46 protein-coding genes and 1 riboswitch are annotated in these 41674 nt (G+C 39.2%); of the genes, 8 read left to right on the top strand and 38 right to left on the bottom strand.

Annotation, left to right across the window (positions count from 1 at the left end; genetic code table 11):
* Window positions 1-365: 365 nt before the first annotated feature.
* Window positions 366-1022 (bottom strand): phosphatase PAP2 family protein, encoded by a 657-nt coding sequence (locus SCSH_RS02970; RefSeq protein ID WP_057490410.1) that lies wholly within the window; start codon window positions 1020-1022, stop codon window positions 366-368.
* On the bottom strand, window positions 1012-1584 hold the full coding sequence (locus SCSH_RS02965) for an ECF transporter S component (protein ID WP_057490409.1): 573 nt from the start codon (window positions 1582-1584) through the stop codon (window positions 1012-1014). The genes SCSH_RS02970 and SCSH_RS02965 overlap by 11 nt, the downstream gene beginning before the upstream one ends.
* Before the next feature lie 69 nt (window positions 1585-1653).
* Window positions 1654-1862: riboswitch (FMN riboswitch) on the bottom strand.
* A gap of 170 nt (window positions 1863-2032) precedes the next feature.
* Between SCSH_RS02965 and SCSH_RS02960 the strand changes: the two genes are divergently transcribed.
* Genes SCSH_RS02960 through SCSH_RS02950 form a run of 3 tightly spaced genes read left to right on the top strand, consistent with a single transcriptional unit; the run spans window position 2033 to window position 3766 of the window.
* On the top strand, window positions 2033-2359 hold the full coding sequence (locus SCSH_RS02960) for a PadR family transcriptional regulator (protein ID WP_057490408.1): 327 nt from the start codon (window positions 2033-2035) through the stop codon (window positions 2357-2359).
* Window positions 2346-2942, top strand: a complete 597-nt coding sequence (locus tag SCSH_RS02955) for a DUF1700 domain-containing protein (RefSeq protein WP_057490407.1) — start codon at window positions 2346-2348, stop codon at window positions 2940-2942. The genes SCSH_RS02960 and SCSH_RS02955 overlap by 14 nt, the downstream gene beginning before the upstream one ends.
* Window positions 2939-3766 (top strand): DUF4097 family beta strand repeat-containing protein, encoded by an 828-nt coding sequence (locus tag SCSH_RS02950; protein ID WP_057490406.1) that lies wholly within the window; start codon window positions 2939-2941, stop codon window positions 3764-3766. Before SCSH_RS02955 ends, SCSH_RS02950 begins: the two co-directional genes overlap by 4 nt.
* A gap of 143 nt (window positions 3767-3909) precedes the next feature.
* On the opposite strand, the gene SCSH_RS02945 is transcribed toward SCSH_RS02950, so the two are convergent.
* Window positions 3910-4458 carry a tRNA (cytidine(34)-2'-O)-methyltransferase gene (locus SCSH_RS02945; protein WP_057490405.1) on the bottom strand — a complete coding sequence of 183 codons (549 nt, stop codon included), beginning with the start codon at window positions 4456-4458 and terminating at the stop codon, window positions 3910-3912.
* Window positions 4459-4792: 334 nt separating this feature from the next.
* On the opposite strand from SCSH_RS02945, the gene trkA reads away from it, so the two are divergent.
* Both trkA and SCSH_RS02935 read left to right on the top strand, forming a co-directional pair.
* Window positions 4793-6148 (top strand): Trk system potassium transporter TrkA, encoded by a 1356-nt coding sequence (gene trkA, locus SCSH_RS02940; protein WP_057490404.1) that lies wholly within the window; start codon window positions 4793-4795, stop codon window positions 6146-6148.
* Window positions 6149-6153: 5 nt separating this feature from the next.
* Complete coding sequence (locus SCSH_RS02935) at window positions 6154-7593, top strand: TrkH family potassium uptake protein (RefSeq protein WP_057490403.1); 1440 nt, start codon at window positions 6154-6156, stop codon at window positions 7591-7593.
* Window positions 7594-7674: 81 nt separating this feature from the next.
* On the opposite strand, the gene yidD is transcribed toward SCSH_RS02935, so the two are convergent.
* From yidD to SCSH_RS02860, 15 genes are all read right to left on the bottom strand, one after another.
* Complete coding sequence (gene yidD, locus SCSH_RS02930) at window positions 7675-7917, bottom strand: membrane protein insertion efficiency factor YidD (RefSeq protein ID WP_057490402.1); 243 nt, start codon at window positions 7915-7917, stop codon at window positions 7675-7677.
* The gene (locus SCSH_RS02925; protein WP_057490401.1) at window positions 7914-8642 is read right to left on the bottom strand and encodes a pseudouridine synthase; all 729 of its coding nucleotides are present in this window, start codon (window positions 8640-8642) and stop codon (window positions 7914-7916) included. Before SCSH_RS02925 ends, yidD begins: the two co-directional genes overlap by 4 nt.
* Window positions 8629-9219, bottom strand: coding sequence for an SMC-Scp complex subunit ScpB (gene scpB / locus SCSH_RS02920; RefSeq protein WP_057490400.1), 591 nt, complete (start codon window positions 9217-9219; stop codon window positions 8629-8631). Before scpB ends, SCSH_RS02925 begins: the two co-directional genes overlap by 14 nt.
* Window positions 9216-9923, bottom strand: a complete 708-nt coding sequence (locus tag SCSH_RS02915) for a segregation/condensation protein A (protein ID WP_057490399.1) — start codon at window positions 9921-9923, stop codon at window positions 9216-9218. The genes scpB and SCSH_RS02915 overlap by 4 nt, the downstream gene beginning before the upstream one ends.
* Entirely contained in the window at window positions 9923-10663 is a 741-nt protein-coding gene (gene xerD / locus SCSH_RS02910; protein ID WP_057490398.1) for a site-specific tyrosine recombinase XerD, read from the bottom strand. Before xerD ends, SCSH_RS02915 begins: the two co-directional genes overlap by 1 nt.
* On the bottom strand, window positions 10660-11121 hold the full coding sequence (gene cbpB / locus SCSH_RS02905; protein ID WP_057490397.1) for a cyclic-di-AMP-binding protein CbpB: 462 nt from the start codon (window positions 11119-11121) through the stop codon (window positions 10660-10662). Before cbpB ends, xerD begins: the two co-directional genes overlap by 4 nt.
* Entirely contained in the window at window positions 11118-11636 is a 519-nt protein-coding gene (locus SCSH_RS02900) for a metallophosphoesterase (protein WP_057490396.1), read from the bottom strand. Before SCSH_RS02900 ends, cbpB begins: the two co-directional genes overlap by 4 nt.
* Window positions 11618-12598 carry a nucleoside-triphosphate diphosphatase gene (locus SCSH_RS02895; protein WP_057490395.1) on the bottom strand — a complete coding sequence of 327 codons (981 nt, stop codon included), beginning with the start codon at window positions 12596-12598 and terminating at the stop codon, window positions 11618-11620. The genes SCSH_RS02900 and SCSH_RS02895 overlap by 19 nt, the downstream gene beginning before the upstream one ends.
* Window positions 12595-13389, bottom strand: a complete 795-nt coding sequence (gene racE, locus SCSH_RS02890; RefSeq protein WP_057490394.1) for a glutamate racemase — start codon at window positions 13387-13389, stop codon at window positions 12595-12597. Before racE ends, SCSH_RS02895 begins: the two co-directional genes overlap by 4 nt.
* Before the next feature lie 51 nt (window positions 13390-13440).
* On the bottom strand, window positions 13441-13689 hold the full coding sequence (locus SCSH_RS02885; protein ID WP_057490393.1) for a YneF family protein: 249 nt from the start codon (window positions 13687-13689) through the stop codon (window positions 13441-13443).
* Window positions 13690-13810: 121 nt separating this feature from the next.
* Window positions 13811-15061, bottom strand: coding sequence for a diaminopimelate decarboxylase (locus tag SCSH_RS02880; protein WP_057490392.1), 1251 nt, complete (start codon window positions 15059-15061; stop codon window positions 13811-13813).
* Window positions 15062-15120: 59 nt separating this feature from the next.
* Window positions 15121-15915, bottom strand: a complete 795-nt coding sequence (locus SCSH_RS02875; RefSeq protein WP_057490391.1) for an SDR family NAD(P)-dependent oxidoreductase — start codon at window positions 15913-15915, stop codon at window positions 15121-15123.
* 95 nt (window positions 15916-16010) lie between these two features.
* The gene (locus SCSH_RS02870; protein ID WP_057490390.1) at window positions 16011-16700 is read right to left on the bottom strand and encodes a Bax inhibitor-1/YccA family protein; all 690 of its coding nucleotides are present in this window, start codon (window positions 16698-16700) and stop codon (window positions 16011-16013) included.
* A gap of 21 nt (window positions 16701-16721) precedes the next feature.
* Window positions 16722-17225: an HD domain-containing protein gene (locus SCSH_RS02865; RefSeq protein ID WP_057490389.1), complete on the bottom strand. Its 504-nt coding sequence runs from the start codon at window positions 17223-17225 to the stop codon at window positions 16722-16724.
* Window positions 17226-17259: 34 nt separating this feature from the next.
* The gene (locus SCSH_RS02860; protein ID WP_057490388.1) at window positions 17260-18000 is read right to left on the bottom strand and encodes a TrmH family RNA methyltransferase; all 741 of its coding nucleotides are present in this window, start codon (window positions 17998-18000) and stop codon (window positions 17260-17262) included.
* Between the two features lie 32 nt (window positions 18001-18032).
* Here SCSH_RS02860 and SCSH_RS02855 point away from each other — a divergent pair, with 32 nt between their 5' ends.
* Together SCSH_RS02855 and yidC are read left to right on the top strand one after the other, a co-directional pair.
* Entirely contained in the window at window positions 18033-18311 is a 279-nt protein-coding gene (locus SCSH_RS02855) for an acylphosphatase (RefSeq protein ID WP_057490387.1), read from the top strand.
* A 90-nt stretch (window positions 18312-18401) separates the two neighbouring features.
* Complete coding sequence (yidC, locus tag SCSH_RS02850; protein WP_057490386.1) at window positions 18402-19334, top strand: membrane protein insertase YidC; 933 nt, start codon at window positions 18402-18404, stop codon at window positions 19332-19334.
* 119 nt (window positions 19335-19453) lie between these two features.
* Here the strand turns inward: yidC and greA are convergent, their stop codons facing one another.
* From greA to SCSH_RS02750, 20 genes are all read right to left on the bottom strand, one after another.
* The gene (gene greA, locus SCSH_RS02845; protein WP_057490385.1) at window positions 19454-19936 is read right to left on the bottom strand and encodes a transcription elongation factor GreA; all 483 of its coding nucleotides are present in this window, start codon (window positions 19934-19936) and stop codon (window positions 19454-19456) included.
* A 356-nt stretch (window positions 19937-20292) separates the two neighbouring features.
* Complete coding sequence (gene mltG, locus SCSH_RS02840) at window positions 20293-22272, bottom strand: endolytic transglycosylase MltG (protein ID WP_057490384.1); 1980 nt, start codon at window positions 22270-22272, stop codon at window positions 20293-20295.
* 96 nt (window positions 22273-22368) lie between these two features.
* The gene (locus SCSH_RS02835; RefSeq protein WP_057490383.1) at window positions 22369-22860 is read right to left on the bottom strand and encodes a GNAT family N-acetyltransferase; all 492 of its coding nucleotides are present in this window, start codon (window positions 22858-22860) and stop codon (window positions 22369-22371) included.
* A 54-nt stretch (window positions 22861-22914) separates the two neighbouring features.
* Window positions 22915-24246 (bottom strand): UDP-N-acetylmuramate--L-alanine ligase, encoded by a 1332-nt coding sequence (gene murC, locus SCSH_RS02830; RefSeq protein WP_057490382.1) that lies wholly within the window; start codon window positions 24244-24246, stop codon window positions 22915-22917.
* A gap of 16 nt (window positions 24247-24262) precedes the next feature.
* Window positions 24263-24853, bottom strand: coding sequence for a divisome accessory protein ZapJ (gene zapJ, locus SCSH_RS02825; RefSeq protein ID WP_057490381.1), 591 nt, complete (start codon window positions 24851-24853; stop codon window positions 24263-24265).
* Between the two features lie 61 nt (window positions 24854-24914).
* Window positions 24915-28004 carry a pilus expression-regulating Snf2 family helicase gene (locus SCSH_RS02820; RefSeq protein ID WP_057490380.1) on the bottom strand — a complete coding sequence of 1030 codons (3090 nt, stop codon included), beginning with the start codon at window positions 28002-28004 and terminating at the stop codon, window positions 24915-24917.
* A gap of 115 nt (window positions 28005-28119) precedes the next feature.
* Window positions 28120-28890 (bottom strand): acetyl-CoA carboxylase carboxyl transferase subunit alpha, encoded by a 771-nt coding sequence (locus SCSH_RS02815; protein WP_057490379.1) that lies wholly within the window; start codon window positions 28888-28890, stop codon window positions 28120-28122.
* Window positions 28887-29753, bottom strand: coding sequence for an acetyl-CoA carboxylase, carboxyltransferase subunit beta (gene accD / locus SCSH_RS02810; protein WP_057490378.1), 867 nt, complete (start codon window positions 29751-29753; stop codon window positions 28887-28889). The genes SCSH_RS02815 and accD overlap by 4 nt, the downstream gene beginning before the upstream one ends.
* A gap of 8 nt (window positions 29754-29761) precedes the next feature.
* Complete coding sequence (locus SCSH_RS02805; protein WP_057490377.1) at window positions 29762-31132, bottom strand: acetyl-CoA carboxylase biotin carboxylase subunit; 1371 nt, start codon at window positions 31130-31132, stop codon at window positions 29762-29764.
* A 171-nt stretch (window positions 31133-31303) separates the two neighbouring features.
* Entirely contained in the window at window positions 31304-31726 is a 423-nt protein-coding gene (gene fabZ, locus SCSH_RS02800) for a 3-hydroxyacyl-ACP dehydratase FabZ (protein WP_057490376.1), read from the bottom strand.
* Entirely contained in the window at window positions 31723-32202 is a 480-nt protein-coding gene (gene accB / locus SCSH_RS02795; protein ID WP_057490375.1) for an acetyl-CoA carboxylase biotin carboxyl carrier protein, read from the bottom strand. The genes fabZ and accB overlap by 4 nt, the downstream gene beginning before the upstream one ends.
* A gap of 2 nt (window positions 32203-32204) precedes the next feature.
* The gene (gene fabF / locus SCSH_RS02790; protein ID WP_057490374.1) at window positions 32205-33437 is read right to left on the bottom strand and encodes a beta-ketoacyl-ACP synthase II; all 1233 of its coding nucleotides are present in this window, start codon (window positions 33435-33437) and stop codon (window positions 32205-32207) included.
* Between the two features lie 42 nt (window positions 33438-33479).
* Complete coding sequence (fabG, locus tag SCSH_RS02785) at window positions 33480-34214, bottom strand: 3-oxoacyl-[acyl-carrier-protein] reductase (protein ID WP_057490373.1); 735 nt, start codon at window positions 34212-34214, stop codon at window positions 33480-33482.
* A 16-nt stretch (window positions 34215-34230) separates the two neighbouring features.
* Complete coding sequence (fabD, locus tag SCSH_RS02780; RefSeq protein ID WP_057490372.1) at window positions 34231-35151, bottom strand: ACP S-malonyltransferase; 921 nt, start codon at window positions 35149-35151, stop codon at window positions 34231-34233.
* 189 nt (window positions 35152-35340) lie between these two features.
* On the bottom strand, window positions 35341-36303 hold the full coding sequence (gene fabK, locus SCSH_RS02775) for an enoyl-[acyl-carrier-protein] reductase FabK (protein ID WP_057490371.1): 963 nt from the start codon (window positions 36301-36303) through the stop codon (window positions 35341-35343).
* 103 nt (window positions 36304-36406) lie between these two features.
* Window positions 36407-36631 carry an acyl carrier protein gene (locus SCSH_RS02770; RefSeq protein WP_057490370.1) on the bottom strand — a complete coding sequence of 75 codons (225 nt, stop codon included), beginning with the start codon at window positions 36629-36631 and terminating at the stop codon, window positions 36407-36409.
* Between the two features lie 59 nt (window positions 36632-36690).
* Entirely contained in the window at window positions 36691-37668 is a 978-nt protein-coding gene (locus SCSH_RS02765; RefSeq protein WP_057490369.1) for a beta-ketoacyl-ACP synthase III, read from the bottom strand.
* The gene (gene fabT, locus SCSH_RS02760) at window positions 37668-38102 is read right to left on the bottom strand and encodes a fatty acid biosynthesis transcriptional regulator FabT (protein ID WP_057490368.1); all 435 of its coding nucleotides are present in this window, start codon (window positions 38100-38102) and stop codon (window positions 37668-37670) included. The genes SCSH_RS02765 and fabT overlap by 1 nt, the downstream gene beginning before the upstream one ends.
* A gap of 159 nt (window positions 38103-38261) precedes the next feature.
* Window positions 38262-39053: an enoyl-CoA hydratase gene (locus SCSH_RS02755; RefSeq protein WP_057490367.1), complete on the bottom strand. Its 792-nt coding sequence runs from the start codon at window positions 39051-39053 to the stop codon at window positions 38262-38264.
* 159 nt (window positions 39054-39212) lie between these two features.
* A complete protein-coding gene (locus SCSH_RS02750; RefSeq protein WP_057490366.1) occupies window positions 39213-39854 on the bottom strand; it encodes an HAD family hydrolase in 642 nt (213 codons plus the stop codon).
* Between the two features lie 98 nt (window positions 39855-39952).
* Here SCSH_RS02750 and SCSH_RS02745 point away from each other — a divergent pair, with 98 nt between their 5' ends.
* Window positions 39953-41308, top strand: a complete 1356-nt coding sequence (locus SCSH_RS02745) for an aspartate kinase (RefSeq protein WP_057490365.1) — start codon at window positions 39953-39955, stop codon at window positions 41306-41308.
* The last annotated feature ends 366 nt before the right edge of the window (window positions 41309-41674 follow it).

The raw sequence follows: 41674 nt of genomic DNA, 5'->3' as shown, positions 1-41674 counted from the left end.
GATTCGCCTCACGGAAACAATATCGGTTCCCTTCGGCTCATGGCTCATCTGTTATTGGTATTACGGCTAAAACCGCTAAGGCAGCTGCGCAAAGAGGCTGATTCAAAACTCATCCAGTATTTCTGTTTTGGAATAAGCTCTTGACGCAGTGTGATTGAGAGTGAGAAAGAAACCAAAATTTTCATTTTTGAGCTTGATCCCACTCCTTTTTAATCTATTTTTTTTGAATAAAGTTTTGTTGATTAACTTTATTATAACATGAACTACTGGTATTACCGGCATTTTTTAAGAAAAAAGAACTGTTCCATGGATACATTTACAGTATCACGAACAGCTCCGTTAGACTATTAATACCAGTTTTAATGCTACTTCTGCCGGCCTTGAAAACGCCATTCAAAACGCTTTTGATCGTAAAAAGGATAGACAAAGGCGGCAATGGCGATGGCAAGCAGCCAGCCCCCCACGATGTCAGAAGGATAATGAACTCCCAAATAAATCCGTGACAGTGCTGTTAAGACCGCCAAGAGAACTAGGATTGCCTGTACAATCCGCTTGGACTCTTCTTTTGTCATCCGCTGCTGAACAATAGCGGCCAAGCTCAGAGCAACAATCATGGTTGATGCCGCATGCCAGCTTGGAAAGGAGGCACCCATCGGTTTTTCAATGAGATAGTAAAGGTCAGGTCTTGCACGATTATACAAATATTTAAAAGCTGTCGAAAAAATACCCATTAAAAAGAGATTGCCAGCTAAAAAGTAAGACTCTGCCTTCCATTTTTTCCAAAAATAGCAGAGCAAAGCCATAAGAAAGACATAAGTCAAAATGTAGGTCTCATGTCCCAGCTGAGTTACCGCTTTAAAAAACATCGTTGCGCCCTTAGGCAAGTCGCCGCGCACTGCCTCCTGCACACTGCTGTCAAAAACCTTTAAAGCATCAGGATAAAATTTAACTATATATCCCAGCGTAAAAAAGAGCAGAATCGCAAATGAGGCACTTAAAAGATAAAGTTGTTTATTTTTCATGAATCCTATAATTTTTCAAAATGGGTTTAGCTGCTGCGTAAATAAGAGCAAAGCTGACTGCAAAAATAATTCCTTCAAGAAGATTAAAGGGAACGACCATGCTAACCAAGTATTTTCCAATACCAATGAATTTAGCAATGTCAAATCCGGCAAACTTAGCATAAAGCGGAATGGCATAGATATAGTTCAAAACAACCATAATCACAGTCATTGCAACTGTTCCGACAGCGCTGGCAATTACAAAGGCTTTCTTTTCTTCCTTGCTTTTCCAAATCAGACCAAATGCTAAGACAAAGACACCCAGTGCTGCCATATTCATGGGCAGACCAATAATGCCTCCGGGACCGCCATTGTCCAACAACAGCTTCAGCAATGACCTAAACAGCAAAATCGCATAAGCACTCTTTAAATCAAACAGTACCAATCCTAACAATATTGGAATGATACTAAAATCAAGCTTCAAAAAATCAACACCCGGAATAATGGGAAAATTGAAAATCATAAGTACAAAAGAAAGTGCCGATAAAACCGCAATGATGGCTAAAATCTGTGTTCTTTTCATAAAAAATTCCTCCAATTTTTACAAATCGAAAGAAGCTACAAAGAGTATGGATGCCAAACACAAAAAACCCTTTGTCTTCTCCCATCCAGACTTTACTGTCGGTTGTGGAATCACACCACATCAGCTTTACGCTCGCGGACTTCTGATAATTTAACACCTACACTTATCCTGCCTTACAGCGCCGCTTTAGATGAGCAAGCTGAACAAGCAGAAAAAGCAAAGCATTCAAAATATCAGTCACCGCCGGTCGGGAATTGCACCCTGCCCTGAAGACACTTATAGCATACCAAAAAATAGCATCAATAACAAGTTTTCTTATTCATTATTTAGAACTTTTAATCATTAGTTTATTAAAAATTTTTTCATATAAACCTCTACAGCCCTTGACAAAAGTTGTTAATGGGTATATATTTTATATATAAAATATTTATATATAGGAGGTAAGTGAATGTATTTCCCTGTTTCAGCCCTGCTGATAGAATACTTGATATTGGCTATTGTCAGCAAACATGATTCTTATGGTTATGATATCAGTCAAACCATTAAACTGATCGCCAGTATCAAAGAATCTACCTTATATCCTATCTTAAAAAAATTAGAAAAAGCAGGTTATTTAACCACCTACACACAAGAACACCAAGGACGACGTCGAAAGTATTATCGTCTAACCGATTCCGGAAAACAACATCTCGTTTATCTGACTAAGGAATGGTCAGTTTATAAAACGACTATTGATGGTATTGTAGAAGGGAGAATCCGCCATGACAAAAACTGAATATCTTAATCAGTTAGATCATTATTTAAGAAAATTGCCGCAAGCTGATTATGAAGAAGCTATGGATTACTTTACAGAATATTTTGAAGAAGCAGGTCCAGAAAATGAAGCTCAGGTTATTCAGGATTTAGGAGATCCTAAGGAAGCAGCCTATGAAATTTTAAGTCAGCTGCTAGATAAAAAAGTTGAAGAAGATCATATACTTTCGATTAGATCTAAACACATTATTTGGATAACTATTCTAGCTATTTTAGCTGCACCAATAGCGCTTCCTCTGACTATTACTGCCTTGGTGCTTGTCTTTTCTGTCGTTATTCTTGCCTTGTCTGGTATTGTTATTACAGTCAGTATTGGTTTAACCGCTTTTATTTCAGCCTTCGCTCTTATCTGGGAAGCTATTTTCAAGCTCTCTAGTTCTCTTTCAACCTTTAGCCTTGGTTTAGGTGCTAGCATGCTCTCACTTGGTTTAGCTTTAATCTTTGCTTTTCTTACTCTTTTATTAGCTCAATGGTTTAAGCTTGCTTTTGTTAAATTGAGTCAATGGATTATTAGACGTGGTTTTAAAAGGGGGTACAGAGTATGAGAAAATCATGGAAAATTACCTTAAGGATTGGATTAATACTGACTTGCCTTGGTCTTATTTTAATCGGATTTGGTCTAACATCAGGTGGAGTTAATAAATTACAAAATAAAGAAGAACAACCCCTCAAGAAAGAAATTAAATTCGATAATATTCAATCACTTGATTTGAATATATCCATAAGAAATATTAAAATTAAGCCTTCTCAAGATCAACACTTTAGACTGACTTATTATAAAAAGTCAGACGAAAAAATATCTCACAGCCTACAGCATCAAAAATTGATCTTAAAACAACAAGAAAGATTTAAGATTCATTTCCTCATGCTAAGCGACTTTGTCAATTGGTTCCATCAAGATGAAGTCTCTACTATCACTCTGGCTGTACCTAAAAATACTGAATTAAAAAATGTCTCTATTGACAATAATACTGGGGACGTCACACTAAAAAACCTGCATGCAAACAAGATTACAGTCCAACAGGACACCGGTAATTTTAATAGTTACAATAGTCAATTAGCTAAAGGAAAAATCGTTTCAAATGTTGGCAATATTAATATTCAAAACAGTTCCTTATCAGATATAGACATTGATGATGATACTGGCAATATTACTGGCAAAAATCTTACTATCTTAAATCTAGTTAAGATAAATAATAATACCGGCAATACTACTGTTTCACTCTCATCTCAAAGTGCCAAAACTACTATCGTCTCAGCAAAAACCGATATTGGCAATGTCGATATTAGCCATCAGTTATTGCAAGGTTATTCTGGTAAAAATCGCTTGAGCGTTAATGGTGATACAGGAAACGTTCACATTAAATAGAAAAAAATTAGCATTAATTGATTGTTAAGCAAAAATCAAAAACACTTGAAGAATCATTCCTTTAGAAGGTTCGTTCAAGTGTTTTTTATTATCTTTATTTCTATAAAATAGCAGAGCAAATAATATCTATGGCAAGCCATTAATTATTTTAATTTATCTGCAGCATAAGTATGACTGAGCTCCAGACCAGTGAATTGCTGCTGACGCAGGGCTTCATAAACCAACATGCAAACCGCATTTGACAAATTGAGGCTTCTGACATGCTGATCATTCATAGGAATGCGCAGTGCTTTTTCAGCGTGCTGACGCATAAAGGCTTCTGGGAGCCCCTTATCCTCACGCCCAAACAAAAAATAGTGCGTCAGACCGTCATCATAATGTTCATCTGAGTAAGTTTTTTCTGCAAATTTTGTAACCAAGTGCAGCTGGCCAGAACAGCTGTCCATAAAGTCTTCAAGACTGTCATACAGATGCACATCCAGCTTATCCCAATAATCAAGGCCTGCTCGCTTCATTTTCTTATCATCAATAGGAAAGCCCATGGGACGGATAATATGAAGGGGACTGTTAGTTGCTGCACAGGTCCGGGCAATATTGCCGGTATTAGCAGGAATTTGCGGTTCAAATAAGACAACATGATTTTTACCCACAGTCAGGGATTTATTTTCTTTTTCCAGTTTTTCAATATTCATCTTATGCAATCTTTCTTAGTACATCTATCACAAAAAAAGAACCACGAAACCCGGAGTTAAGCTCAGCAGGTAACGTGGTGGTGGGGCCTCATTATCTTAAATCATAACAGGTTTGATTTAAAACAATGAGTAGCTTGGTATATAGTATATCACTTTTGTCAAAGATGTCAAGAAGATGTAAGAAAAATTTTAAAATTTTTTTCAGAAAAGAAGGCCTTCTTTTCAAAAAATATATTTTGACTTTAAAAATCTCTTTCCTTCATTTTTTCATAGAAAAATAGTGCATTTTCTCCTGAAAAGAGGTATGATAGTTATTATAATTTGGAGGTAAATCATGAAAATTATTGTCGTTGGCGGCGGTAAGGTTGGAAAGGCTCTCTGCCGCTCGCTGGTAGAAGAAAAACATGATGTTATTCTCATTGAAGAGAATGAAACTGTTCTCAATCATGTGACAAAACGTCTTGATATCATGGGAATTGTCGGTAACGGCGCTAATTTTAGAATTCTGGAGCAGGCCAATGTCCAAAACTGTGATATTTTCATTGCTATCACAGATAAGGATGAAGTTAACATGGTGGCTGCTGTCCTTGCTAAAAAAATGGGAGTCAAGGAGACTATCGTACGGGTTCGCAATCCTGAGTATTCGAATGCCTACTTTAAAGACAAAAACTTTCTTGGTTTTTCTTTGGTAGTGAATCCAGAATTACTAACAGCTCGTTATATTGCCAACATGGTTGATTTCCCTAATGCTTTGTCTGTAGAGCATTTCGTCAATGGCCGTGTTATGCTGATGGAATTTAAGATTGTTGACAGCAATAACCTTTGTCAAATGTCCTTGAATCAGTTCCGCAAAAAATTCAGCAACATTGTTATCTGTGCTATCGAAAGAGATCACCAGTTGATTATTCCTGATGGAGATGATACTATTCAGGCCGGTGATAAGATTTTTGTAACTGGCACTCGTATGGACATGATTCACTTCCATAACTTTGTCAAAAATAAAATGATTAAAAGTTTGATGATTATTGGAGCAGGAAAGATTTCTTATTATCTGCTCAATATTCTCAAAACAACCAACCAGCATCTGCGGGTTAAAGTTATTGAAGTTGATGCTAAAAAAGCAGAATTTTTCAGTCAAGAGTTTCCTCACATTCATGTTGTTCAGGGAGATGGGACAGCTAAAGACATTCTTTTAGAAGAAAGTGCTGCTAATTACGATGCCATTGCTACTCTTACTGGTGTTGACGAAGAAAATATTATCGCTTCCATGTTTTTAGAAACACTGGGGGTTTCCAAAAATATTACTAAAATCAACCGCACCAGTCTTCTTGAAATTATCAACCCTGAACAGTTTTCAAGTATTATCACTCCCAAGAGCATTGCCGTAGATTCCATGATGCACTTTATCCGCGGACGGGTTAATGCTCAAGACTCTAATTTAGATGCACTGCATCATGTGGCTAATGGTCAGATCGAAACGTTACAGTTTGAAATTCGTCAAACCAACAAAATGGCTGGCAAAGCCTTATCCACACTCAAACTGAAAAATAATATTCTGATTGCTGCTATTATTCGCCGTGGCAAGACTATTTTCCCAACTGGCGATGATGTTTTTGAAGTCGGTGATAAGATTGTTGTTATCACACTACGTAAAAATATTACGCATATTTACGATTTATTGAAGAGGTAAGAGCTATGAATAAAAGTATGGTACGCTTTCTCTTATCCAAATTACTGCTTATTGAAGCTGCACTTCTGATAGTTCCTTTGATTGTTGCTTTGATTTACCAAGAAAAGCTAGCAACTATTTTCAGTCTTTTAGGAACCATGGCTATACTGCTTTTTATCGGAAGCATGGGAATTATTGTCAAACCAAAGAACCGGCATATTTATACCAAGGAAGGTCTTTTGATTGTTGCTCTTTGCTGGGTGCTTTGGTCCTTCTTTGGAGCCTTGCCTTTTGTCTTTACGGGTCAAATTCCTAGTATCATTGATGCTTTTTTTGAAGTTAGTTCTGGCTTTACAACAACAGGAGCCACTATCTTGCCAGATGTGTCTGTCTTATCTCATTCCCTGCTGTTTTGGCGCAGTTTCACTCACCTTATCGGCGGAATGGGAGTACTGGTTTTTGCCCTTGCCATTATGGAAAACAGCAAAAACAGTCACCTTGAAGTCATGCGAGCAGAAGTTCCAGGCCCAGTTTTTGGCAAAGTAGTTTCCAAACTGAAAGATACAGCACAGATTCTCTATATTATTTATCTGGCCATGTTTACTATCTTTGCTTTTATTCTTTGGGTAGCCGGTATGCCATTTTATGACAGTCTAGTAACTGCCATGGGTACGGCTGGTACTGGTGGCTTCACTGTCTTCAATGACAGCATCGCCCATTATCACAGCTCACTTATTACAAACCTTGTTGCACTTGGCATGTTAGCCTTTGGAGTTAACTTTAATCTTTATTACTTACTCCTCATTCGTAAGTTTAAATCTTTCTTCGGTGATGAGGAATTACGAGTTTACATCGGTATTGTTTTAGTCTCAACTCTCTTGATCTGGTTGAATGTTGGCGGACTCTTTAACACAGCTGCAAAAGGTTTGGAAATTTCTTTCTTTCAAGTGGCAACTGTTATTACAACAACAGGCTTTGGCATTACCAATCTAACAGTTTGGCCGCTATTTTCCCAATTTATTTTACTCCTTTTGATGTTTATAGGCGGTTCAGCAGGATCAACGGCTGGCGGTTTTAAGGTCATGCGGTCTTTAATTTTATCAAAGATTGCCAAAAATCAAGTTCTCTCTAATCTCTATCCCAACCGAGTAATGTCCTTGCATATTAACCATCAACCGCTTGATAAACGGATACAGCATAGCGTTCTTAAATATCTCACTATCTATCTTGCTATTTTTATCGGCTTGGTCTTTATTCTGACACTTGACAGCAATAAATTTTTAGTCGTCTTTAGTGCAGCTGCTAGTGCCTTTAATAATATCGGACCAATGTTGGGAACAGATAAGACTTTTGCAATCTTCAGTCCATTTTCAAAATTGGTTTTATCTTTTGCAATGATTGCAGGGCGGTTGGAAATATATCCTATGCTGCTGCTCTTTATTCCAAAAACTTGGTCGAAAATCTGATTTATTTCTATTTCACAAAACAAAAAATCCCCCAAAAGTCATAAAACTTGAACTTTTGGAGGGATTTTTTAGTAGTAGGTATTATTTCCTTCTTTTATTCCTTCGCAAGGTGAAATGATCTGGCACCGGATCATAGCCGCCATTTACAAAAGGATGGCAGCGCAAAATTCTGGCAATTCCCATCAAGACCCCTTTTAAACCATGCTTTTCAATGGCTTCTATCATGTAAGCTGAGCAAGTTGGACGATAGCGACAAGAAGCAGGAAAAAAGGGTGAGATGAATTTCTGATAAAATCTGACTGGAGCAATTAGCAATTTTTTCATCTGTTTGTTTGATTGACAGCTGCATTGTAGAGCTGACTGATTTCTTTTTTATTTAAGCGTCTTGATTCTCCCGGACGAAGACCTGACAAATCAAGTGTGCCAAAGCGCGTCCGTGACAGTTTATCAACCGTTAAACCCACCGCTTCAAACATCTTCTTAACCTGATGGTTGCGCCCTTCATGAATAACCAATTCAACAACTGAACGGTTCTTTTCTCGATCTGTTTTAAGAATGGTATAACGCGCTGGTTTGGTTGTTCTGCCATCAATGAGTACACCACGTGTTAAAGGTCGCAGATTATTCTTATCCGCAATCCCTTTCACACGCGCCACATAGACCTTATCAATCTCATTACGCGGATGAATCATTTTGTCTGTGAAGTCCCCGTCATTGGTTAAAATCAACAGACCTGACGTATCCCAATCCAAACGGCCGACAGGATAAATTCTTTCTTTAACTTGCGGCAGCAAATCAATGACAGTCTTTCGCCCCTTGTCATCAGAGACGCTGGAGATTACGCCGCGCGGTTTGTTGAGTAGGTAATAAACTTTTTCTTCATTATAAATAGGCTGGCCATCAATTTCAACCTTATCTCCTGATTTGACAGTTGTTGCCAGTTCTGTAATCACTTGACCGTTAAGAGTCACCAGCCCTTGTTTAATCAGCTCTTCAGCCTTGCGGCGGCTGGCAACGCCGGCATGTGCAATATATTTATTGATTCTCATTTTCTTCCTTTATTTCTTCAGCTGCTTTTTTCTTACTATCAAAAAGCGTAAATTCTTCATCTTTTAATTCAATACCAGAAGCATCTGGCAGCTCTTCTAAACTATTAATTCCCATATAGTCTAAAAAATAATCCGTCGTCACATAAAGGTTTGGCCTTCCCAATACTTCCTTTTTGCCATTTTCACGGATTAGATCAAAAGCTTGAAGTTTGGAAATAGCTCCACTGGAATTGACACCCCGAATATCATCAACCTCAATTCTAGTAATAGGCTGTTTATAAGCAATGATAGACAGCACCTCAAGGCTGGCTCGCGACAGGCTCTGATTGATAGGAGTTTTGGAATACTGACGCAAAAGCTCGGCATAGTCCTTTTTAGTGACTAATTTATAAGTTTTTGAAGATTCCATTAGGTACAGGGCAGAATCTTGGTCTGCTTCATATTTCTGAGCCAGTTTTTCCAGCTGCTGAACCAGCGCCGGGACAGGCATATCTAAGAGAGCAGCCAGCTGACGCAGGCCAAGTCCGTCTTCACCCGCTACAAACAGCAGCGCTTCTATCTTTGACAGAGGGGTCATGCAGTTTCCTTTCTTAAAATGATATCACTAAAATTATGTTCCTGCCAGACAGAGACACGATGAACTTTGATTAACTCTAAGGTTGCTAAAAAGACAGTAATCATCTCATTAACAGAAACAGCTTCCTTAAAAAGAAGCGATAAATTAATCTCCTTTTGGCTGGAAACTTTTTCTTCGACAACCAGCATCATATCTTCAATGCGGTAGTCATCACTATCAATTGTTGTATGGCTGTTTTTGATTTCTTCTTGTTTTTCAGCCATGACCTTTGAAAAGGCTAGAAAAATATCCACAACTGATTTATCCTGCCTAAGTTCCACATCATCATAAATCAGCTCTAATTTGGGCTTGGAAAAATGCTGTGCCCGCTCACTGTGTTTAAGGGCCAGCTGTTCCCCTAAAAGTTTATAAGTCCTATATTCTTCAATTTGCTGCAACAGTTGCAGTTCCGGATCTTCCTCAGGTTCAACACTTTCAACAACCTTAGGGAGCAATTTGCGACTTTTAATCAGCATTAATTGGCTGGCCATAACCATGTATTCACCAGCCACTTCAAGCTTCATGGCTTGCAGCGTTGCAATATAAGCCAGATATTGCTCAATAACGTCAACAATCGGAACATCGTAAATATCTACTTCGTATTTAGAGACCAAATGTAAAAGTAAATCCAAGGGCCCCTCAAAATCTTTTAATTTAATATCCATCAGTTTTTAAAATACTTTTCCAGTGTTACTGGACTCTTAAGGCCAAGTTGTTTGACCAAGTCCATAATACTGACTCCCTTATTCTTAGACCTAATAATATATTGTTCCCGCAATTTTTGGGCAGTCATTTCATTTAAACCGACTGCTGTCAGATAATGGCTTAATTTGTTAAAAAGCCACTGGCGCGAATAAGGACCTCCCTTGTTGTCAAATAAGTAAACAGCCTCCTTTTGCTGTTCTACAAGGTGAATCAGCAGTGAGTCAGACAGCTCCAAGACCCGCATTGATTTATTGCTTGTTACTGTTAATACCTGAAAATCTAGGGAGATATTTTCCCATTTCAATCCAATAATATCACTTGGAGACAGTCCTAATTCCACAATCAAAAGAGCTATGAGCTGCCCGGTACGATCTAGAGTCTCCTGATAGAGAACAGACAGATCGGTCTCCTGATAAACAGATTTTGCAAGAGGTAGTTTTTCCTTATTTCTTATCTTGTAAAAATGATCCAGTTCTTCACGCTCATAAAGAAAGAATAAAAACTGGTTAACCGCTGAGATTTTACGCTTTTTAGCTGATACCTTTAAATCAGCCAAAGATTGCTCATAAAGCTTAAGTTTGCTTTGACTCACTGTCCCTTTAGTAATTTCTGCAAACTGCTGCAGATCGTAGAGGTAAGATTTTTGCGAATTCGAAGATAGGGATTTACTAGCAATAAATTCTGGAATAAGTCTTATCATTTTTTTATCAGTGTGTATTCATTCGTAAATTCATGAAGCAGGCTGTTTAGTGCCTTTAAAATAACTTTTCGTGTAATGATACCTAAAAAGGTACCGTCTGCTTCAACAACCGGCAGAAAATTAGCATCTACTAACTTGTGCATCACTTCCGTCAGATCAGCATTAGGCCCCACAGTAGCGTAACTGCCATTAGTCATATAAGAGATATCCAACATAGCCAGTTTTTCATCGTCAATATCATTTTCCTGCTGATACCTAATAATATCTGACATGCTGATAGTGCCAATGTATTTCTTGTCTTTAGTAATGACAGGAACCCGTGAAAAGCCATTATTGGCAAGGAGCAGCATAACATGAGCTGTGTTATGGGTATCAATAAAGATCGCCAATTCTTCAGCCGGAGTCAGGTCATTTTCCAAAAACGGTTTTAAAAAATGTTCAAATTCTTTTGCTATCATCGTCTTATTTCCTGTGAAAGTGGCGGATAGATCTCGTGATCCCGTGTGAAATAGTCTACTTTAATGGTATTTTCATCAAAACATACCCTTGCATAAAGGCGCTCATTAATTTCCCCGCGAGGCTGAGAGACACTGCCTGGATTGATAAAAACAGTTTTACCATTTTTCCAGACAGCTGGTCTGTGAAGATGCCCATAAGTGCAAATATCTGCATCTTCTTCTTGAGCCCAAAGATCCAGTCGTTCAAAACCAAAATTAATATTAAACAAGTGACCATGTGTCTGAGCAACCGTCAATCCAGGCAAGTCGGTTACAAGAGAGTCTGGATAGTCGCCAAAATCACAATTACCGCAAACTACCTGAATGCCTTCCCAAATGGGATCACTGGCAGGCAGCTCAGAATCCCCATTGTGAAAAATAGCGTCTGCCTTGCCGAGATAGCGTTCTTTGATTTCTTTTACAATTTGCCGATCACCATGTGAATCACTCATAATGATTAATGTGCGTTCTGCCATGTCGGGAATACCTCCATAAGCTTTTTAACTGCTTGTCCTCTGTGAGAAATGTCATTCTTTTCCTGTTCGGAAAGCTCAGCTGCTGTTTTGCCACTGTCTCCTACGATAAACAGCGGATCATAACCAAAACCGTTACTGCCTCTAGCTTCCATACCAATATAACCTGGCCAGTCAGCCTCGACAACCAGACTGTCCTTATCAGGAGCAGCAACTACTAAAGTCGTATGAAAGTGAGCCGAACGATCTTTAAGATCAAATACCATGGCTAGTTCATGCAAAAGCTTGGCATTGTTTTTTTGATCCGTGGCATCAGGACCTGAAAAACGTGCTGACCAGACACCCGGCAAACCACCCAGAATATCAACCTGAAGTCCTGAATCATCAGCTAAGACTACCTTGCCCGTCAGCTTAGAAATCGTTTCTGCCTTAAGCCGAGCATTCTCTTCAAAAGTTAGACCTGTTTCTTCAACTTCAGGAAGTTCAGGATACTGATTAAGGTTTTCAACTTTAAGTCCCAGCTTAGCAAACATCTGACTAAATTCCTTAGTCTTTCCTTCATTGCGAGTTGCAATTAGGATGGTATCTCCAAGCTCAGCAGGCTTGGTCTTTTCTTCACCAAAGAAATCACTGATTAAAAGTCCGTTTTTAGGCAGGCAGACCAAAACCAAACGGTCATTTTCTGTGACCAGTATAGCTCCTTTATGACTGCTAGCTTTGTAGGTATGCTGTTGCTGATCATTGATAATATCTAAAATAAACTGAACCAAGGCCATGGCAGAAGTAATTTTAACAACAGTCAGCATCAAGGAAGTTCCTTCATCAAACAAACTTCTCAGATCTCTTTCAAGAGAGGCATAAGTCTTCTTCGCTTCTTCTTGATAATATACTGATGAGCCTGTCTCAGAGCATTTGCCAATAAACCAATTCTGCTCATCTTTATAATCATATATTTTTGGATTCATAAGGTAACATGCTCCACTTCAATCGTCATAGGCAGCCAGTCGTCAGCAATTTCTTTAAAGCCGGATACACTGGCCGTTGTATAAAAACGATGTTCTAATTTTTCAAGGTTGCGGCTGTGATTAATTTCAAAATAATTCAACAGCACAGAAATATCGCGGACACATTCTGCTCCGCTGTCAATCAGCTTGACACTTGGCCCCATAACATTTTGAATAATTGCTTTCAAAAGTGGATAATGCGTACAGCCCAGCACAAGCGTATCAATTTTCCCAGCTAAGGGAGCCAGGTTTTCATAAACAATTTTTTTGGCTACACTGGAATGAATCTCATTAGACTCAACAATAGGAACAAACTTAGGACAGGCTAGGCTAAGCACAGTCATCTGCGGCGACAAATCCAGTATCTTTTTTTCATAAATATTAGATTTAATAGTCATAGGCGTCCCAATGACACCAATTTTTCCGGATACAGTAGATTTAATAGCTGCGCTTGATCCCGGCAAAATAACTCCTAAAACCGGAATATCAAGTCTTTCCTTAACTTCTTCCCAAGCGACTGCTGTCGCGGTATTGCAGGCAAAGACAATCATTTTAACATTTTTAGTTAGGAGAAAATTTACCAATTCCCATGTATATCTTTTAATCTGTTCAGCTGGACGAGGTCCATAAGGGGCACGCGCTGAATCCCCAATATAGACAACCTCTTCATGAGGAAGCTGACGCATAAGCTCACGCACAACGGTTAAGCCTCCCACACCAGAATCTAAAAAGCCAATCGGTCTGTTATCCATACTTGTCTTCTTTCTAAAATAAGACTAGGAAAACCCAGTCTTATAAAAGATTTATTTCTTCTTTTTAGCCTTTGCTTTAGCTGCTTTTTGCTGTTTATTCATTTGACGGACAACTTGCTGTACTTTGGCTTCGCTTGGTTTTTGCCCCATTTGGCTCATCATATTGCGAATAACATCTTCATTAAGCGGCGGATTTTCTTCTAAATATTTTTCCATTTGCCTGCGGGCGATAAAAGTTCCTCCGACAAGTCCTACCAGCAGGGCTATAATAACTAATAAAATCCAAAGAAAAGTGTTCATTTTAAGTCTCCTAATTTTTTTACATGAATATTATATCAGATTTGAAAACCTTTCACAAATAAAATAACATAAAAGAATCAAAGCACAGTAAAGAGCTTTTTGTAGTCCAGTCAACAAATTATCATTTCTCAAAATCAAAACCGTAGAGCGTTGCCAAGTAATCTTCTGGCGTCTCTGCACGGCGAATCATACGAGCTGAACCATCTTCTTGGAAAAGAATTTCAGCTGAACGCAGGCGGCCGTTGTAATTGTAACCCATTGAAAAGCCGTGGGCTCCACTGTCATGGATAACCAGAGTATCTCCAATGCGTGCCTCAGGCAATTCCCGCTGTTTGGCAAATTTATCATTGTTTTCACAGAGCGAACCAACCACGTCAACAACTTCGACCTTGCCATTTGGATTGGTCATGTTAGTAATGTGATGATAGGCACCGTACATAGCAGGGCGCAGCAAATTCACCGCTGATGCGTCAACACCAACATAGTTGCGATAAGTTTTCTTACGGTGCAAAACCTTTGTCACCAAAAGACCATGAGGAGCCAGCATGAAGCGTCCAAGCTCTGTGTAGATGCTGATGTGACCCAAACCGTTTGCTACCAAAATCTCGTCAAAGACGCGATGGACACCCTCACCAATGACTGCAATGTCGTTTTGCTGGTCAGCTGGCGTATAGTCCACACCAACACCGCCTGAAAGGTTGATGAAATCAAGACTAATACCAAGTTCTTGCTTGATTTCAACAGCAAGATTAAAGAGCTGTGCAGCTAAGGTTGGGTAATAATCATTGGTGACTGTATTTGAGGCAAGAAAGGCGTGAAGGCCGAATGACTGAACACCTTTAGCTTTCAAGTCTTTATAACCTTGAAAAAGCTGCGCTTTGGTCATCCCAAACTTAGATTCCTCTGGATTGTCCATGATATCTGTGCCCAGCGTAAAGACACCGCCAGGATTGTAACGTAGAGAAACAGTTTTGGGAAGCCCAGCTGCTTCTTCCAAAAAAGCAATATCTTCATAGGCGTCAAGGTTGATAGTTGCCCCAATTTCACGCGCATAGGCAAATTCAGACGCACGCGTATCATTGGACGTAAAACTGATAGCACTGCTATCAAAACCGATTTTATGACTCATGAGTAGCTCTACATCTGTCGCACAATCCACTCCGCAACCTTCCTCTTTCAAAATCTTTAAGATAGCAGGATTTGGTGTCGCTTTAACAGCAAAAAATTCCTTGAAACCAGGATTCCAAGCAAAGGCTTTATTGACTGCACGAGCTTTTTCACGAATGCCTTTTTCATCATAAAGGTGAAAGGGTGTTGGAAATTCTGCTGTAATCTTATCTAGGTCTGTTGCTGAAATAAAGGGTCTTTTCATCTTTTATCCTCGAATTTTCAAAATATTAAGACTATTATAGCATAAAGCTCTGTTATTTCCTATCTTAAATATTTTTGCAGAATACGACCATACTTGTTTAGAAGCAAACGGTCTGCTAAACGTGGTGAAAGCAGGTTTAGTTTGGCAAACAGGCTCGTCCCTCTTCCCATAAAAATAACTTTCCTTTGCTTTCGAAGTCCCCTTAGCAGCACGCCAGCAACTTCATCAACTGATGAAACACGGATTCCCATCTCTTTCCAGACCTTATGAAAGGGCATCTCTGCTTCTGTATTAGCTGCATTGGGGCAGAAGTAAGTCAAACGAATAGTTGATTTTTCTTGTTTTAATTCTCTATTCATAGATTCTAAAAACGAGAATAAGCCAGCTCGTGATGCAACATCAGCGCTGTAGTAAGGAAAAGCCAGACGTCCATCAACAAAGCCCCCTGAATGTACAATGGTCGATCCTTTTTCATCCTTCAACAAAGGGAGAAAAACTTTTGTCATCAAAATACTTCCCAAAAGATTAACCGACAAGCTCTGTTCAATCTCTTTCTGAGAATGTTTTAATAAAGACTTTCTAACGTCGTAGCCTGTAGCATTGATGACAATGTCAATCTTGTCAGACCAGTCTTTTATTTTTTCAGCGGCATGAACCAGAGACTCTTCATTTGTAATATCAGCACTGACAATCGGAAGTTTCATCGATAGCTGCAGGCAAAGAGCTTCTAATTTTTCTTTACTTCGTCCCACTAGAAAAACATAAGCTCCTTCTTTTAAAAAGCGTTCAGCATAAGCTGAACCCAAGCCGCCTGTTGCACCAATAATGACAATCCGTTTTCCCTTAAAATACATTGATATTACCCCACTAATTCTTCTTTTTGTCTTGATTATACTAAAAAATCATCTCAAATAATTGACTTTGAGATGCCTTATTTTAAATTTTCTTATCAATTACGATTGCCAAACAAGCGCAAAAAGTTCAAGAATAAGTTAATAAAATCAAGGTAGAGGTTAAGTGCCATTGAAACAGCCCAACCATCGCCGACATTGCCGCCGGTATGTTCATAAACACGTTTAATCAGCTGATTATCATAGGCAATGAGACCTGAGAAAATCAATACCGAAAGAATACTAATGACATAACTCATCGTACCGCTGCCAATGAATATATTAACCAGGCTGGCAATAATAATACCAATTAAAGCAGCAATCAAAGCCTTAGCCATACCAGACAAATCTTTTTTCACGGTGACACCGATAAGAGCCATTGCAAAGAAAACAGCAGCTGATGAAACAAAGGCCTGCAAAACTGTTGTCTGCGTATAAAGAGCAATGATAAAACTGAGAGTAAAGCCATTCAAGGCAGAATAGCTCAGAAACAGCGGTAAAGCTGCAGGACTATTTTTGCGGGCAGCACTGCTAGCCACAAGAACCAAAGCAAGTTCTCCAAAAATAGCCAGGTAATAAATCCAAGAAGCATTTGCCATGATAGCTATCATATTGTCTCGAAAAACATAAAGCATCAAATAAGAAACAAGAGCTGACAGGCCAATTCCCATTCCGACTAAACCGTAAATCTTCGCAAAGAAACTGCTAATGTTGCTGTCGCTTTGTGTATAAATTGTATTGTTATCCATTTACTTTCTCCTAAAAATTTTCTAATGATTGTGACTACCCAAAAACTTACGACGCAGGATACGGCGTTTTTGCCACTTATTGCGCAAAGGGGTTATTGCTTCCTTAATAGCCCAGTATTTATCGACCATGGTTACGATATAGCCTTCCTTATAACGAGGCGGAGCAATAGTAGCTCCCCACATATGCTTTAAGATAATATCTTCTTCTCTTTTATTAAGCTTGGTCAGCTTGCGGGCATTTTTAACAGCAATCCTAGGATGCACCCAGGCATGACTTTTGTTAAACTTGGTGTCCCGCCAATCGTAATAAAATAGATCGTGCAGCAGCCCACCGCGGGCAGTGCTTCTGGCATCCCAGCCAAATTTTTTGGCGATCTTGTAACTAGTGTAGCTGACATTAATGGAATGCTCTGAACGCGTCGAATGATGGTGCTGAACAATTCCATCCAGTTTTTTAAAACGCGGATGGGCAATTAAGTGCCCTACCAGTTTCATGAATTCTTCGTCCTGTTCGTATTTCTTCATGACGGTCACCTCTTTATCATTATACCATATCAGCTTAAATTAAGCTAAAAATAATTATGGCAGCAGCGACGGCAACATTCAGACTTTCTGCCTGACCAGGCATGTTAATATGCGTCAAAATATCCGCCTGCTTAGCCATTTCGTGAGAAATCCCTTGCCCCTCATTTCCCATAATCAGTGCAAAGTTTTCATTGTTATCCAAAGTTCGGTAGTCAAGAGAGTTTTCCGACAGGGTCGTAGCGATGGTTAAAACTCCGGCTTCTTTCAAAAGTACCATTACATCTAGCAGCTTAACCCTGTAGACAGGCAGATGAAAATGACTGCCCTGCATGGAACGAAGGGTTTTTAGATTATAGATATCAGCCGTCTTTTCAGAAATAAAGACAGCATCAAAACCAGCGGCATCAGCTGTTCGAATCATGGTTCCTACATTTCCAGGATCTTGAACATCCTCTAAAATCAGATATTTCCCCTGAAAGTCCTGCGGCAGCTTTGACTCGGGCAAAGCCACTTCAGCAACAATTCCTTGCGGTGTTTTTGAGGCAGACAAATCTTTTAAAATATCCTCTGATACAATAAAAACATTGGCTAAGTCGACCACCTTAAAAGCATAGTCCTGTAAAACAAAAACATTTAGAATTTCAGCCCCATGAGCCTTAGCCTCTTCAAAAAGATGCCAGCCTTCGATTAAATAGGACTCTTTGCGGTATTTTTTTTGTAATAATTTTTTCGTTTTTTTAACCAAGGAATTGGCTTTTGAGGTTATAATAGTCATAAGGATATTATAGCAAAAAAGGAGAAAGAAGTATGCAAAAAGTCAGATTAGTCGTCTCAGGCCGTGTCCAAGGTGTCGGTTTTCGCTATTCAACCTACAGTCTTGCTTTGGAAATAGGTGATATTTACGGCCGTGTTTGGAATAATGATGATGGTACGGTTGAAATTTTAGCACAGTCTGAAAGTTCTGAAAAAATTGCGAAATTTATCCAGGAAGTCAGAAAAGGTCCCTCACCTTTTTCAAAAGTGACTTACGTAGATGTCAATATGGCTAATTTTGCTGATTATCACGATTTTAGAATGGCTAATTAACTTAGTCTAAAATCATTCCTAAGAACTATTGAGAATTTTAGCAAAAAACAGTAAAATAGATAGGTATTATTAAAACAAAGGAAGATTATCGTGAAAAAAACTTATAAACGACTTTTATTTTCAGGCTTAGCTCTGTCAATGCTCTTTTTCTTATCGGGCTGCGTACAGACTAAAAACGGCAAACCGACCGGTGATGGCTGGGTCTACAACCTTTTAGTTGAGCCCATGGGCAATGTTATTAAATATTTGGCCAATGACTTAGGAATCGGCTTTGGCTTTGCAATCATTATTGTTACTATTGTTGTCCGTCTGCTCATTCTGCCATTGGGGCTGAGCCAAGTCAAAAAAATGACCTATCAAACAGAAAAAATGGCCTACCTTAAACCTGTTTTTGACCCTATTCAAGAACGAATGAAGAAGGCTCAGACACAGGAAGAAAAATTAGCAGCGCAGACTGAGCTGATGGAAGCTCAGCGACACTACGGCATCAGCATGTTTGGCAGTTTTGGATGTCTGCCCCTCTTAATTCAGATGCCTTTCTTCTCGGCTCTTTTCTATGCTACCCGCTATACCAAAGGAATTGCCGGCCACAGTTTTCTTGGCATTAATCTTGGCAGCCCAAGTCTGATTATCACAATCACTATCGGAATTCTTTACTTTATCCAATCATGGCTATCTGCGCGAAGTGTCCCTGAAACACAGCAGCAGCAAATGAAAGGCATGATGTTGGTCATGCCCATTATGATGATATTCATTTCCATGAGTGCTCCTGCTGGGGGTGCCCTCTACTGGCTAATCAGTGGTGTTTTTGGACTTATTCAGCAGTTGCTGACAAATCATATTATCAAGCCTAAACTTCGCCAACAGATTGATGAGGAATTTGAAAAGAATCCTCCTAAACCGTTCAAATCTAATACCCGTAAAGATGTTACTCCTAAAAATGCGGCTAGCAGCCAAGCAATTACAGCTCCTAGAAAGCACAAATCAAACCGCAATGCTGGTAAACAGCGCAGCAGAAAATAGACCTGCAAAAGAACAATTTTAAGCAGCAATTTTTTAAGGCAATCGATTTGTTCCTTAGTAAACTTAGTCATATAAAAAGAGTCTGTTCATTGTGCAGACTCTTTTTATATGACTTTTAATTAATTTGATTTTCTAACTTTAATAATTTCAACTTCATAGCTGCCTGCTGGAGACTCAATCATTACCTTATCTCCAGTTTTCTTTCCAATCAAGGCCTGCGCAATAGGACTTTCATTAGAAATCTTCCCAGCAAAGACATCTGCACCGGCAGCACCAACAATAGAATAAGTATCTTCATCTGTTGTGCCGACTTCACGGACAACAACCGTTTTGCCGATGGCAACTTCATTTTTAGCCACGGCATCGCTGTCAACAATTTCAGCATAGCGAATCTTTGTTTCAATACTTGAAATCTGCCCCTCAACAAAAGCCTGTTCATCCTTGGCAGCTTCATACTCACTGTTTTCTGACAAATCACCGTAAGAACGAGCAATTTTAATACGCTCAATAACCTCTGGACGGCGAACTAATTTTAATTCTTCGAGTTCCTGCTCAAGTTTTTCTTTTTCAGCAAGGGTCATGGGATAAGTTTTTTCTGACATAGGTATTCTCTCTTTTCTATATTTAAATATTTAACACTCTTCAAAAATCAAAGCTATAGGTTGCTTCCTTTGCTTTGCCGTATCCTAGTACAGTCTGCAGCTTGTCACCTAGTCTATTTTGATTTTTATTGAGTATAAGGACATGAAAAGGGAGTGGGGACAAACTTTTGCAAATACTCAAGCTGCAAAGCTTGCCGTCCACCCCTGCGCAAGTAAAACCGACTGAATTACAGAAAGCCTGTACTATCTAAAAAGTACAAATCTGCAAAAGTCAGCTGCTTGCTGTCTTTAAGGTAAGACTATTGATTGCTTCATGCTGGAAGGAATAAATAAAATTCTCCAGCATTCTAAGTGACTCATTTGCTTGAGTCATCTATTTTCTTGTTGACATATTTTTCAACATTAGCAGAGTGCTCTTCGAAGGTTTTAGCATAGTAAACTTCACCTGTTGTAACATCTGCTACAAAATAAAGATTATCTGTAGATTCTGGCTCCACTGTTGCTTTAATTGCGGACAGGCCAGGATTATCTACTGCACCAGGCATCAAGCCCTTGTTAGTATAAACATTGTAAGGGGAATTGATTTTAGTGTCAATATTAGCATCCTCTTTTAAGGTTGTTTTTTCACCTAGTTTCCCCATTGCATAAAGAATAGCAATATTGGACTGAAGAGGCATGTCTTGGTCAATACGATTGTAGAAGACGCTGGCAATTTTTCTACGATCATCATCTGTTGACCCTTCCTTTTCAACTAGGGAAGCCATTGTCAAAATCTCATTGACATTCTTGCCTTTTGATTCAATTGTATCATAATAATTTTGCATATTGGCATCCATAGCAGCCAGCATGCTGTCAATCAAATCTTCAACACTGGTTTTCTTTTCATAATTATAGGTGGCTGGGAACAGGTAGCCCTCCAACTGATAATCTACCTTAGAAGCATCCGGCAGACTGCCCAAGAGTTTAGGATATTTCTTCACCATCCTGCTGATAAAATCTTTATTTTTAATTGTCTCTAAAAATTCTTTTGACGTAAAAGGCGTTTTATCTGTTTTTTTCTTGGTATTGGCATTCTTGGTGATCGCTCGGGAAATTTGCTTAATGGTATAACCTTCAGGAATCAAAATTTTCCCCATAACAGGAGCCTGAGGTGTCGTTGTTCCGCCCTTTTGAAGGGCTTTAGCGATGTCATCCAAGGACATGCTTTTTTGCAAATTATAATAACCGCTCTGCAGATTGCCATAATTACGGAATTTGGTATAGTAGTTGAAAACAGCTGCATTTTTAATAACACCAGCCTTTTCAAGAATCTGGCCAATCATTCGATTTCCTGAGCCACTTGGAATTTCTACTTGAATATACTTGGTCGATTTAGCGTCCAAAGGCTTGAGGGCACTTGAAACATAATAATAGCCAAGCCCTCCAAATCCTAGCAGCAAAATAAGAATCAAAGTTATTAAGACGGTTGAAATTTTTCTTGCCAGTCTGTTTGTTTTTTTGTGCCGCTGCTGCCGTTTCTGATTCAGGTTGGCCGTTTTCTTCTTAGAAGCTTTTTTCTTAGAAGATTGCTTACCTTTAGATTTTTGAGGTTTTTTAGTAATTGTAGCTGCCTCCTCTTCTTTCCCTTTAGGCTCAGGTTCAGGCGTTTTTTCTGGCTTTTCTTTATCTTTAGGTTTAGACTGAGATTCTGGTTCAGACTTAGACACCAAATCTGACACAAGTAATTCTTTGGTCTCTTCCTCGGTATTATTTTTGTTTTGATGTTTTTCTATAAAATCAGAAGGTAATTGCCAATCCTCCGCCTTTCCATCATCAATCCAATTGTCTGTTGTTTTGACCTTTACCTCTAAATTATCAGAAGAAGCCTTAGCGATGAGCGCTTCTGAAACAGTATCAGCAAGATTAGATTGAAGCTTTTCAGATGGATGGGATTTAGTATTTTGAGGTTCCTTTGATGATGGGACAGAATCTGAACGCTTAACCGAATGTGACGTTTTTTGAGCGGCCGTCTTTTTATTATCTACCGGAGCAGCATTTGACTCTGGCGAAAAGATTTCATCTAAATTGGATAAAACATCATCTACAACCTCATCTGTAATCTTCCCTTCTGGAACAGGCATAACAGTAGGTGCTTTTTCTTCCTTTGCTGTCGTGCTGAGTGACTCTTGAGACTGCTGGAAATTGCTGGCAGATGAACTCTCACGTTCTTCTGTTTCTGACTGCCGAGCTTTACGTTTCCTGCGAGCCTTCTCCATATCTGCTAATATCTGTTCTTTAAAACTTTTTGTCTGTTGAGCTTTTTTCTTCTCTTTGTCATTAAAGATATGATCAGTCAAAGCTTAACCTCCTAATGTTTATCACAGGCTATTATAACCTAAAAACGCTTTAAAGGCAATCTTACCAATTTTTTGTTACAGCTATGTAACTAAAAATCAAGCTTCAGGATTATCCCAGACCATATTGTACCAAGTACTGCCGCCATGATTTGACGTCGAGAGTCCTTCATCTGTAAAGCCATTCATTTCATAATAAGAAATTAAATGTTCGTGACAGGTTAGACTAATTCCTAAACGTTTTTGTGCAACAGCCAAATCCTTAAGGACTGCTAGCAGCGTCGTCCCAATTCCCTGCTTCTGAAAATCTTTAGCTACAGAAAGGCTAGTGACAGCAATATAACCAGACTGGGGTGGATTGGTCTGAACTGTTTGAAACAAATCATCTGTCAGGTAACGGCACATAACCACAGGACCTTCAATATAGCCTACAAGCTGATCATCTTGCTCTGCGACCAAAAAAGTGTCTGCTATTTTTTCGATCCGTTCTTTCATGGCCTCAGGCGCTGCAGCCTCAGCAGCCGAAAAGTTTTCCGCTTCAATGCGATTGACTGCTTCTAAATCAGCCAGCTGAACTTGTCTAATCAGCATTTTTTCTCCTTTTAGAAAAAAGGGCTTTACTAAAAAGTAAAGTAACCCTTTATTTTATTGCATATTCTTAGTCAAATTGGATAAGAGTTCTTCAAAGGAACGCTCGTAAAGCTGAATATCTCCTGCTCCCATAAAGACATAGACAGCATTATCATGGTCTAAAAGAGGAGAAACATTTTCAACAGTGATAACCTTAGCTGGCTTAATAATCTTTTCTGCCAAGTCTTCCACTTTGACATCACCGTGATCTTCTTCACGCGCAGAACCATAGATTTGTGCAAGATAGACGCTGTCTGCCTCATTTAAAGCCTGCGCAAAATCGTCTAACAGCGCAATAGTCCTTGTAAAGGTATGAGGTTGAAAAATAGCCACAATTTCTTTTGATGGATACTTTTGCCGAGCCGCATCCAGTGTCGCGATAATTTCGGTTGGATGATGTGCGAAGTCATCAATAATAGTCGTATCGTTGATGCGTTTTTCTGAGAAACGGCGCTTAACACCGGAGAAAGTCCGCAGATGCTGAGCTACCAATTCCATATCAACACCGGCAGTATACAAATTAGCAATGACAGCTGTTGCATTTAAAACATTGTGACGGCCAAAAGCCGGTATATGAAAACGTCCGAGTTCATCTTGGCCATGTCTGACCTTGAAATCAGAACCATTAGTATTTCTCATAATGTCATAGGCAACAAAATCATTATCTTCTTTAAAACCATAATAATAAATTGGTGCTGGAGAAGTTATTTTGCGTAGGTAAGGATCCTCACCATAGACAAAAAGGCCTTTTTTAACCTGTTTGGCATAGTCGTTAAAGGCATCAAAAACATCATCTACACTGGTAAAGTAATCAGGATGGTCAAAGTCAATGTTCGTGATGATAGAATATTCCGGATGATAAGGCATAAAATGACGCTCGTATTCATCAGACTCAAAAACAAAGTAATGGCTGTTGGCCAAACCGCGCCCAGTGCCATCACCAATGAGATAGCTGGTGTCTGTAATGTTTTTTAAGACGTGAGCTAAAAGGCCAGTTGTTGAAGTCTTACCATGAGCTCCTGCCACACCAAGGCTGGTAAACTGGCGCATGAATTGACCTAAAAATTCATGATAACGCTTGAATTGATAGCCATTTTTGATAGCATAAGCCACTTCAATGTTATTATCTTCCCTGAAAGCATTTCCTGCAATAATTTCCATATCATCAGTAATATTAGCTTCTGCAAATGGCATGATGGAAATACCTGCTTTTTCAAGACCATGCTGGGTAAAATAATACTTATCCACATCACTTCCCTGCACCTTGTACCCCATTTGATGAAGCATCAGTGCCAAGGCACTCATTCCTGAGCCTTTGATTCCAATAAAGTGAATGGTTTTAGACATGTTTTTAATTTCTCCTCTAGTTAACATCTTCAAGACGTTCCAAACTTAATTCCTGAGCCACATGACGCTCACGGCGTTCTTGATTTTCTTTCTGATTATAGATTTGACTGGTTTTTAAAAAATCGTAATTATTTTTCTTACTATCTTTTCTTGAAGGATTCTTTGGTTCTGAGTAATTCTTAGGCAGCTCAGCCAAAATATAGGAATTCTGATGTAAGTGACTTGAAAAACGGCCTAATTCAGTCTTAGGAGCCGGAACCTCTTTTTTAGGCTGTTTAATTACTGCCTTAGAGGTTGGTTTACTGTAATCATTGGCAATGAAAGACTGACGCTTCTTTTTCAAATCCTGACGCGCCTTTTCACGTGCTATTTCAGCATAGGTTTTACCTGCTTTTTGTGTCATAATACGTTCTGAAGCTACATCCAAAGGATTAGGATTATCAGGAATAAACTGATAACCTTGGGTTACATCATTATAAACTTTATCTTCATAAGGACCACGAATGTTAGTAATCAGGTCTTCATTTTCATATAACCGCATTGTTTTGGCAATTTCAACAACAGCCTCATCATCCGCAACCAAAGGGAATTTTCTTTTACGACCCATTAACTCACATCCTTTCTGAAACATTCCTATTATAAACTAAAAATAACAATTTTGAAAGCCATCATTCAGAAATTCCTAAAATTTCTTTAATTTCTTCAATGCTCATGCTGGCACGAGTTTCGTTTCCATCTAAGACAGTCGTCACCAAATTTTTCTTACTTTCTTGCAGCTCCAAGATTTTTTCTTCAATGGTTCCTCGCGTAATCATACGATAAACTTCAACATTTTCTTTTTGTCCAATGCGGTGAGCACGACTGATAGCCTGCATTTCAACTGCTGGGTTCCACCATAAATCAATCAGAACAACAGTATCTGCTCCTGTCAGATTAAGACCGACACCACCTGCTTTAAGAGAAATTAAAAAGATATCCCGGCTGCCATTGTTGAAGGCCCGTGTCATTTCCTGACGTTCATCAGCAGGTGTAGAGCCGGTTATTTTATAACTAGTCAAACCAAGATCAGCCAGTTCTTCTTCTGCCAGATCCAGCATATTACGAAACTGAGAAAAAATGAGAGCCCTATGTCCGCTTTCTTTTATTTGATGCAAGAGTTCGCGCAGACTGTCTACTTTTCCGCTTTTCCCATCATAAGACATGAAAAGTTTAGGGGTATCGCAGATTTGACGCAAACGTGTAATTCCTGACAGAATTTCGATTTTTTGACGATTGATTTCATCATCAGAAGATTGACGAATATTATCCTGCATTTGACGGAGCTGAGCTAAATAGATGGCCTTTTGGCTATCAGCCAGTTCATTGTGATAATTAATTTCAATTAAATCTGGAAGCTCCGGTAAGACATCCTCCTTGCGACGGCGCATTACAAAAGGCTTAATATAGCGAGCAACTTTCTGCGGTTCCATTTTCAAAAATTCTTTTTTTGCTGGCAGAAATCCTGGCAAAACAATTTGAAAAATAGACCAAATTTCTAACAGTTTATTTTCAATCGGTGTTCCAGAAAGAGCAAAACAATTTTTCACTTCAAAAGCACGTAAACTTTGAGCAATTTTGGTTTGAGTATTTTTCATCACCTGAGCTTCATCCAAAATTAAATAGTCAAAATGCATCTTTTGATAGTGCTCAAAATCCTGACGGAAGGAAGCATAACTGGTAATTGTAATTTGATGCTCTTCAGCAATGACCTCATCTCTGACCGTTTTAAGACCATAAGAAACCGCCACATCTAAGTTAGGTGTGAATTTCTGACATTCGTCTTTCCAATTATAAATTAGACTGGATGGTGATAAAATCAAAACCTTGGAATCCTTGTTGAGACTGCTTGTCAAAAAGGTCAGGGTCTGCAAGGTTTTCCCCAAACCCATATCATCAGCCAAGATACCGCCAAAGCCGTATTTATCAAGCATAGACATCCATCTCACACCTTTAAGCTGATAATCGCGCAGATTAGCATTAACTTGGAAGTCCGGCAGCAAAAAGTTTTCCGGATGCCGCAAATCCTCGACCAACTGAGTGAAATCTTCAGAAAATTGGACCTGCTTCATATCCTGCAATGCTTCCGAAACTTGATAGGCAGCAATTTTACTGACCTGCAGGCGGCCGTTAGAAAGCTTTTTAGCCCGCAAACGCTGCAAAGCTTGGCTGACTTTTTGTGTTTCTTCATCAAAAAGAACTAATTTTCCAGACTTACTTATAAAATAGGAATGATTTTCAAAAAGAGCCGTTAAGGCATCATCAATATCGCTCTCAAAAATAGTTGAAAAATCAAATGAGATATCCAGCAGTCCTTGATTTGTTTTAATATCAATCTTTGGCTTCTCCAAATGGCGCAGAGCTTCCAATGCCGGAGAAAGAGCAACCTTACCTAAACGTTCAAAATGCTTTAGAGTTTGGGTGAAAAAGCCGTAAAGCTCCTGAGCTTTTAAAGGGGGATGATAGGCAATAAATCCTTTTGAAAATCCATAGAGTTCAAGCAGATCAGCAATTTTCTTTTCCTTCTTAAAATGACTTGCAAAAGGCAGGGCTTCTTTTTCTTCCTGACTGGAAACTTGAACTTGACCATAATCAAAAACCAAGCGCAGCACAAGTTCCTGATTGCTTGATAAATCGAAATTGAAAATAACATCAAAATCACGGATGTCAAAACCAGCAGGTGCATCAACTTTCCCCAGTTTCTTGAAATCTAAAAGACTGGTCGCTAATTTTGCCTGATCTTCAAAATCAAAATAAACATGCTTGGCCAAATCCTCTTCCAAAGGCAGGCTCTTAATTGCTCCAACCAGCTTTCTTTGCTTGGGATCAAGATGATAAAAGGTGTTACGATAAAGCAGATACTGGTTATCAAAGAAAAATTTTGCAGGTTTTTCATTGATAATCAATTCGATAGACTGACGATGCACAACAACTTTAAAATGATAAAATTGCGCCGAACTGTCTAATTCTATAAAATTTAGATCATGATAAACTTGCGATTCTCCTTCAAAAGAAAAGTCATAAAGTTCCGTTAACAGACTGATGCCTTCTTCAAAAAAGCCACTTGGAAAGGTCAAATTGCGGGCATGATTGGGCAGCAAAAACTCTGTATTAGCAGCAACATCGGGTACAATACGCCACAAAAACTCGATAAGTTCTTGACTGGCAGCATCAAATTGCAAAAACGAGAGCGGTTCATAATAATTCTTGCCTATCTGATAATAGGATTCTTTTTTTACAACGTTCAAAAATGCTTTAATATCACGGATGATATAGGAGCGTTTATCAGGCAGGCGGTTAATCTTTAAAGTCCACCAAAAGTCTGACGAATAAGGACTCTGACTACCTTGAGCAGACAGACGATATTTAACATTATCGTCTTCATTCATCGCTAAACCATCAAGAAAAAGACTGCCAAATGACGTTTTTTCTCTTCTATCTTCTACATTCTGCTCATCAGCAGCAAGATTATCAGCCAAGTGCTTTCCCTTAGGATGATTTTTCAAATAGTGCTCAACAGCTGCTATATGAGAACAGTAACCTTTCTTTTGAAACATATCACAGGAACAAAAAACAAGGCTGTCTTCCAGAGCATAGTGGACTTTATAGTCAGCAACCCGTGCTGCCAGAAAGTTATCTTCTTCTTTTAAAATAGATACTAAATTTTTTTCGTAAAAGTCAATGCCCTCATGCCGGACACGTCCAGGAATCAATCTACTCATCTTTTTTCCGCCTTTATCCTTATCTCTTAATTATATCATATCTAAAAGGACTTTTCTTTGGTGAAAATCTCTTTTAAAAAAATAGAAAAATCTCACCTTAAGATGAGATTAATTTTTAATATTTTCTAAAACGCTGGTAACGTTTTTCTAATAATTCGTCTAAATCCAGCTTTTTGAGACTGTTTAGTTCCTCAATTAAATGCGTCTTCATCATTTGAACAATTTCACTTGAAAAATAGCCATGCTCGGGAATAACCTTATCAACAACTCCCATTTTAAGAAGCTCACCGGCTGTAATCTTCATCAATTCAGCGGCCTCAATAGATCGGCTGCCATCCTTCCAAAGAATTGAAGCAAACCCTTCAGGACTTAAAACAGCATACATGGTGTGCTCAAGCATCCAAACCTGATCTGCAACAGCCAGAGCTAAGGCTCCGCCTGAACCGCCTTCACCAATAATAATGGCAATAATGGGCACTTTAAGATCGCTCATTTCCAACAAGTTACGAGCAATTGCTTCTCCCTGCCCTCTTTCTTCTGCCCCAATTCCAGGATAAGCTCCTGCTGTATTAATCAGGGTGACCACAGGCCTCTTAAATTTTTCGGCCTGCTTCATCAAACGCAAAGCCTTGCGATAGCCTTCTGGATTTGGCTGACCAAAATTACGATTAAGGTTGTCCTGTAAGTTTTTTCCTTTTTGGACACCAATAACAGTAACTGGCTGACCATCTAAGAGTCCAATACCACCAACAATAGCACCGTCATCTGCAAAATGACGGTCACCATGCAATTCCATAAAGTCATCAAAGATCTGCTCAGCATAATCCAGGGTTGTCAAACGCGCCTGATTGCGAGCCTCTTTGAGTATTCTTGATACATTACTCATTTACTACCTCCATGAAATGCCAGCAGTTTAGCAATTGTCTTTTTCAGCTCTGTTCTTTTTACAATGGCATCAACAAAACCATGTTCCAAAAGAAACTCAGCTTTTTGAAAGCCTTCAGGCAAAGTTTCACGGACAGTTGTCTCAATAACACGGCGCCCAGCAAAGCCAACCAAGGCCTGAGGCTCTGCTAAAATAATATCGCCTTCCATAGCAAAGCTAGCAGTTACACCGCCGGTTGTGGGGTCTGTCAATACAGTTAAGTAGAATAGACCGGCATTAGAATGACGTTTTACCGCCGCTGAGACCTTAGCCATTTGCATCAGACTCATAATTCCTTCCTGCATACGGGCACCGCCTGAGGCTGTAAAAATGACAACCGGCAGTTGCTCTGCCCTTGCATATTCAAAGAGACGAGTGATCTTCTCACCAACAATCGTTCCCATTGAAGCCATAATAAAATGAGAATCCATGATAGCAAGAGCCGCTTTCTGACCTGCAAAAGTAGCTGTTCCTGTTATGACAGCTTCGTCTAGACCCGTTTTAGCCTGAACCTTGGCTAATTTTTCCTTATAATGAGGAAAATCAAGAGGATCTTTTGTTTCAAGGCCTGTAAACATTTCCTGAAAAGAACCTTCATCAACTGTAATTGCTAAGCGTTCCTGTGCTGAGATACGAAAATTATAAGAACACTTGGGACAGATTTTGGCTAGCCCAAGATCCTTTTGATAAATCATATGCTTGCAAGCTGGACACTTGGCAAAGAGCTCATCGGGAACTTCGGGAGTTTCTCGAGGTTCTGTTCTTTTAACGGATCGCTGAGGATTTATACGGATATACTTATTTTTTCTTTCAAATAAAGCCATATCAACACCTATTCTTTATCCTCTGTGTAGGCTGGCAAAAAAGTCTCCATCAAAAAGGAGGTATCATAGTCACCAGCAATAACATTTGCATTAGAAATTAAATCAAGCTGGAATTCAGCATTCGTCACAACACCATTTACTTCAAACTCATAAAGAGCTCGCTGCATCTTCATTAGAGCATCAAAGCGATTTTCACCGTGAACAATAATTTTGGCAATCATACTGTCATAGTAAGGCGGAATGGTGTAGTTATTATACATAGCACTATCCACGCGCAGGCCAACACCGCCGCTCGGCAAGAAAAGCTCGCTAATCTTGCCTGGACTGGGAGCAAAATTAAATTTAGGATTTTCTGCATTAATCCGGCATTCAATCGCATGGCCCGAAATCTGAATGTCTTCTTGCTGATAAGCCAATTCCTGACCTGCAGCAATCCGAATCTGTTCCTTAACAATATCAACACCGGTAACGAATTCTGTCACTGGATGTTCGACCTGAACACGCGTATTCATTTCCATGAAATAAAACTGTCCCGAAGCTTCATCCAAAAGAAATTCAATTGTGCCGGCGTTCTCATATTCAACGGCCTTTGCTGCCCGAACAGCAGCATCTCCCATTTTACCGCGCAAAGTCTTACCAATTGCAATAGACGGGCTTTCTTCCAGAACTTTTTGATTATTACGCTGAAGAGAACAATCGCGCTCTCCCAGGTGAATAATATGCCCAAAAGAATCTCCCAAAATCTGCACTTCAATGTGACGAGCCGGGTAGATAACCTTTTCCAGATACATAGCTCCATTGCCAAAGGCTGCTAGAGCTTCCTGAGAAGCTGATTCAAAGGCTGCTGTCAGGTCTTCTTTTTTATCAACCTTACGAATGCCCTTGCCGCCGCCGCCGGCAGAAGCCTTCAGCATAACCGGATAGCCAATTTTATCGGCAATTTTCAAAGCCTCTTCAGCCGTAAAAACCTCACCGTCAGAGCCTGGAATAACAGGAACTCCAGCCTTAATCATTTCAGTACGCGCATTAATTTTATCTCCCATTTTATCCATAACAGACGCTGCAGGGCCAATAAATTTAATCCGCATCTCTTCACACATGGTTGCAAATTTAGAGTTTTCACTCAAAAAGCCAAAACCTGGGTGGATGGCTTCCGCACCGGTTATAATAGCTGCCGACAAAACAGCATTCATATTAAGATAGGAATCTGTTGATTTAGCCGGTCCGATACACACAGCTTCATCTGCTAAGAGGGTATGAAGCGATTTTTTATCTGCTTCTGAATAGACTGCAACAGTCGCAATTCCTAATTCTCTGGCTGCACGGATAATACGCACAGCAATTTCACCACGATTGGCAATCAAAATTTTCTTAAACATAAAACAAGCTACCAAGGGCATCACCAAAACAAGATGAAAACAGGAAATCTGCAAAGAGCTCTTAAAAGCACCAGCAGATTTATTTTTTTCATACTGTTTTTAGCCCAGGTTCAATTCCTTTCCTTGTATTTGTGGGAACAAATTCCTAAGAAACCTGGCAATTACGAAACTCTAGTTTCCAATAGCAAATGTTAACGTTCCACTTGCAGCCAATTTCCCATCGACTTCTGCTTTTGCTTCAACCACCGCAATAGTACCACGACGCTTAACAAATTTAGCAGTCATGACGAGCTGATCTCCAGGAACAACTTGCTTTTTAAATTTTACCTTATCCATACCTGCGTAAAAAACAAGCTTACCTTTATTTTCTTCTTTTGACAGCTCAAGAACACCTGCAGTCTGTGCTAAGGCTTCCATAATGAGAACACCAGGCATCACAGGATATTGAGGGAAGTGACCGTTGAAAAAGGGCTCATTGATAGTCACATTCTTAATCGCAACAATTTCATCATCACTAACTTCAAGAACACGATCAACTAATAGCATAGGATAGCGGTGAGGAAGAGCCTCACGAATTTTATTAATATCAATCATTTGATACGCACCAATCCTTTTCCAAATTCAACCACTTCTTCATTGGCAACCAGAATTTCTGTGACAATACCGTCTTTTGGTGCCGGTACTTCATTCATCACTTTCATAGCTTCAATGATAAGCAACGTCTGTCCTTTCTTAACTTGATCACCAACAGAAACAAAGGCAGGTTTATCTGGAGCCGGCGCTAAATAAGCTACACCGACCAAAGGACTTTCAACAACATCGCCTTCAGCAGCAAAGACTTCTGGTGAAGATGCCGTTTCTGTTTCCAAAGTCTCAGCGGCCTGAGGAACTGCAGCAGGGGCAACAGCCACAGGCGCAACAGCTGCTTCTGGTGCAGGCACTGCTAAAGCTGCAGGTTTAGCATCATTTTTACTGAAAAACAACTCATCTGTACTATTCCTATAAGAAAATTCACGTAAGCTTGAAGCATCAAACTGAGCCATTAATTCCTTAATTTCTGCAATATTCAAGACTAGCCCTCCCAACGCTTAAAGGTAAGAACTGCATTATGACCGCCAAAACCAAATGTATTGGAGATAGCATATTTAATATCTGCTTCTTGACCTTGACCATAAATAACATTCGCTTCGATATCTTCTGAAAGTTCCTGAGTTCCAGCTGTCATCGGAACAAAACTATTGCGGATTGCTTCAATAGTAGCAATTGCTTCAACACCGCCAGCTGCACCGAGAAGATGTCCTGTAAATGATTTGGTTGAAGAAACCGGCACGTCTTTTCCTAAAACAGAAACGATAGCCTTGCTTTCACCCTTTTCATTGGCCTGTGTTGATGTTCCGTGTGCATTAACATAATCAACGTCCTCTGGCGCAATACCAGCTTCATTGATAGACAGTTTGATGGCCTTAGCCGCACCTGAACCATCAGGAGTCGGTGTTGTCATATGATAAGCGTCACAGTTACTGCCATATCCGACAACCTCAGCTAAAATAGTCGCACCACGCTTTTGAGCATGTTCTAAACTTTCAAGAACGAGCACACCAGCTCCTTCACCCATGACAAAACCATTACGATCTTTGTCGAAAGGAATAGCCGAACGAGCGGGATCTTCTGTTGTAGAAAGGGCAGTGAGAGCGTTGAAACCACCAATACCAATTTTAGTGATTGAAGCTTCTGATCCGCCAGCTAAGACAACATCCTGAAAGCCGTATTTAATTTCACGGAAGGCTTCTCCAATAGCATCATTAGCTGATGCACAGGCAGTTGTAATAGACTTACATACTCCTTGAGCACCAATCTTAAGGGCAATGTTACCAGCACCCATATTTGAAAGAGCTTTAGGAATAAACATCGGTTTAATGCGTTTCATGCCGCGTTCATGCATGCGAATAATTTGATCTTGTAATTCCTGCAAACCGCCAATACCTGATGATACAATGACACCTACACGATCACGAACCGTTTTAGCCATATCAAGCGCAGCATTTTCTAAAGCTTCCATAGCAGCATAGATAGCATACAAAGAATAAGTATCCATACGGTTAGTGTCTTTTTTGACAAAATATTTATCAAATGGAAAATCCTGAATCTCTCCAGCATTGAAAACCGGAATTTCGGAAGCATCAAATTTAGTAATTGGTTTAATTCCAATTTTTCCGTCATGAAGATTTTTCCAAAATTCTTCTGGTGTGTGTCCTATTGGTGAAGTTACGCCGTAACCAGTTACGACAACTCTTTGTAAAGTCATATCGTTCTCCTTTATTGGGGAAATTATTTATCTCATAAATTGTTATTGCATGGTCATACCGCCGTCAATAGCAATGACCTGACCTGTAAGGTAGTCTTGCTGGGCTAAAAAGAATGCAACCTCAGCTACATCGTCAGTTGAACCAAACCTTTTCATCGGAATTTGATTTAACATAGAATCTTTCATTTTGTCTGGAATACGATCTGTCATATCAGACTCAATAAAGCCCGGCGCGATTGCATTGACACGTACATTTCTAGCTGCAACTTCACGGGCAACAGATTTGGTAAAGCCGATTAGACCAGCTTTAGAAGCCGCATAATTAGCCTGACCGACATTACCAGCAAGCCCGACAACACTGGACATATTGATGATGGCACCCTGACGGGCCTTGGTCATCGGTTTCAAAACAGATTTTGTCATATTAAAGCAACCAGTTAAATTGACTTTCAGAACTTTTTCAAAGTCCTCTTCTGTCATTTTCAACATCAGCTTATCATTGGTAATACCTGCATTATTAACTAAGATATCCACACTGCCCAGTGCTTCAACCGCCTCATCAACCATGCGTTTAGCATCGTCAAAATGCGATACATCACCTGAAACAGCTACAATTGAAACCCCGTAATCCTTGAATTCAGCCAGTAATTCTTCTGAAATCTCTGAGCGGCCGTTCAAGACAACATTGGCTCCGGCTTGGGCAAATTTATGTGCAATGGCCAGCCCGATACCTCGAGTTGAGCCTGTAATAAAAACATTTTTATTTTTAATTTCCATTTCTGTAGTTACCTTTCTAATTCTCCAAAAGGGCTTGCAGACTTGATAAGTCTTCAACAGCTGAAACCTTAGCAGATTTATCAATTTTTTTCATAAAGCCGCTTAAAACCTTACCAGGACCAATTTCAACATAACGATCTACACCAAATTCCTGCATAATTGCAATAGAATCATAAAAACGCACAGGCTCTTTAACTTGGCGAGCAAGCAAACTTTTAATGTCTTCTGCTTTCATAATTTCAGCTTTAGTATTACCAACCAAAGGAATTTCAAAATCAGAAAAGTCAACAGTTTTTAAAACGTCTGCCAATTTTTGGCTGGCGGATTCTAAAAGGGCTGTATGGAAAGGACCCGAAACTTTAAGCGGGATAAGGCGCTTGCTGCCAGCTTCTTTTAGCAATTCCACAGCATAATCAACCGCAGCAACTTCACCACCGATAACAATCTGGGCTGGTGTATTGTAATTAGCTGGTGCTACAATTCCCTTGGAAGCTGCCTGTTGACAAATATCTTCGATCAACTGAGGATCAGTATTCATAACAGCAACCATTTTCCCAGTCCCTACAGGTGCAGCTGTTTCCATGAATTCACCGCGTTTAGCAACCAAACTCAGCGCATCTTCAAAGGAAATGGCTCCAGCCGCAACAAGCGCTGAGTATTCTCCTAGAGAAAGCCCCGCAACAATATCAGGCTGGTAGCCTTTTTCTTTTAAAAGACGGTAGATAGCTACTGAAGTAGTTAAAATAGCCGGCTGCGTGTAGCGTGTCTGATTTAGTTTTTCTTCATCATTATCAATCAAAGCACGCACATCATAGCCTAAGACAGATTCAGCTGTTTGAAAAGTTTCTTTGACAACTGGATAAGTTTCATATAAATCCCTTGCCATGCCGAGTTTTTGAGCACCCTGACCGGCAAATAAAAATGCTGTTTTAGTCATAACTAAGATATCAAAGTCGGCTAGAAAGTGGCTGAAAGATTGAAAACGTTAAGAATCTCTCTCTTAATGAATTTTGTCTAACATAGCTGCATTGCAGTACAACTACTGCTGATACAGCTGTATTTTTTCAGCTTTTCTGCCGGATTTAATTCCTTTCTGTGTTGTCTTTTTTATTATCAATAATGAGAACTATTTTACATCTGCCCAACGTGCTGCTTCAGCTTTAATTACTTCTGCTGCTCCGTAGTATAGATCTTTTAAGATTTCTTCACAGGTTTCTTCTTTGGTCACAAAACCTGCAATTTGCCCCGCCATAACAGAACCATTATCCACATCTCCATCAACAACAGCATTGCGCAGAGCACCAGCACCTAGTTCTTCAATTTCTTGAGCTGATTTTTTACCTGCTAAGAAATCTTTTTCGGCTTGACCGTAGGCAGAAGATAATTTATTCTTAATAGCTCGAACCGGATGACCCACTACTGAAGCTGAAACAACAGTATCAATATCTTTTGCTTTTAAAATTTTATTTTTAAAATTTTGATGGGCATTGGATTCTTTAGCAACAACAAAGCGTGTTCCTACCTGAACAGCTTCGGCTCCCAACATAAATACAGCAGCCGCACCGCGTCCATCAGCAACGCCTCCTGCTCCGATAACAGGAATATCAACAGCATCCACAACTTGGCGCACCAGAGTCATGGTTGTCAATTTACCGATATGGCCGCCGGCCTCCATGCCCTCAGCAATAAGAGCATCCGCACCCAGCTTTTCCATACGTCTGGCAAGAGCCACACTAGGAACAACTGGAATAACAGTAATCCCTGCATCATGGAAACGTTCCATATATTTACCAGGATTTCCAGCACCAGTTGTGACAACTTTTACTCCTTCTTCAATGACTAAGTCAACGATATCATCTACAAAAGGAGACAAAAGCATAATATTAACCCCAAAAGGTTTATCTGTTACAGATTTTATCTTGTCAATATTAGCTTTGACAACTTCTTTGGGAGCATTTCCGCCGCCAATAATTCCTAAGCCGCCTGCTTTTGATACAGCAGCTGCCAAATCGCCGTCAGCTACCCAAGCCATTCCTCCTTGAAATATAGGATATTTTATATTTAATAATTCTGTAATACGCGTTTTCATTTTTTATATAAACTTTCTAAGTCTTTTCTCTCAATAATTTGACAGTCAAACTATCACAATAAGAAGAAAGAATATTCTTATGAGAATACTCTTAAAAACTTACTTATTTTGTTTTTTCTTCAACAAAAGCAACTAAATCACCAACTGTTTGAAGACCTTCTTCAGATTCAATTTGAATATCAAATTCATCTTCGATTTCTGAAATGACTTGGAATACATCCAAAGAATCAGCATCAAGTTCATCAAAAGTTGTTTCTAATTGAACCTCTTCTGCATCTTTCCCAAGTTCTTCAACAATAATTTCTTGTACTTTTTCAAATACTGCCATTTTTTTCTCCTTTATTTAAGAAATAATTTTATATACTGTGCTAAGCACAAAAGGTATAACTAAATTTTAACAATTAAACTGCCCCATGTCAAACCTCCACCGAAACCGCTGAGGAGAACAGTTTGTGAACCATCCAAAGTTATGGTTCCATTTTCAACACATTCGGCTAATAAGATGGGAATGCTGGCGGCACTGGTATTGCCGTAGTTCATCATATTAGCAGGAAATTTTTCTCTGTCAGCATCAATTTTCTTGGCCATTTTATCCAGAATACGGATATTGGCCTGATGCAGCAAGAACCAATCAATATCATCCACCGAAAAACCAGACTGTGCAATTAAATCAGAAATACTCCTTGACACATCCCGGATAGCAAAATCAAAAATTGCCCGACCATCCATTTTCAAGTAGTAACTGTCTTCTTCAGCCTCCTGCGAAAACGGCGAGGAAATATTATGACCGCCAGAGGTCAAGCTTGCTCCGCGATTACCATCTGAGTGAATAGATTCTGCCAAAAAATGCTCTGCTGAATCTGCTTCCAAAAGCACACCGCCAGCGCCATCACCAAAAAGCACAGCTGTTGTCCGATCTGTCCAATCAATCGTTTTAGACAGTACTTCCGCACCAATAACCAAGCCCTTTCGATACTGACCAGACTTAATCAGCTTTTCAGCCGTTGACAGAGCAAAAATGAAACCGCTGCAAGCTGCTGTCAGATCAAAAGCAAAAGCATTAACTGCTCCGATAGCAGCCTGAACACGTGCTGCTGTTGAAGGCATCATGGAATTAGGAGTGATTGTAGCAACAATGATAAAATCTATTTCTTCTGCTTTTAATGAAGCCTTTTGCAAAAGTTTTTCAGCAACCCGACTGGCTAACTCACCAGTATCTTCTGCTTGACTGATGCGACGTTCCTTAATCCCCGTCCGGCTGGAAATCCACTCATCGCTGGTATCCATTATTTTGGACAGGTCATCATTAGTCACAACCTGTGAAGGTACATAATATGCTGCTTGACTAATCTTTGCAAAAGCCATTAAACCAACCCCTCAAGAAATTGATGAAGGTTACTCAGTCCCTTCTCTAAAGCACTAAGCTCTGTCGTATCCATGTCTTTCGTAATGCGATTAACAACATTCTTATGAAATCTATTATGTAAACGATAAAGCAGTCTGCCTTTTTGTGTCAGAGTTAAATAAACAACACGCCTGTCTAACTGAGAACGTGTTCGCTCAATATAACCCTTTTTTTCAAGTTTATTTAAGCTGGTAGTGACAGTTCCCAAAGTTACTAGCAGCTCATGAGCAATGTCACTCGGTGTCACATTGGTATTTTTCCCAATAATATCTACCGTATGCATCTCTTTTAAAGACACGTCCTTGAATTGACTTGTTTTTAAACTCATCTCTTCAATAATCATGATTTTATTGAAAATATCAACTAAGTAAGTATTAATTTGATTATAATCCAATCTGCCACCTCCTATACGAAAATAAACTTTGACTATCAAAGTTTATCAAAAGATGAACAAAATTGCAAGTTTAATTACAAAATATTTTAAAGAAAAAAGAAAGCATCTCAAATAATTGACTCTGAGATGCCTTATTTTTTCGTTCACTCTTAGCAGCTGTTATTTCCCAGTGAATTTTGGTCGCCGTTTTTCTGTATAGGCGCGAACTCCTTCTTTGAAATCGTCTGTAAAGGCCAATGATTTTTGCAAATCTAACTCTAAATCTGCATATTCCTGCCAGCCAGCAAAAGAGCTCTGCCAAACCATTTCCTTGATAGCCTTATATGAATTTACAGAACCCCGTTTCAAACGGGTAATAACACGACTAGTGATTTTTTCTAATTTTTCTGATTCACAAACTTTGTAGACAACACCGTATTCCAAGGCCTTGTCTGCTGTCAGTGCTTCTCCAGTCATAGCCAATTGTGTGGCACGAGTTATTCCAATTGCTCTGGTTAAGAGGAAAAGTCCCCCAGCATCAGGAGCCAAGCCAACATTAACAAAAGCTTGAATAAAGCGTGTCTTATCACTAGCAATACAGAAATCAGCAGCTACTGCCATATTGGCTGCAGCTCCAGCAACCGCACCATCTGTACTCATAACTACAGGTTTAGGCAGACGTTTTAAAGCAAAAGAAATATCATTAACCAGCTCTGCAATACGCACAAGAGACTGAACATCATCAGCATCAACAGCTCTTTGCATTTCTACCAAATCACCGCCTACTGAAAAGACTTTCCCGTTTGCATTAATTAATAAAATTTGGACATTTTCATCTTCTGCTGCAGCAGAAATGGCTTCTAAAATTTCCTCACAAATAGGAATATTAAAACCATTTGAAACCTCCGGACGGTTGAGAGTCAGGGTTGCTACGCCATCAGTTACACTGTACAGAATTTCTTTAAAATCCATTGTCTAATTCTCCATCTCTAATTCCTAAATGTTTAAGCTGCTAAAACAGCCTGCTGTTTAATTTTAAAATAGTTTGAATCTCAAACTTCTTAACTATTTCATTCTATCATAAAAATAAGCAGTTCTCAAAAAGAAAAAGCACTTTCTGATATCTTTATACTAAAAGGCGTCATCAATTGCTTGTGTCAAACTAGTAACAAGCCGATTAGCAGCTGTCTGATTAAGACCAAATGTCTCATCCTTGATAGCCCAGACTTCTATACCTGCAGCTAGGCCTGCTGCAATCCCTCTTTCACTGTCTTCAATAATTAAAATGTCAGACTTAGGAATTCTTAAACGACGTGCAGCTTCATTATAAATTTCTGGATTGGGTTTACTTTCAGGAAACTCCTCTCCCGATAAAATAAATTCAAAATAGGATAAAATATCTGTTTCCCTTAAGGCCAGCAAAATATCAGATTTAGTTGAACTAGAAGCCAAGGCCATCTTGACGCCTTGCCTACGTAGCCTCTCTAAAACGTCTTTAACATCTGAAAAAATCAACCTTTTATATGGTACAGGATAGCTGCTTTTATAAGCCGTATAATCTTTTTGCAGCTGCTCAATATCCCACTTATCATAATCACTTCCCAAAATCTGCCGCCAAGCCTGCTTCATACTGCTGCCAACGAAAAATACTGGCGATAAATGCTTGGTTGAAATCCCTTTGCTGCTTAAAAATTTTTCACGTCTTTTGTAATAGTAGTTTTCTGTATCAAACAGAACTCCATCCATATCAAAAATGATTGCTTTTACTGTCATGGTGCCCCCTTCCTTCAATCATTTTACCATAAAAACTGCTGACAAATTTTCTGAATTTTGCTATAATTTATGATATCTTATTAAATTTTGGAGAAATTATGAAAGTCGTAAAATTTGGAGGAAGCTCACTCGCTTCTGCTGCACAGCTTGAAAAGGTTTTAAATATCGTAAAATCTGATAACAGCCGCCGTTTTGTTGTTGTCTCTGCTCCAGGAAAACGTGATGCTCAAGATACAAAAGTCACTGACGCTTTGATTAAGTATTACAAATCTTATGTTGCAGAAAAAGACGTTACTGCAGACCAAGCTTGGATTATTAATCGCTATCGAACTATTATTGATGAACTAGGACTTGGGAAAGGCATTTTAGAAAAAATCACCAAGGCCATTATCGATCTGGCCAATCTACCTATTGACAATAATGATTTTCTCTATGATACTTTTTTAGCCGCTGGAGAGGATAATAATGCAAAACTAATCGCTGAATATTTCAAGAAAAATGACTTAGCTGCTCGCTACATCCATCCTAAAAAAGCTGGTATTATTGTCACTAGTGAACCTGGAAATGCGCGGATTCTCCCTTCAAGTTATGATAAACTGGAAGAGCTGTGCGACAGTGATGAAGTCTTGGTTATTCCAGGATTCTTCGGCGTAACGGTTGACGATCAAATTTGTACTTTCTCTCGAGGTGGTTCCGACATTACAGGATCAATTGTAGCTGCCGGTGTCAAAGCTGACCTTTATGAAAATTTCACAGATGTTGATGGTATCTTTGCGGCACACCCTGGTGTTGTTCATAAACCACAGTCGATTTCTGAATTAACATATCGTGAAATGCGCGAATTGGCTTATGCTGGTTTTTCAGTCCTTCATGATGAAGCGCTAATCCCAGCCTATCGTGGAAGAATTCCTCTCGTCATCAAAAACACAAATAATCCCAACCACCCAGGTACCAAAATTGTGCTGAAACATACTGGAGACACTATTCCAGTTATCGGAATTTCTGGTGATGACAATTTTGTCAGCATCAATATTTCTAAATATTTGATGAACAGAGAAGTTGGTTTTGGTCGTAAAGTCCTCCAAATCTTGGAAGAATTAAATATCCGCTGGGAACATATTCCGACCGGCATTGATGACATGTCCATTATTCTTAGAGGCCGTGAACTGACACCCATCAAAGAACAGGAAATTATCTCACAATTGACCCGCAAATTAGAAGTTGATGAGGTAGAAATTGAGCGCGATCTCTCCATTATCATGATCGTCGGAGAAAACATGAAAAATCACATTGGTGTCACTGCTAAAGCCGCCGAAGCCTTTTCAAAGAAACATATTAATTTGGAAATGATTTCCCAAGGATCCAGTGAAGTCTCTGTTATGTTCGTTATCAAAACAGAGCAGGAAAAAGCAGCCGTTCGAGCTCTTTATCAAACCTTCTTTGAAGCAGAATAATTAAACCTTTGAGGTAAGAAAATACCCTTTTAGAAATTATTCTGTAGCTTATGCCAAAAGGCATAAAATAAATTAATCTCAGATTGAAGAAGAGTTCTTTAATGGACATTTCTTCAGTCTTTTTATTATACAAAAATGGAGGGCACTGTTTCAACATTCTAAAATGTTACACAAAAAATCAAATACTCTCGACAAATCTAAGAAAAACTCTAAAAAATTCCAAAAACATTACTACTTTCAAAAGGAGATTTCTCATTAATTAGACACTAAAAAAGAGAAAATCAAGATGATCCTCCCTCGTTGTTAATATAAATCACTCACCGCCGTTGACAGTGAGTTTCAAAATTACTTCAGCTATATTTCAAA

This window comes from Streptococcus orisasini, assembly GCF_001431045.1.
In the GTDB taxonomy this organism is placed as follows: domain Bacteria; phylum Bacillota; class Bacilli; order Lactobacillales; family Streptococcaceae; genus Streptococcus; species Streptococcus orisasini.
The sequence above is the reverse complement of the archived record's forward strand: the minus strand, read 5'-3'. Positions and strand labels throughout refer to the sequence as shown.

What these genes read in the sequence shown, in the direction of transcription:
- trkA (WP_057490404.1), top strand. Translation starts at nt 4,793, where the DNA reads ATGAAAATTATTGTCGTTGGCGGCGGTAAGGTTGGAAAGGCTCTCTGC.
- murC (WP_057490382.1), bottom strand. Translation starts at nt 24,246, where the DNA reads ATGTCTAAAACCATTCACTTTATTGGAATCAAAGGCTCAGGAATGAGT.
- SCSH_RS02960 (WP_057490408.1), top strand. Translation starts at nt 2,033, where the DNA reads ATGTATTTCCCTGTTTCAGCCCTGCTGATAGAATACTTGATATTGGCT.
- SCSH_RS02955 (WP_057490407.1), top strand. Translation starts at nt 2,346, where the DNA reads ATGACAAAAACTGAATATCTTAATCAGTTAGATCATTATTTAAGAAAA.
- SCSH_RS02770 (WP_057490370.1), bottom strand. Translation starts at nt 36,631, where the DNA reads ATGGCAGTATTTGAAAAAGTACAAGAAATTATTGTTGAAGAACTTGGG.
- SCSH_RS02805 (WP_057490377.1), bottom strand. Translation starts at nt 31,132, where the DNA reads ATGTTTAAGAAAATTTTGATTGCCAATCGTGGTGAAATTGCTGTGCGT.
- SCSH_RS02965 (WP_057490409.1), bottom strand. Translation starts at nt 1,584, where the DNA reads ATGAAAAGAACACAGATTTTAGCCATCATTGCGGTTTTATCGGCACTT.
- SCSH_RS02755 (WP_057490367.1), bottom strand. Translation starts at nt 39,053, where the DNA reads ATGGATTTTAAAGAAATTCTGTACAGTGTAACTGATGGCGTAGCAACC.
- fabK (WP_057490371.1), bottom strand. Translation starts at nt 36,303, where the DNA reads ATGAAAACGCGTATTACAGAATTATTAAATATAAAATATCCTATATTT.
- SCSH_RS02895 (WP_057490395.1), bottom strand. Translation starts at nt 12,598, where the DNA reads ATGAATCCAAAAATATATGATTATAAAGATGAGCAGAATTGGTTTATT.
- SCSH_RS02900 (WP_057490396.1), bottom strand. Translation starts at nt 11,636, where the DNA reads ATGGCAGAACGCACATTAATCATTATGAGTGATTCACATGGTGATCGG.
- SCSH_RS02865 (WP_057490389.1), bottom strand. Translation starts at nt 17,225, where the DNA reads ATGAAGAAATACGAACAGGACGAAGAATTCATGAAACTGGTAGGGCAC.
- SCSH_RS02875 (WP_057490391.1), bottom strand. Translation starts at nt 15,915, where the DNA reads ATGTATTTTAAGGGAAAACGGATTGTCATTATTGGTGCAACAGGCGGC.
- fabG (WP_057490373.1), bottom strand. Translation starts at nt 34,214, where the DNA reads ATGGAAATTAAAAATAAAAATGTTTTTATTACAGGCTCAACTCGAGGT.
- SCSH_RS02820 (WP_057490380.1), bottom strand. Translation starts at nt 28,004, where the DNA reads ATGAGTAGATTGATTCCTGGACGTGTCCGGCATGAGGGCATTGACTTT.
- SCSH_RS02915 (WP_057490399.1), bottom strand. Translation starts at nt 9,923, where the DNA reads ATGGATATTAAATTAAAAGATTTTGAGGGGCCCTTGGATTTACTTTTA.
- SCSH_RS02860 (WP_057490388.1), bottom strand. Translation starts at nt 18,000, where the DNA reads ATGACTATTATAACCTCAAAAGCCAATTCCTTGGTTAAAAAAACGAAA.
- SCSH_RS02925 (WP_057490401.1), bottom strand. Translation starts at nt 8,642, where the DNA reads ATGAGAATCAATAAATATATTGCACATGCCGGCGTTGCCAGCCGCCGC.
- SCSH_RS02835 (WP_057490383.1), bottom strand. Translation starts at nt 22,860, where the DNA reads ATGCTGATTAGACAAGTTCAGCTGGCTGATTTAGAAGCAGTCAATCGC.
- fabD (WP_057490372.1), bottom strand. Translation starts at nt 35,151, where the DNA reads ATGACTAAAACAGCATTTTTATTTGCCGGTCAGGGTGCTCAAAAACTC.
- cbpB (WP_057490397.1), bottom strand. Translation starts at nt 11,121, where the DNA reads ATGATAGCAAAAGAATTTGAACATTTTTTAAAACCGTTTTTGGAAAAT.
- yidD (WP_057490402.1), bottom strand. Translation starts at nt 7,917, where the DNA reads ATGAAAAAATTGCTAATTGCTCCAGTCAGATTTTATCAGAAATTCATC.
- SCSH_RS02935 (WP_057490403.1), top strand. Translation starts at nt 6,154, where the DNA reads ATGAATAAAAGTATGGTACGCTTTCTCTTATCCAAATTACTGCTTATT.
- SCSH_RS02870 (WP_057490390.1), bottom strand. Translation starts at nt 16,700, where the DNA reads ATGGATAACAATACAATTTATACACAAAGCGACAGCAACATTAGCAGT.
- SCSH_RS02880 (WP_057490392.1), bottom strand. Translation starts at nt 15,061, where the DNA reads ATGAAAAGACCCTTTATTTCAGCAACAGACCTAGATAAGATTACAGCA.
- SCSH_RS02945 (WP_057490405.1), bottom strand. Translation starts at nt 4,458, where the DNA reads ATGAATATTGAAAAACTGGAAAAAGAAAATAAATCCCTGACTGTGGGT.
- SCSH_RS02970 (WP_057490410.1), bottom strand. Translation starts at nt 1,022, where the DNA reads ATGAAAAATAAACAACTTTATCTTTTAAGTGCCTCATTTGCGATTCTG.
- fabZ (WP_057490376.1), bottom strand. Translation starts at nt 31,726, where the DNA reads ATGATTGATATTAATAAAATTCGTGAGGCTCTTCCTCACCGCTATCCT.
- greA (WP_057490385.1), bottom strand. Translation starts at nt 19,936, where the DNA reads ATGTCAGAAAAAACTTATCCCATGACCCTTGCTGAAAAAGAAAAACTT.
- SCSH_RS02745 (WP_057490365.1), top strand. Translation starts at nt 39,953, where the DNA reads ATGAAAGTCGTAAAATTTGGAGGAAGCTCACTCGCTTCTGCTGCACAG.
- SCSH_RS02750 (WP_057490366.1), bottom strand. Translation starts at nt 39,854, where the DNA reads ATGACAGTAAAAGCAATCATTTTTGATATGGATGGAGTTCTGTTTGAT.
- SCSH_RS02855 (WP_057490387.1), top strand. Translation starts at nt 18,033, where the DNA reads ATGCAAAAAGTCAGATTAGTCGTCTCAGGCCGTGTCCAAGGTGTCGGT.
- scpB (WP_057490400.1), bottom strand. Translation starts at nt 9,219, where the DNA reads ATGACCCCTCTGTCAAAGATAGAAGCGCTGCTGTTTGTAGCGGGTGAA.
- SCSH_RS02815 (WP_057490379.1), bottom strand. Translation starts at nt 28,890, where the DNA reads ATGAGTAATGTATCAAGAATACTCAAAGAGGCTCGCAATCAGGCGCGT.
- xerD (WP_057490398.1), bottom strand. Translation starts at nt 10,663, where the DNA reads ATGATAAGACTTATTCCAGAATTTATTGCTAGTAAATCCCTATCTTCG.
- zapJ (WP_057490381.1), bottom strand. Translation starts at nt 24,853, where the DNA reads ATGGGTCGTAAAAGAAAATTCCCTTTGGTTGCGGATGATGAGGCTGTT.
- accD (WP_057490378.1), bottom strand. Translation starts at nt 29,753, where the DNA reads ATGGCTTTATTTGAAAGAAAAAATAAGTATATCCGTATAAATCCTCAG.
- racE (WP_057490394.1), bottom strand. Translation starts at nt 13,389, where the DNA reads ATGGATAACAGACCGATTGGCTTTTTAGATTCTGGTGTGGGAGGCTTA.
- SCSH_RS02885 (WP_057490393.1), bottom strand. Translation starts at nt 13,689, where the DNA reads ATGAACACTTTTCTTTGGATTTTATTAGTTATTATAGCCCTGCTGGTA.
- SCSH_RS02950 (WP_057490406.1), top strand. Translation starts at nt 2,939, where the DNA reads ATGAGAAAATCATGGAAAATTACCTTAAGGATTGGATTAATACTGACT.
- fabF (WP_057490374.1), bottom strand. Translation starts at nt 33,437, where the DNA reads ATGACTTTACAAAGAGTTGTCGTAACTGGTTACGGCGTAACTTCACCA.
- SCSH_RS02765 (WP_057490369.1), bottom strand. Translation starts at nt 37,668, where the DNA reads ATGGCTTTTGCAAAGATTAGTCAAGCAGCATATTATGTACCTTCACAG.